Origin of the sequence: Shinella sp. (assembly GCF_035998705.1) — a bacterium.
Lineage (GTDB): Bacteria > Pseudomonadota > Alphaproteobacteria > Rhizobiales > Rhizobiaceae > Shinella.
Map to the genome: position 1 here is coordinate 1 of NZ_DASYHH010000036.1, position 49,979 is coordinate 49,979.

Below are 49,979 nucleotides of genomic sequence, written 5' to 3' on the forward strand. Positions count from 1 at the left end.
ATCATGCCCATCCCCATGGTGCTGGCGCTTGAGGCTGAATGCCAGCAGGCGCCGGTTACGGAGGTCATGGCCAATGTGAACGGCCGGCGCCTCACGGACCCGGAAGAGGATCGCATCGCCGCCGCCTGTTTTCTCGCCACCTATTCCGAGAAGCGCCGGCAGGGTGCTGTCGTCGACACCGAGGTGGCGATCGCGATGAGCGACGGAAAGCTCTCGCCTTCGGAATTGCAGCGTCTTCGGCGCGAAGCAGGAAAAGAGCGCGATGCGATCTCCGAATTTTGCGCCGTCCTCGACGGGGCAATTGCCACCGGCGGAGCAAAGGCAACCCTCAAGATCGTAGCGTCGGGAGACTAGCCGCCCATGACGGCAGTTGCCACCCGCAATCTCTTCGACCGCCCGTTGACCTTTGGCCAGCGGGCGTTTCTGCGCAGCATGCGGCGGGCTGGTGGATCCGTCCGGATCGTCGGCGTCGCTGAAATGGATCTCGCTCGTTCATGCCTCGATGCTGGCTATGCCACGATTTCACAGAAGCGCGATCGAGCTTTCATCAGCGAGCTTGGCTGCGCCTATCTCGATCGGATCGCGAGGGTCGAATGAAGGTGGTGCCGCCCGATCCCGCAAGCGTCAGGACCATGACCGCGTTCGACACGCTACCGGCGCCAGTGCGCGCGGTGCTGAACTATGCGGCCTATCCGTTTCCGGTCTCGGTTGCGAAAAAGCTTCTGCGGCACGGTCGCCCTGCGAAGCACGTCGCGGTGGTGCTGTCCGACGTCGATCGGCGGACGGGCTGGAAAGGCGGTGCTGCATGATCGCGGAGCCGCTGGAGAAGATCGCCATAGCTCGGCCGATCGACACAATCGACGCCGGCGGCCGCCTGCGCACGCTCGACGAAGGCAAGGTCGTGTCGTTCATGGAATCGATCGGCCGCAACGGCTTGCGCACGCCCATCACGGTCTTTGGCGAGGCCCTGGCGACAGGTGTGCGTCTCAGCGCCGGCGGCCATCGGCTTGAGGCGTGCCGGCGCCTCGGCTTGAAAACCATCCTCTGCTTTCATGAGGAAGGGGACGCCTACGATTGCGAACTGTGGGAGATCGACGAGAACCTGATCCGCGCGGATCTATCGCCAGCCGATCGGGCGCTCTTCACGCATCGCCGCAAGGAAATCTATCTCATCAAGTTCCCCGAAACGGGGGTCGGCAGCAATCAGTATTCGAGGGTTCGCAAAGATTGCGAAAGCAGCCCGAAGCGGTTTTCCGCTGCCACGGCCGAGGCGACGGGCCAGCGGGAGCGCACGGTGCAGCTCGATGCCGAGCGCGGCGCGAAGATCTCGGCCGACGCGCTGCGGATGCTTGCGGGCACGCGGCACGACAAGGGCGTGACGCTCGACCAGATGAAACGGCTGGCGACGCCGGAAGAGCAGGTGGGCTTTGCCCGTTCGCTGCTTGCGGCCGATCGCGCCGTCGCGAAGGAAAACAAGTCGATCCGCACCGTCAACATGCGCCATAGCCGCACGGTGCGCATGAGCGTCATCAGCGCGATCGCCGATCGCGGCCGCCGCGTCGCCGGTGAAATGCCGCGAGCGGCCTATCCCATCCTCTATGCGGATCCGCCATGGCAACAGGAAGCCTGGAGCGATGAGACCGGGCAGGATCGCGGCTTGAAATATCCGGCCATGCCGCTCGACGATATCAAGGCCTTGTGCGCCGGCGACAAGAGCCCGGCGACGGGCTCGGCCGAATGCTTCCTGTGGGTGCCTGCGAACCGGGTGCACCATGGCATTGAAGTGCTGAATGCGTGGGGTTTCGCCTACGTGACCTGCATGGTGTGGGACAAGGTCGATATCGGCATGGGCCGCCATGTGCGCGATCGGCACGAAATGCTGTTGATCGGCAAGCGCGGCACGATCTCGATGGCCCCGCTGCCGGGTGAAAACCCAGTCTCGCTCTATGCCGAACGCAAGACCGAGCATAGCCGCAAGCCCGTTTGGTTTGCCGAGCAGATCGAACGGCAGTTTCCGGATCTGCGCAAGCTGGAGCTTTTCAACCGCAAGGAAAGTCTTGTCGTCGGCGATGTACGGTTGAACGGCAAATGGGACTTTTGGGGATTTGAGGCCGGCGAAGCCGCGCCCGCAACGCGGGAGGCGGCTGAGTGACGATGAAGATACTCATCGGCTGCGAGACTTCCGGCGTTGTGCGGCGCGCTTTTGCCGCGTTGGGGCACGACGTGTGGTCATGCGACCTCCTGCCGGCCGAGGACGCCACAAACCGTCATATTATTTGCGATATTCGCGACGTGCTCGGCGATGGCTGGGATATGCTTGCGGTAATGCATCCGCCATGCACGCGGCTCTGCAATTCCGGCGTTCGCTGGCTGCATAGGGCGCCACCAGGTAAAACGGTCGAACAGATGTGGCAGGAGCTGCGCGAAGGCGCGGCGCTTTTCTCGGCATGCTGGAATGCGCCGATCCCCCGCATCGCTGTCGAAAACCCTGTAATGCATAAACATGCAAAGAGGCTTATCGACGGCTATCAGGCCCCGGCGCAAACCGTCCAGCCGTGGTGGTTTGGCGAACCTGCCTTTAAGGGCACATCCTTTTACCTGCGAAACCTGTCCGCGTTGGTAGCCACCAACCGTCTGACTCCGCCGGCACGGGGCACTGACGAACATAAGAAATGGTCGGCGGTGCATCGGGCTTCTCCTGGTCCCGATCGTTGGAAAATCAGGTCGCGGACATTCCAAGGCATCGCCGATGCGATGGCCCTGCAATGGGGCGGTGCAGCGTTGGCGGAGGCGGCATGACTTTAGCGCGTGTGGCCGCAGCTGCGCGGCGGAAACTGGAATTCATCGCCAGTCGGAACCAAGGCGGTACGCCATGACCGCGACGGACCTTGATGCCGAAAAGCGCATGCTCGGCCGCCTCATCGGCTATCACGACGATCTCGACGGCTATGTCTGGTCGATGGAGAGCGACGACGTCGGAACGCATATCATCGCCTATCGCGAAGACGGCGAGGTTGAGCGCATCGCCACCATCCACAAGGCTGCGCGGACGGATGAGATCGAAGTGCTTTGCCGTGCGCTGGAAACCTTGCGCTTCACGCTTGGCATGATCAGCCGGGCGAAGGCGAAGATACGCGAGATGATCTCGACCGGCGCCGGCACGGAAAGCCGGCCGAAGCAACAAGCCAACTTTGGCTTCATGGCGAAATCGCTGTGCGAGCAGCGGTTATTCTGGCGCTACCTCGAATATCGCGAGCCGCTGGGGCGGATCGAAAGCGAGCGGGCCGCTGACACCAGGCTGAAAGGCCTTCTGGCAATCCAATCGAAAGCGGACTTGAACCGCGATGAGAAGGCAAGGGCCGCCTTCCTGTCGCTCCGCGCCGATTATTACAGGTGGAAGAAAGGCGACGGGTGAAACAGGGGAATCAGTGGGGGAAAGGAAGGGCGCGCCTTGCTAAGGACGCGCCCCTTGGTGCTTCAAGCAGCTTCTCGAACACGGATGACGATCTCGTGCCCCAAGACGCGCAAGGCGTCCTGCAACAGGCCGATTTTCGTTCCATGATCAGGGTCAAGGATCCTGCGACCTTCCACTTCGGTCTTGCCGAGGCGGCGGGCGAGTTCCGACTTGCTGATGCCGGCCGCGCGGAAGGCGACGACGACAGCGAGTTTCGCCGCAACGTCGGCGTCGACCGCAACGGGGATTCCCTCCGTAGCAGCCGGCGCAGGCAGTTCGCGGCCTTCCTGCAAGATGCCGCGCAGGGCAAGCCCCAGCGCTTCACGCGCATTATCCAGCGCTTCCGCGCGGGTATCGCCGGCCGTGATGGCTTCCGGCACGTCTGCGAACGTGACGACAAAGCCCCCATCCGGATCGTCTTCAAGCGTGGCCTGATAGGTAAAATCCATACAATCAATCCTTCCTTCGGGTGGTGCGGGCCGGGTAGCCCGGGATCATTTGATCCCGAGCTGTCCCTTAACGAGCCGCACATACATGGGGGTCAGTTCGCCGGATTTGACGGTGGTCGTCTTGCCGTTGAGCGTTACCCGATAGTGCGAACCCTTTCCCTTGTTTTCGAAGATTTCCAATTTCCAGTCCCGGTCTTTGGCGATCTTGCGAAGGTCTCTAAGAAATTGTTCGCGCTTCATTTCCTCTCCTTTCGTGATTTTGTTTTCGCACATTTTTGTACGAATCACAATAGCAATTCGTACATTTATGTACGAATTATTGAGGTGCCGGGGGCACCCGCGCCATGAAGGAAATGGACTTCCCAGAAGAGTTTATCGAGGCCGGCGGACAGCGTGTCATGGCGGCCAAAATCGAGTGCTCCGGCTGCGCTGCGGTCGGTTACTACCCGCGCAAACGTGGCGCGGCACGGCGGCCGCCGGCGGCGATCGTCGTCCACTTCCGCAAGCAGGGATGGAATTTGAAGGGCGCGAGGGTTCGTTGCCCGGAATGCGCACGGCGGCGGCCGCGCGCTGAAGAGGAAGGGAAGAGCATGGTCAAGACAGTGCACAAACGGGCGGCGCCTGTAGTCGCCTTTGGGGTTCCCGTCGATCCGGCAACGATCGCGGATAGCGTCGTTATCATGCCGCCGGCGGCGTCCCTGGAAGACAAGCAGCTGATCAACATGAAACTGATGGAGGTCTATGACAATCCCGACGTCGGCTATCGCCCCGGCTGGTCGGATAGCATCGTCGCGCGCGACCTCGGCGTGCGCACGGAATGGGTCGCCGATGTGCGGTCCCTGATGTTCGGGCCGCCGGGCTCAAGCCCGCAACTCGACGCGTTTTTTGAGGCGGCCGCAGAGGCTGAAAAGCGGTTTGCGGACCTGCGGACGGAACAGGCTGCGGCATGCCGAACCGTCGATTCGATGCGAAGCGACCTCGAAAAGTTGGGCGCGGAGATCCGCACCAACTTCGCGGAACTGCGCGACTTTGTTGCCAACGTCCAGAAACAGGGCGAAGCCATCAAGACGGGGTTGGGCCGATGAGCCATCTCATGCCGCTTGTAGAAATCCTTGCGGATCATGACACGAACGCATCGCGGGCGGATTGGCTGCTTCGGGCACCCGACAGTGTGATCATCCGCGATTTCGACGCCATCCGCGTTGTTCTGCAACAGGCGCACTTTCTACCTGGTGTGACCTTCTTACGGATCCGTCATGCGGCCTTGCAAGGCACGCGTGACGCCGGCGGCGACTTGCCCGAAGCAACGAAACTGCAACTTCTCGCTGCGCGAAAAGTCATGGTTGGCTTTTCGCTGGGGAAAGCTGAGACGGGGGAGGGGTTGACTTGACAAAGGATCCGACAATCCGGCGCGGCGTTAGAAACGCGGGCTATTCAACGGTTCCAAACCGTATCCTTGAGGATCATCGGCTATCGATGGAAGCGCGTTGGCTGCTCGCCTATCTGCTGTCCAAACCTGACAATTGGACCGTCGTCGTCAAAGACATTTGCAATCGCGGCGGTTGTGGTCGCGACAAGGCGCGCCGCATGCTCGCCGAGCTTGTCGAAATTGGCTACGCGGAGCGGGAACAACAACGCGAGGGCGGCAAATTCAGTTCGTCTGATCTTGTCATCTTTGACGAGCCAACCGTCCCGATTGCAGCGCTTGGGCACGACAGTGGCAGAAGTGTTGCAAATCTACCGCAGACGGATTTGCCGGCGCCGGTGAATCCGTCGACGGTTTTGCCGGCGCCGGTGAATCCGCCCCATAGTAATAACTCAGATATTAGTATTACTGAATCTGAGGAAGAGAGACGCGCCGGCGCGCGAGACCGTCGCGGACAGATGCCGGCAGACCTGGTGAAGCGTGTCCAGCGGTTCTGCACGGGCGAGGGGTATCGAGGCGGGCTCTGGAAGGGGTGGACTAGCTCGACCGTCGCCTACATCGCGCGGGCCTTTGCGGATTTGTCTGCGGAAGATCAGGCCATAGCCTGCCATCATCGAGATGCTTTCCTCGCGCAATGCCGGCGTGACGGCGTGGTGCCTATGCCTGTCGCGCACTATTTCCGCGATCGCGTCTGGGAGATGCTTTCGCGACAGCCGGATCCCGACGCGGGAACCGTCCATAGCGATGAGCCGATCGAGGTTGCGCCTTACGGTGCTGTCTTCGGCGCGGTGCGGATGCTGGCGTTTCTTGATGGGCCGGTCGACGTCCAGTTGCCGCCCAATGTCCGTGATATGGTCGCGGGCACCTATGAAGCGCACGCAAGGACGCGGCCGCAAACAGCGGCACGGTATGCGGAAGAGCGCGGGCTCATTGTGTCGCCAGAAGGGCAGTTGGTGTTCCCCGCCAATTTCGATGAGCAGGAGCTGATTCGGCGCCGGGTAGCGCAGGGCTATCCGGAGGTGGTTCGGCTGCACGCCGCAGCTCGCGGGCGGCGGCGGGTGGACGTGGCAAGCGCTTGCGAGGCACTGAAACAACTTTGCGAGGCCGTTCCCGTGGGCTCAGTCGTGTGGTGGGCGTGGCGTGATTTCCACGATGAACGCGGGTGGGAATGGGTGCCGGATCCGGGCGATCATCCAGTCGTTTGGTTTCCCAAAGGCGGGCCGGGGGGCCTGCACAGCTTTGAGCGGGCCGCACGCTCGCTCTTGGCAAAAAAACAAAACAATTCGGAAGTTTAGGCCGGTTTCCCGGCAGAGAGGGCATTCACATGACGGTGACAAAGGGCAAGCGGGCAGAGGTTCGCGATATCGACGCGGCTGCGCTGACAGCGATCGATCATGACCGGCTTGACCAGCGGCGTAGCCGCGTAACGCGGCGAATCCGCCTTGCACGGCACCAGCTTTCCAAAGCGTCAAGCGAGCTTGTGATTCGATTTCCCAAAAAGGCGCGGTGGTATTGCTTGCAGATTGCCGGGGGCTTCGAATTCACTGTGGAAAAATTCTTGACGGACGTCGGTGTTGAGGTGCTGGTGCCGCGCGAAAAATGGATCTCGGTGCGCAAGGGGAAGAAATTCGAAGGCGAGCGCGCCGTGATACCGGGTTATCTGCTTACTCGCATCGTGCCTTCCGCAGAGGCTTTTGCCGGCTTCATCATGCAAAAACAGATCGGCGTCGTGAATATCGTAGGCGGGTCAGGCGGTTATCACGCCATCCGCGATAACGACGTCGCCATCTTCAAGCGGCTCTCGACGTCCGATGTCGAGAGGATGGAGGCTGATAAAACGATCGCGGATGGCTGCGCTGCAATGATCACGCATGGCCCGTTTGCGGGGTTTCGGTGCACTGTGTTGGCGGTAAAATGGGCGCGGATCGCGCGTGGAAGAGTCCGCATCGACGTCGATGGAAAGGATTTCGACGTCGACAACGTGCCTATTGCATTTTTAGAGAAGCTGTGAGAGTCATCAGCCAACGGCCACTGCGGTGTCGCCACCCTCATTATCCCGCTGCAAGACAGCGGCAGAGATGACCACCAACGGTCACAGGGAACAGGCGCTCAGCAACCCAACCTTGACGGTCCCAACTGCGGACATCGACTCAGGGCAAATGCGAAAGCTATGTTCAAACGAAAGGCGGCCAATAGGTCGCCTTTTTTCGTTCTAGGATATAGGCGGATTTCTTCCGCACGGGACGATCCCAACCATGGGAGGCTGTCATGTAACCCCTTCATCGAGGATCGACTGATGTCTATCAGCATCCGTTGGGAAAATGTCGAGGGGATGCGTCGCCTCGACAACGCGATGGGCTTGCTTTCAAGCCATCAAAAACATTTGTCGCTTCAGCGAGCGGTAAATCACACGGGCGATAAGGCCCGGACCCAAGTCATCCGAGCGCTCTCAGCGCAAACCGGCCTCAAGCGCAAAGTGATCGTCAAGGCCATCCGCATAGGCCGGGCTTGGGGCGCATCATCCAGCGAGACCAGTTTCGTCGATGGGCGCGGATCGCTTGAGTATGTTCTATCTGCAAAAGGCGGAGATATTTCGCTGAAGCATTTCGCAGCCCGCGAAACGCTCAAAGGGGTAACGGCTGCTCCATTCGGCAAGCGAAAACTCTTCGCACGCACATTCATCAAGGGCGGCCGCTTCCCTAACCGGGTTGAGGCATCCGGTCTCAACGGCCATGTCTATCTGCGATTGGGCAAGGGCCATGGCCCGCTTGAGCTTCAAGATAGTGGCGTCATCATTCCGGCCGAGATGATCAAGGGTGCGACGGCCGATGCGTTCATGCGAACGGTCGAAGCCGAGTTGCCGAAGCGGGCGATGCACGAGATCAACCGTCTGACCGGGGGCATCTTCACCTGATCGGGGAGGGGGTACCCCCCCCTGGGTCAAGGGACCGTACCCCGATCGGCGACACCCTCGGGCGGAGAACGGCCCGGATTTCTGTCAGACGAACAGCCTGAAAACTTGGGTTAACGCGGTTAACGGGGTTAACGGCGCGGTTAACGATCGGGTTAACGATGAGCGACGTCATGTGGTCGGTTGCGCAGATTGCCGCGCGCGATGGCGTTTCGAAACCCGCCGTCTCGAAAACCGTAAAGCGCCTTCTCGAAGAGCGGCCGGAGACGCCAGTCGAGCGAGGTTCGCAGGGGCAGGTGCTTGGGATCTCGCTCGCGCACTACGACCACTATCGCCAGCGGTTTGTGAACCCGGCGAAGGCGTCGGCACCTATCCGCCCCGTGGTCTCGGCTCCGCTGCTTGACGATGTTCCACCTTTCCAGACTCGGCAGGAAGACAGCTTCGACGAGGCGCGCCGGCAATCGGAATGGCTGAAGGTCGGTCGCGAGAAGTTGCGACAGCAGGAAGTCACCGGGCAGCTTTTGCGAAAAGACAAGATCGACGAGGCGCACAAGACGATCGGCGCCGAGCTGCAATCCATCATCAAGCGGTTGCCCAACAAGGCCGACGAAGTGGCGGATGCGGTGTCGAAAGAGGGAATTCATGGCGCGCGCGTCGCGCTGCGGAAGATCGCTTACGAGTTGGGAAATCAGCTCGCCGACAAACTCGCCGAGATCGCGAAGGCGGCGCCCACGGAAGATTCCTTGATCGAGGAGCAAGACGCGTGACCTTCCATCCCGGCGCCTTGCAGGCGATCGCGGGCATCCTCGCGGCCGCGATCAGACCCCAGCCGCCTGTGCCGTTCCAATTCTGGTTGCCTCAGAACATCGTGCTGGTCGACGGGCCGAAAAAGGGCGAACTCTGGTCGCCGGACGATGCGCCCTATCTGGTCGAGATCGCGGAATGCCTTAGCCAAGAGCATCAGTGCAACCAGGTCACCGTTCGAAAGGCGCAGCAAACTGGCGTCTCGATCCTCGCCCTGGCATGGATGATCTACCTCGCAGAAAACGCACCCGACAACGCGCTTTACGGCGTCCCCGGCCTCGACGCCTTGCAGGACGTCAACTCCGGCAAGCTCCAGCCGCTTATCGATGAGTGGCAGAAAAAGACCGGGAAAGAGGTTATTTTCCCTGCCGCAAACCGCAACGGTGGCGGGTCGAAAACGTACGAAAAGAAGTTTCCCGGCGGGACGATCTACCTCGCCAACGCCAATACGGTCATGGACCTGTCGGCAAAAACGACTCGTTACGGCGTCAAGGATGAAGTGTCGAAATGGCAGGAACTGCCGAACGGCGCCGATCCCGAAAACCTGTTCTTTGGGCGTTTCACCGCGTTCCGCAGGCAGAAAACCTATAAAATTCTTGAGCTGTCCACGCCGGAATTGGATAGCGGAGATCCTCTAGGCGAAGGCCCCGGTCACTGCCGCATCGATCGCGCGTTCCGCCGTTCTGATCAACGGTTTTGGCACATACAGTGTCCGGCCTGCGAGACGTGGCAGGTGCAGACGGATCAAAACTTCAAGGTTGATCGGCAGCATCCGCATAAGAGCGGCATGGCCTGCATCAAATGCCCGCATCTGATCTCGGAGATGGAGCGCGTCGTCGCTGTTCGTGCCGGTCATTTCGTCCCGACTTTCACCGGTCCCGATCGGCACCCTGGCTTTCATGTCGACCAGTTCATGTCGCTCATGATGTCCTATGAAGCGATCGCCGAGGACAAGATCAATTATGAGGCCAAGGGCGAGGCTGGCGCCAAGGACTATTCGAACGTCGTTTTAGGCCTGCCCTACCAAATGAAGGGGAACGCGCCGGACCACAAACGGCTGATGGAGAGGCGCGAAGGTTACGCTTCGGACGTCATCCCCCATGGCCCCCTCCTGTTTGTGCTCGGCGCCGACGTCCAGTCCTACGGGATTTTTGCCGAAGGTGTTGCATATGCCGAGGATCGGCAGAGTTGGAACGTGTTCGCTGAGTTTCTACCCGGTGCGACCGACAACCCGCAGGAAGGTGCGTGGGTCAAGCTTTCGGAACTTGCAGCTCGGGAGTTTCCCGACGCCTACGGCGTTTTGCGCGAGATCGATGCTATCGGCGTCGACAGCGGTTACCGAACCAACCAGGTGCTGGAATGGTGCCGCCGAACGCCTCGGGCTTACGCGGTCAAGGGTATGCCGGGACGTGGCGTGCCTGCGATCAGTCAGCCGCTGAAAAAGTCGGTGAACAAGAAAGGCAAACGTCGCCGGTTCGGATCGACGATGGTTTGGCCGGTCGGCACTTGGGCATTGAAAGCCGAGTTTTACGGCAATCTGCACAAGGACGGGTTGGCCGCCGGGCAAACGATCGACCCGCCTGGCTACTGCCATTTTCACCAAGAGTTGGGCGAGGAATATTTCCACCAGATCACTGCGGAGTATTTCGACCAGAAACTGGTGAAGGGCAAACTTCATGAGGAATGGAAATCGCGCCGTTCCGACAACCACTACCTCGATTGTCGGATTTACGCGATGGCGATGGCGGAGCACCTCGGCCTGACCCGCATGAGCAAAGACGATTGGGATCGTCTGCGGGCGCAACGTGAACCAGATATCGAAGCTGACATGTTCTCCGCAGATAGCCTTAGAATCATGGCAGACGCGCCGCCGGTTGCGGTTGCGCGCCCCCAGCCGGTTGAGCCTTCGCAAAGTTTGCGAACCCTCCCACCGCAATCCGAGCCCGCTAGGGCCAATAGATGGGCGAAGCGTCGATGACTGAAAAACAACGGATCCGGATCAAAGCCGGATCCGCGCCCGCACGCATGACAATGCCAGCGGCGCGCGCCGGCTACATGCGCGACACCCAAGCGGGCATCATCGCGGCCCGCCCCGCCTCGCTACGGGAGCACCGCGACGAAATCCGGCGGGTCTGGTGGCGTGCCTCGGCGCTTGCGATGGACATGCTGCAGAACTCGGGCCGCCTACGCGGCACGGCAGATCAGATCCTCGCGGACACGGTCGGCGTCGAGTTGCAGTTGAACCCTCGGCCTGATCTCGCGGCGTTTGGATATGATGCGCAGGAATCGATCGCTTGGATCCGGCAGGTAAAGGCCCGGTTCAAGACGTGGGCGTGGAACCCGCTGGAATGTGACTTCCGGGCGAAATTCACCATCCCGCAGCAAACTGATATCGGCATGCGTCATTGGCTCGCCTTCGGTGAAAGCCTTGGGGTGGTTGACTATCTCATGCCCCATGAGCGGCTCCCCGGCACCCGTACGGGCACTAAGTTTCTGCTCATGCAGCCGCAAAAGTTGGTGCAGGACACAAACGAAATCGAGGGGATGTTCCAGGGCGTCATTCATGATGCTTACGGCCGCCCTACGCATTACCGCTTTGAGGAGCGGCGGGCGGGCATCACGGTCAAGGTCGACCACGCGGCGCGCGATAGCGAAGGCCGGCAGATGGTTATGCACGCCTTTGATCCGTTCTCTTCTGAGGATGTGCGCGGGCTATCTCCCCTTGTGCCCACATTCCGCAAATATCTCATGGCTGAAAATACCGACGAAGCGACCGCGCAGGTTCGCTTTCTTCAGACGATCTATGCAGCCATCCTGAAAAGCACTCGCCCATCGGCGGAAGCGTTCGAAGCTTTCGAAGCGATGCGCGAGAATAAGGTTGAAGGCGTTGGCGAACTCGAAAAAGACTTTGTCAATTACTTCAAGGCTGCGCTCAATAACGCCGCTGAATCCGAAATAAGGCTAGGCGCCGGCGCCGGCATCAGCCAGCTTGCACCGGATGAGGACTTGGAATTCAAGTCGATCTCGGTTCCCGGCGATGACTATGCCGAATTCATGGCGCGCCTCGATCGTGATACCGCCCGTGCCCTCGGCGTGAGCTACGGCGGTTACACGCTCGACTATTCCAAGGCGACCTATGCGTCGACCAATATGGAAAACTCGGGCCTGTGGCCGATCGCACAGCGGCGCACCGATCGCATCGCCGCTCCGCATGTCCTGGTGCCTTATTCGAGCTGGCTCGATGAGGAAATCGCTGAAGGCAACGTGCCCTTCAAGGGGGGCTATGAGGCTTTCTCGGCGAACCGCGACGCGATCCTTTGGGCACTCTGCCAAGGCCCTTCGAAGCCAACGGCCGATGACGAAAAGCGCGCACGGGCGTCCAGCGAACGCCTCGCCAATGGTACGGGCGCGCTCGAAAAGGAATGCGGCGAGCTTGGCGACGACGCGGAAGAGGTGTTCGAAAGCCGTGTCTATTGGCATGGCCGCTATACGAGCGCCGGCCTTCCTTCGCCGTTTGAGCGAAACCGGCCTAGCGATCCCGCCGGCGAAGAGAAAAAGAAGAAACCGGAGGCTGTCGAAACATGACGATGGTTCCGATCAACGGAGCGCCGGTGGATGTCGACGATCCCTGTGCGCTCTACCAAGCTCTCTATGCCGTCAAACTCCGGATCCTCGCTGGCGAAAATGTCAGCGAGATGTCCATCCAGTCGCCCGTTACCCGCGACCATATCGTGTTTTCATCTGTCAAATGGGACGCGCTGGAAGCGGAGCTTACGAGGTTGTCGACCGCGTGCGAGGCTAAACGCACTGGCAGGCGCCCGGCCCGACGCTTCTCCCTACGATTCTGAGGGGTTCTCATGAGCTTTCATTATGCGCGTATCGCGCAGCGCGTGTTTGACACGCCGCTGATGTACGATCCCCGGAAGGCGGAAGCCTTTCTTCAGGGGCTTGGAAGCCGGATCGCTGGCGACACAGTCGTCGTGAACAATCCGGGCGGCATGGTCGATCACATCGCCGGCTCCAACGGCCAGCCGCTTGCCGGCAAGATCGGGCGGAGGATCGAGCGGGTCTATGCTCGCGCAAACGCCTTGCCTTTCGACATGATCGGCAATGTGGCGATCATTCCGGTGGAAGGTAGCCTTGTGCACAAGGGCGGCTGGATTGGATCCCAATCCGGCGAAACCTCCTATCAGGGACTTCAAGCGCAGATCGCGACAGCCAAGCGGCTTCCGGAAGTGAAAGGGATTGCCTTCGAGGTCGACAGCTACGGTGGCGAGGTGAATGGCGGCTTTGAAACGGCGGCTGCGATCGCCGATCTGTCGCGCGCCAAGCCGACGATCGCCATCTTGACCGATTTCGCCTACTCGGCCGGCTATCTGCTCGCTTCGCAGGCGCGCCAGATTGTCATGCCGGCATTTGGAGGGGCTGGCTCGATCGGCGTTATCATGTTGCACGCCGACTATTCAGAAGCACTTGCCGACGCCGGGATCAACGTGACGATCATTCGGGCAGGTGCACGGAAGGCCGATGGCAATCCATATGAACGCCTTTCGCCCGCCCTTGCGGAGAAGTGGCAGGCGCAGGCGGAAGACATGCGGCAGATCTTTGCGACAACTGTCGCCAAGGGCCGCGCCGGCAAACTCACCAAAGCGCAAGCTCTGGCAACCGAGGCGGATGCTTTCACCGCGAAAGAGGCGCTTTCGCTCGGCCTTGTCGATGCCATCGCTGATCCCGTCGAAACCTTCGAACTCTTCATCAAGAACATCAACCGGAGCTGACCCGATGGGAAATCTGCTCGCTACCGTCATGGCCGCGATCCGGCCGGGCGCGATGCCCCATGACCTCGACGATATCGAGGTTGAACCGGATGCTTCGGCGTCCATCCTCGCAACGCCTCCGCTGGAGGCTACCACTCCCACCGGAGGTACTATGACTAACCTGACTTTGGCTGCCGCTGCACCTGGTGCGGCCGCCGCCATCGCCGCCGCGACCGCCGGTGGCGATGGTGCCGCCGCATCGTTTGCCGCTGTTGCGGCCGTGATGTCGGCTGATTCCATCAAAGGCGATGCCGGCCGCATGTCTGCGGCTGTCGCGCTGATGGCGATCGCGCCTTCGCTGTCGGCCGAGGCGGTAACCGCCTTTGTCGCCGAATATGTGCCGACGGGCGCGGCTAGCGCTGCGGCACCCGAACCGGCTGCTACCGCAGCCGCGCCGGCACCCGCCCCCGCGCAGACCTATGCGGAGCGGCGCGCCGCAGCCGCCTCGCTCGCAATGCCCTCGCCGGTCAAGTCCACCGCAAAGGATGGCCTTGACCCCTCGAAAGTCTTCGCCGCACGCCGCGCGGCCGTAAAGGGTTCCTGACATGGCTACCGCTACTGAAAAGCCCCGCCCGCTTGCCTTCCTCCTCAGCGAGGCGGACGGCTACCTCTCCCGCGACACGCTGATCATCGCGTCCGGCGCGGGCAAGCTGGAAGCCGGAACCGTGCTCGGCATGGTGACCGCTTCCAAAAAATACGTCGTCGCTCCGAATGCTGAAGTCGCGGGCAAGGAGGGCGCCGAAACGGCTGTTGCCATTCTCGCCTATCCCGTCGACGCGACCAGCGCCGACGCGGAAGCCGTCTGCATCACCAATCATGCGGAGGTGAAAGACCCGATGCTGATCTTTGACGCATCGGTCAATGACGCCACCAAGCGCGGCACCAAGCTGACCCAGCTGCGCGCAAAAACCATCAAGGCTCGGTAAGGAGATCCCCCGATGACTTCTCAGAATGCACATACGGGCGATCCCTTCAGCCTCGAAACGCTGACGGCCGCCGTAAACACCGGATCCTATCGCCCCGGTCAGATTACCGCCTCCGGCATCTTCGACGAAGACAGCGTCACCACGATCCACGTTTCGGTCGAGCTTCGCGATGGCAAGCTGTCGCTGGTGGAACCGAGCGCACGCGGCAGCGATGGCGAAACCACGGGCGACGATGACCGCAAGAAAGTGCCGTTCGCCGTCGACCACTACCAGCGCAACGATTCGATTGCGGCTGATGAAGTGCAGGGCGTTCGCGCCTTCGGCACTGAAAATGAAGCCGAGCAGCTCGAAACCCGCGTTGCCTCCAAGGCGCGCCGTCATGCCAGCGACCTCACGATGACGTTGGAGCATCAGCGCGTCGGCGCGATCAAGGGCATCGTTACCGCGAAGTCGGGGAAAACCCTGCACAATCTCTACAGCGTCTTCGACATCTCCGTTCCGGCGGCGATCTCGCTGGAACTCGATAACGCGGACACGAAGGTTGGCGACCTCTGGCAGGACGCACTTTACGGCATCGAAGACGCTCTCGATGAGCCGTATGATGGCCTGCATGTTTTCACCGGTCGCACGTTCCACAAGTCCTTGTGGCTTCACAAGGCTGTGCGCGAGACCTTCCTTTTCGGGGCGGGCGCCGGTGTGCTTCGTCAGGATGTTCCCGACGTCTTCGAATTCGGCGGCGCCACCTGGGAGCGCTATCGTACCGGCGCAAAGGCGACGGCCGATTTCGGCGCGCCTTACATCGCGCACGATCGCGCACGCGTCGTGCCGAAGGGGGTTCCGGATCTCTTTATCACCCGGTTCGCGCCGGCTGATTATAACGAGACCGTCAACACGCCGGGCCTGCCCTTCTATTCTCGCGCGATCGAGAAGCGGAATGGCAAGGGCTATGACCTCGAAGTGCAGATGAACGCGATTTCGCTCTGCACCCGTCCGCAGGTTCTGCGCGAGTTGACCCTCACGTAAGTCAAAACAGGTTGGCGATCAGCGATTGAGCTGATCGCTTCACCCTTCAGCCCTTGAGGCGCTCAAAGGAAAACTCCGATGACAAAGAAGATACTTACGATCGCGCTCTTTAATAGCTGCAAGCTCTCCGCAGCCGCGATGGGAGAGGCAGAAGACATTCCGGTCGGCGCACACGAACCGATCGAGGTGCCGGAAAAGTATGCTCTCGATCTCCTCGAAAACAAATTCGCCTATCGGCTTGGCGATGACGAGGCCGGCGGCAGCAAGCCGACGAAAAAGCAGATCGCAGCCGCGGAGAAAGCCGTGGCGGCCGCCAAAGCCGCACTCGAAAAAGCCGATGAAACCGGCAAAACTGCGGCAGAAACGAACCTTGCCGAGGCCGAGGCGGAGCTTGCCACGCTGAAAGGCTGACATCATGGATCTAGCCGCTGCACGCGCCGCGCTTCCCGGGATTACCCGGGCGGCGCTGGGCGAACTCATCTCCATACGTCCGATGCGCGAAGGTAAGATGAAGCAATCTCCTGATGAGACTCGGACTGTGCTTGTTGACCTTCCGGCGCGGGTCGATATCTGGCCCGACCTGGTGCAAATGGGCGGCGGTCGGGAAAAGCCGACTGTTTCGCTTGCGCAGGGTGAGCACGCAACAGCATCGATCGTCCGCCGTGCCGGAGATTGGGAGCCTCGACAAGGCGATCACGTCTTACGCGGTGCGGCAAAGGGCGCTGGGTTGTTTCGCATCACTCGCACCGGTGAAGACGGGGACGGGCGAATGATGCTTTATCTGTCGGCGGCCGCGTCATGAGTATCGTTCGCCAGCTCCTCCAAATTTCGGCCGTTGAGGCCTTGCGCGGCCGGACACTTGCCCTTGGTAATGTGCACGACAGCATGATCGAAAGTATCGGCGGCGTTCTGAAGAAAAGCCGGCTGCCAATCATCGTCGTCTCTGTCGAGGCGGCAGACCAGCGTGCGCAAGGCAACGATCGCGGCTTTTTCGGGCGGCAATCGGTTTTCAAGATGCAGGTTCAAGCGGCGATCTTTGAACTGACAAAGGTCGGCGAAGATGAGGGCGGCGCTCCGGAGGAGCTCGTGCTTGTGCTCGGCGAGACTGACGCCGCGCTTGAGGGCATGCTCAATATCCTCGATCGGCAATGGCGGGTGGCGCTCACGGATCCGCGCAACGCGTGGGGCGATGTGTTTCGTGGCCTGGTGCTGCGGATTGGCAAGGTGCAGGACATGCGCGCAGCCGATCCGGAGTTACCGCGTCGGCATGCCATGCGCCTTTCCGAAGTCGACATCGAGGCCATCGGCGAGCCGACGCTTGGTGAAGCGATCCCCCCGCCGATCGAGGCCGGGCTAGCCCTTTTGGAAGCGGATCCGGAATATCTGGGAATGGCTACTGAATGGCGGGCGCTGCTTACTGCCGGCGACAGCCTTGAGGACTGGGAAAAAGAGCAAGCGGCTCTTTTCGCCGATCGCGCGCAAATAAACGCGCTGGGGCTTGGCCCGCTCGATCCCGAACTGATCACAGACTTTAACCAGGCGACGATCGAGATGGGCGGAATTTCCGAGATCACGACCGTCACGGAATAGGTTGCCACAATGATCGATGTCATTGTCGGCATGGCGGTTGATATCGCCATGCTGAAGACGGCTTTCGGCAATTCGCTGAAGGTGGGGCCGGTTGCGCAGGTCGATGCGCAAAAGGGCTATCGGATCCGGCTCGGCGGCGGCGAAGAAAAGCCAGTGCTCTCGAATTGGTATCCGCATCCCGAAACCGGCAAGACCAGCGTTCCGCTAAAGGTCAACCAGATCGTCGGGATGCTCAACCCGACCGGCGATCCCCGCAAGGGCCTTCTCATTCGCGGCGGCTACTCCAACGAAAATTCCAGCCCCAATGCGGACATGGACGCAAATGTCTTCAAGGACGCCGGCGTCGAAGTGACGATCGCGGGCGGGGCACTTGTCATATCGGCCGGCGGAACAACGGTGCGGATCTCCGGATCCGGCCTCGATGTCGACGGCGGTCACATCAAGAATGACGGCGTTGCTGTCGACAAGACCCATCGGCACACGGAAGTCGTGCACGGCGGAGATACTTCGGGGGTGCCGGTCGGTGGCTGACTATGATCGTTCCACGGGCGCGCCGATCGACAATCTCACGTCGGCGCTGCAAAGCCTTGAGATCCTCTTCACCATCCGCATCGCATCGCTTGCGATGCTGCGCGAATTCGGCGCCGGCGTGATTGAGCTGCTCGGCCGGCGCATCACACGAAAGCTCTTTCCGATCTTCCTTCAGCTTGTCGCCACGGCAATCGACCTTTGGGAGCCTCGCTTCAAGGTGCGGCGCATCGTGCCGTCCGGGTCTGTCGACGACATCCGCAAGGGCATTCTTAAGGTCTCGATCGAGGTCGATTTCCGGCCGCGCGGCCATCTTGGCGACGAGACGGTCGAACGTCGGCTCAACTTTTCCATGACGTTCCGGAAGTCCGGGGTCTCGGTTCTCAATGAGGGCATAGTCGCATGACACTCGTCGTCGCTGAGACGCTTGATCTTTCTCGCCTGCCGGCGCCGGACTTGATCCCGATCGACTACGAGACGGATCGGCAAGAGCGCATGGGGAAGCTGACCCAGCTTTTCGACGCGGTGGGCATTTCCTACGACGTGGCGAACCTGCGCGCCAATCCCGGCGCCATTCACCAGCAACTCGACAACAATCGGGAAATGCTGGTCAAGATCGCGATCAATGACACCTATGCCAAGAAAACGCTGATCGCGTTCGCAGAGAAAGCATCTCTCGACTGGTGGGGTGTGAGCTTCCTTGGTGTCGAGCGCATGGCAGGGGAAACCGATGCCCGCTACCGGGTTCGGCTTTTCCTTGAATTCGAGAACAAGAGCGGCGGGCGGCTCACGGGCTACAAGGCGGAGGCTCTCAAGGCGTCCGCCGATGTTGCCGACGTCGGCGCATGGATTGACCGCTCGGATTCGAGGCAACCCGTGATCCGCCTTGCAATCATGGTCGCGAGCGCTCGGGCGTGGATCTCCGATCCATCTGCCGGCAATGGCATCACCCGGCTCATTCGTGCCAATGGCGGAGGCAACGGCGCTGCATCGTCGACACTTGTGGCGGCCGTGCAGGCGCACATTGACCAAGAGCACGTAAAGCAAGGCACCGACGTCGTCGTCGTACAGTCTGTCATCGTGACCGAAACCCCGATCGCCTATGCGCTTTATCACCGGCGCGGCCCTGACCCGACGCTTCTGCGCTCGGCCTCGGCCAAAGCGGTCGCCGCGATGGTCGACGAACGTCACACGCCCGGACGCGACCTGCCTGATTCCTCGATCGTCGCCGCAGGTTCTGTCGGTGGCGTCGAGCGTCTAGCCGTTGGGACGCCGGCAGGCGGCATCGTCATCCCGTATGGCGGCCTGGTTTACGTCACCAGCATCAACGTAGAGAGCGCATACACCGATGGTTGACATTCTCCATCCGTCGCCCACGCCCTACGAACAGGCGATCGAGCAGACGAGTGCCGAGCGTTGGGAAAAGATCGACGTCGATCTGATCTGGCGTGCGCAGGATCCCTATCGCTGCCCGGCGCGTCTTCTGCCCTGGCTCGCTCACAATCGCGGGGTCTCGATCTGGTATGACGATTGGCCGGAGCACCGCAAGCGCACGGCCATTGCCCTGTGGCCGGCTATCCAGCGACGGTTCGGGACGATTTGGGCTATCCGCCAATGCCTCGCACTGGTCGACGCCCGGCTCTGTAAATACGATTTGCCGCCGCAGCGTCCCTATCTCGGTACGTCGCTGACCGGCGAACGCCGTGAGCGCTGGCTCGCTCATCTTCCCCAACTCCGCCTCTATGAGCACCGGAACCGGTATCCGGCGGGGCCGGCGGCACGGTTTGTCGGCTCGCACTTTGTCCTGAAGCCTGGCGGCGCGATCGTGTCGCCCGATCCGGCGGCGGCGTATTACGGTGTCCGCGCGTTTCTCTGGCGCAAAGGCGTCGAGACCCCGCTCAAAGTCGTCGAGCTGGTCCGTCGATCGGAAACCGTGCTGACAAGCAAGCTGGTCCGGATGCAGCTTCCGCCCCGCAAAATCGGGGGATTCAAGGTGCCGGGGCCTCTTAGCTACCTTCGGCCGACAGGGGATGCGGCCAAGCAATACATGACCGTCGAAATGACGGAGAGCGGCGTCGTCAACAAGACTGACGTGATGGTCAACGAAGTGCGGCCGGGGATGGATCCCGTCGAGCCGCGCTTCGAAGAGGTCGCGGAGCCATACAAGCCTTCGCTGAAGGCCCGCTTTATCGGGCGTTCGCACCCAGGCGGGCAAAGCAGCCGCAGGCGGATGATCTGCTCGTCTGATCCCGCCTATCTGCACCTCTACCAAAGGGTGTTCCTCTATGACGACGCTGCGACGAAATACGCGCATCGCCCGCATGGAACGTTCGTCACCAACAAGGCGCGCCTCGGCATGCGGCCGTTCACCGGCGACCTCTACATTGATCTGCGCGCCCCCGCGCGCCCCGGCGGCTTTGTTGTCCCCGGACCTCTCGGGGTCGCTCGCCTTCGTCAGCACGAACGCCTCAAACGGGCGGTCGCCGCCGTTCGCGCCAGTCAGGGCGGAACGGATGTCTGGCGCATCCATACCGATATTTTCTCGCCGCTCACGCTCGGGGACGCTCCGACGCTCGACGGGTCTGTCCGTCTCGGCCAATCCATCAGGAGATTCTGACTATGCGCATCGTCAATTTCGGCGACAACCAGCACGTCGAAACCAGGGACATGAAAAACATTGGCGAATTCCAGCGCGAGGCGCACGATGCCCTCGTCGCCATGGGCGTCGGGCGTGGCAAGGGCTGGGACGGGTTCAACGTCCAGATCGACGGCACGACGTCCGTCAATGTGACGATGGGCGTCATTGCGTACAATGGCGCGCTCTTCGGCCTCGCAGATCTCGCCACGACGCCGGTCGATCTGCTTGCGGCTTCCCCGTCCAACTCCAAACGTATCGTCACGATCGTCGCGACCGGCGCTCCCACGCTGTCGGCGCCGGAACCCCGCAGCTTCGAAGTGGTCTCGATCGACCCGGACACGGGAGAAGAGACCAGCACTGCCGTTCCCCAGCAGCACTATACCGAGAGCCGCCGCAAGGTTGCGGTGACGCATGTGCCGGGGGATGAGGCCGCCGTGCCGACAAGGCCGGCGCTCCTGCCGAACTATGTCCCGATCGCCTATGTCACCATGCAGGTGGGCGCCGGCGTGGTCGGGATCGAGATGGCACTCGACTACCAGGTGAAAAGCCTTCAGGCTCTTGAGGCTCGGCTTCTGGCGGCCGAGGCTACCCTCGCTGTGGCTGGCTCGCAGATCGAAACTCTCAGCCAGACGATCGCGAACACCCGCGCTGCGATCTCCAACATCAACGTGCCGCTGATCAACCAGCTTGCCCGCGTTACGGCGGAAATTCAGCTTGCCATGGGCCGTGATGACGACGGCCTGCTTTTCGGTTTCGAGCGGTTCATGACCGCCGACAACTCGAATGAGGCGGCCGTGGGTTACAAGGCTCGCGTTGAGGAAGGGTTGCGCTTTCCATGGGCTATGAGCGCGGAAATCACGCCGCAGCTCCTCAACCCGTCCAACTCTCGCGTCAAATCGATCGGTGGTTGGTTGCTGCCGGCGTGGCAACCCAAACTCCGCCTCGACGTCTGGCGGCAGGATACCGCGGTATCCGTCGCCGACTACAATTATTCGAACGTCTCGGCGACTGTCTTCCCCGGCGCCAAGACGCGCCGGCGCAGCGGCCCGTCCATGATCGTCTCGGAAAACGAACGGTTCTGGCAGGACGTCGAATATACCTACAATTATCTGACAGGGACGTTTTCGGTCGGCGATGAAGACTGGGTTGTTACCGACGAATGGATTCAGGATGGCGTCGTGCAGCGGCGCGTCGAGCAGTATTTCTCGGACAAGATCCCGTACTGGAACGGCTATCGCAGTGTGACGGATGCGGTTTCCGGGAACCTGCTTGCGCAAACCTTCCTTAACGCGCAACCGGGCTGGCTGGTGCAGGCCGGCTTGCGTTTCGCCAAGGTCACGGCGAACGATCTCAAGCTCTATATCACCGGCGTCAAGAACGGTCAGCCGAGTTTCGACATCACCTATGTGCAGGGTCTGCTTGAGGCCGAAGATGCGCAGGCATCCGTAGCGGGCGACCGTGTTGGCGTCGAAAACAGGGTGGACATGCAACCGCTGTTCATGCTGCCGGGGCAATCCTACGCTTCGCAGATGGTGACGGCGGGCGACTTCGCGGTGGCGTGCCGGGCGGACAACTTCCTGACCAACGGCATGCTGTTCAACGGCGATGGCCTTGCCTATGTCGCCGACCCCGGCAAGGACGCCAACCTGCGCCTCTACTACGCACAGTTCGATCAGAACTATGTCGAGGTGGAAATGCAGTCGCTGACCCTCACGGGCGGCATCACCGACATCGACATCACCACGACGGAATATGTGCCTGACGGTAACGAGCTGATCGCCAAAATTCAGGTCGGCGGCGTTTGGCATGCACTCGACAAGATCGCAGGCACGCACCCGCTTGCGACCTTGCCGCCCACCGTGCCGTTCAAGTTCGTCATGGTCGGCACGCGCGATGCCATGCCCGGCCTCAACCTGGCGGAAAGCAAGGTCCAACTCCGCCGGGCGGATGACGATTTCGTGTGGCAGTCGGAGACGAAGAACTGCGGCACGAATGCCAGCACGATCACGGTCGAGCTGGAACTCGTCAACTGGAAGCCGGTCGGAGGTGGCGGAAAACATACGCTGGCGACGACGGTCCTGACCGGTGGCGGTCTCGCCACCTCCGACACGCCGGACACGACCACGGATGTCGTTCTGCCGAACGGCAACGTGCGGCGCGCCATGGTGTTCACGCCGACGCCGAGCGCGACCTTCGCGGTCAAGCTTGTCGGCACGACCACCGACATCGCCGACGGGTTTGTTGTGCGGTCCATGTACTTCCTCGCGAGCGCATAAGGAGGCTCCCTTGCCTATTCCGAAGAAAATCGATCCGCAGGCGCAATACCGCGTGACCCTGACCGACGTCGTCATGGTCGGTAAAACGCGCCTGCTTCCCCGGCCGGATCTCCAGCACACGATCAAGGGGTCTGTGCTGGAGGCAAACCTCGACAAGGTGTCCGATGCAGCAAAAGTTGATTGAGACCATCCAGCTCGATCGCCGGACGAAGCTCAATCACGAGCTGTTCATCCGGATCCTGACGGAAGTTCAAGCGCGGCTCGACCCGCTTGAGATCCTCCGGGACGGGCTGGAGACCGCGATCAAGCGATACGCCGATTTCGTGCGTGATCGGACCGACCTCATCCTGGGGCCGAAGACGATCGAGATCAACGCGCTGATCGAGGAGCTGACCGAGGCGACCGCGACGGCCAAGGCGGACTTGGAGGAGGGGGCGACGAATGCGCTTGCCCAGATCCAGCCGCAGATCGACGAGGCGCTCGAGGATGTCGACACGGCGCTTGCCGCGATCGTCACGGCGATTACGACCGCAAATGCTGCTATCGCCGCCGCCATCGGGTCGGCGGGCACAGCGACAACAAATGCGGCGAATGCCGCAACCCTCGCCAACGCCGCGGCCGCCGGCGTCGCGGCGGCAATCGCGACTTCACTCGCATCCACCCAAGCGCAGGCCCGCCGGCAGGCAATCGCCTTCGCCGTAGCCCTCTAATTTCAGGAGACTGCAATGGCAGTTAGCCATGAACCTGTGTTCGCGCAGGCAGGCCGGACCGTGTGCGCAACCGCCACGGCGGCGAAGACAACCTATAATGACATCGCGAATGCGGTCCTCCTGTGCACCGGGGGCGCGGACGGGTCGATCTTCAAGTCGCTTTCGGCAATGCCGCTTGCTACCGTGACGGCGTCGAAATTGATGCTCTTCCATGTCGATGCCGCTGGCACGGTTGTGACTTTGGTGGACAGCGTTCTCATGGGCGCGCACACGATCGCTGTGACGACGGCAACCCCGATCTCTACCTTCACCGGGTTTTCTGAAATCCGTCTGAAGGCCGGCGAAAAGCTTTACGTCGCGTCGGGTGTGGCTTTGGCGGGGGGCATTTCCTTCACCGGTCAAGTCGAGGACTTCTAATGGTGGGAGCGGTCATACCCCGCCGGTTCGGTCTCAACGGCCTATCCGCCGCGCGGGGGCCGTTTCCTGTAGACCCGCCAAAGATTGGCGGTATCGGCATCAAGTATATCGGTTCGTTTGCGCTCGCTAACGCACAGGTCGCATTTAGCGGTCAAGTAGACGTCGGTGCCCCGGCCCCAAATAAAGTATTGGTTGCGATCCCTAGTTGCTTTTTAAACGCCAACGGCGGGGCTGTTGACTATGTAAAAGTGAACGGTCGAAATGCTGCCGTTTTCAGCAATTCTCATCTGTCATCTTCGCAGATGGTCTTGACCGGAATTTGCTACATCCCTTTTTCGGAAGCGAGATCGAAGGTCAACTTTGAAGTAGGTTACAACGTCTCAGCTATTACCGCCAACTACGTTTCGATCTACAGCGTGTTGTGCTCAAGTCCTATCCCGTCTTGGATTGGCCGAGACTTAGGAAACAGCGCTATTCTTACTGTCCCTGTAAATAAGGGGTCGGTAGGCGTTTTCTGTACTGGCTCTGGTCAAGCTTCTTCGCTGGTGAGCCTGAAAAATGGCGTGGTGGACTTCGACAACACGGGCACCGGCCGCGTGACAACTCAAGGGCGGCTTATTCGAGCTAACCAGCCCGTTACCGCCGAAAACAGCGATAGCGATGGTTTCGCCCTCGCCGCCGCTACTTGGAACTAGGATCAACCATGGACTATCAACGCATCATCCTTTCTGGCCCGACAATTGACGGCGAGCCCGGCCTTCCGGATGCTCTCGTGGGTCTGGCCGACGAAAGCCTCGTCGACCTCGAGGCCGCTCTCGATCCTTGCCCGGTGGAATACGTCGGCGTCGGCTATTGGCCCATCCTGCCGGCCGAGCCGCTGCCACCGAACAAGGTTCCGGTGGGGCGAGATCGCGAGATCATCGGCGGCGTGGTGCAGTGGGTCGACGACCTGGCGGACGCTCCGCACCCGAGCGGTGAGGAAATTAACGCCGAGCGCGATCGCCGCATCGCGGTCGGAAAGACTTTCGCAGTGGCAGAGTATGGCGACATACCGCTGCAAGGTCGTCTGCAAGACCAGATCAATTTGCAGGCTCGTTTGCTGGCAGCTCAAGGCGCGAAGGCTCTTGGCGTCTCGGGTCCTGTGCTCATCATCCGCGACGCACAGAACGTCAACCACATGCTCACACCCGACCAGGTGATCGAGCTTGTCACGATGGGCACGGCATGGATCGAGGCGACCATGAAGGTGTCATGGGACATGAAGGATGGCGTTGCGCCGTTCGAGCAAGGCCCGCCCTACGACTTCGCAGACGACGCTTACTGGCCATAGCCCCGCGCATTCCAGTTTGTAGCGTGCCTACGGGCGGCGGGAATATCCCCGCCTTCCGCCGGGGCGGCTGACGCCCCCTAACCTTCCCTCCCCTTTTTCATCCCTGCCGCATGCCGCGCCGACTGATCGTCCGCGCGGGCGACGGCGCATGTCCCGCGAAAGGATCCATTCATGACCGCACCGATTTTCGGCATGCAGTTTTCCCGCACGAGCAATGAACCGGTGTCGGTGCTCGGGCCGGACTTTTCCAAGATCATCGCAATCGAAGCATCTTCCGACGCCTCGGCCTCTGAATTCCCGCTTGAGACGGCCGTGCGCTTCTCGTCCAGCGACAAGGCGGCCCGCACGGCGCTGGGCACCGGCCCGCTCGCCGACATGGTGCGCGGGGTGCACGACCAGCTGAACGGCCTGAATGCCGGCGCCGATATCACGGTCGTGCGCGTCGCCGAAGGCGAAGACACGGCGGAGACCTGCGCGGCGATCGGCGAGATCCTCGACGGGATCGGCGGCATTCCCTCTTCGACCAACAGCACGCCGCGCATCATCCTCGTCGGACGCACCGACTATCGCGAAGATGCGGAGACGATGAACCCGGTGCTGGCGAAGCTCGACGCCGCCTGCGGCAAGCTGCTCGCCATTGCGCCGGTGGACGTGAATTCCATCACTGCGGCGCTGGCGATCGACGATCGCGAAACGCTCAACAGCCAGCGCATCATGCCGATCGGCATCAAGGCGAGGGTTTACGAGGGCAGCACGCTTGTCACCCGCCCGATGGCCTCGCGTATCGCCGGCCTCTTCGTCCGGCGCGACAACGAGAGCTTCGGCAAGCCATTCGAGACGATCGCCAATCAGCCGATCCTCGGCATTGCCGGCCTCTCGCGCAACATCCCCTTCTCGCTGCTCGACGGTTCCACCGAAGGTCAGCAGATGCTCGAGGCGAATGTCTCGATCGTTGCTAAGGGCGAAGTCGGCGTCGACGGCGCGATCGCTGACGGTGGGTTTGTCTTCATCGGCACGGATGCTGCCACCACCTCCGGCGACCTGTGGACGCAGATCCACCAGACGCGCGGCACGGATTACCTGGTCGCGAAGATGGCGCAGATCACGCGCCGCTTTCTCGGCCCGCGCATCACGGCCGAGAGCGTCGAAGCCTGGTTGCATTCGATCGCCTTCATGCTGCGCGACCACAAGGCGGCCGACGACATCCTTGGCTATACGCCGCTCAACCAGATGTTCGTGCCGAACCAGAATTCGCCGGAAAACATCCGCCTTGGCAACCTGAAGATCGACGTCGGGATCGAAACCGCGCCGGCCTTCAAGCGCGCCGACCATGAGATCCGGCGCTATCGCCCCGCTGTCGAAGGTCTCGTCGAAGAGATCGTCGCGCGCCTCAACGCCGTCGCCTGACGTCCCGCCCCGCGCCTCGCGCGCGCGGCCCTTCTCCGCTTCCTGAAAGGTCTTCAATATGGCGCTGCCAACTCTTCTCACGGCCGTCGACGTCCGTCGTGCCGAAAAGGCCGGGACGTCCCGTGCCAACATCGTCAGCAAGGTGGTTATCCCGCCGATCAAGTTCGTCAAGGTCGACAGCAATCCGGGCGGCGGCGTCATGGGTGTTCGCCACGTCCTGCCGCGCATCGAACCGCTGGAGCCCGCCTTCACCTCGATCGGCCTCGATGAGGATATCTTCGACGGCATGGGCGAACTCGACAAGTGGGTGCTCGCCGGCTCCTATTCCCACGCCCGTCGCGGTGTGCTCGCCGCGCGCTGCATCATCGAGGGCGTCATCTCGGATTGGGAACCCGACGAAAGCGACCCGGCGGAATTCCAGGGCTGCAACCACGTCTTCTCCGGCATCCTGCACTTCGAATTCCATCTCGCCGGCAAGGAACTGCTCTACGTCGATTTCGAAGAGCGGATCCTTCGGCGCAACGGCGTCGACCTGTGGGCCAAGTACCGTCAGGCGCTGGGGGCGTAAGGCGTGGAAGATTTCGCGATCGTTTCCGACGACGTGGATCCGGGTGACGGCGCGGGCGAAAGCCCGGCTGTTGCTGCGGACCCCTCCCCTGGCCCGACCATCGACGCGCGCGGCGCTGTCGCCTGGTCGCGGCGCCTTCTCCTGCCGTTCAAGGTCGACGGCCGCATGCTGCGCACCGTCGCTCTTCATTATCCGACGCAAGGCGATATCGACGATTTCGCGTCCGGTGAACTGGAGACTTTGCGGCATGTCCTGTGCAGGCTCACCGGCCTGCACCCTTCCGTTATCCGGGCGCTTCGGTGGCCGGACAGTGAAGCCGTGCACCAGGCGTTCAAAGACCTGTTGCCATCCTTTATCGTTAAGGAGCTGGAAGACTAATGGGAAGTCTCTCCGCATCGCTTGTCGTTTCCCTCACCGACCGCACGGCGGCCGGCGCGCGTAGCGTCAAGAAATCGCTGTCCGATATTCAGCGGGCGGAGCGTGACCTTGCCCTTGCCCGCAACAATCGCCGCCTCACCCGTGTCGATCGGGCCGAGGAGGCGTTGCAGCTTGCGCGGGACCGCGAGGCCCACCGGCTGGAGATGGAGCGCGAACGCGCGCTTGAGCAACGGCAGCGCCGTATGGGGGTGTTCTTCGGTGGGGTGACGCTGGCGGCAACGGCCGCCGGCTATGCTGCCGCCCGGAGCTATTCCAAATTCGCCGAAGTTGAACGTCAGGTCGGGCGGACTGCGCTCAATGCGGATCAAAGCGCGGACATCGTTGGGCCGACGATGACAAAACTACAGCAGATTGCGCATCATACCGCATTGAGTTTCGAGGACGTGGCAAACGGCCTCGATACCCTTGTCGCATCGGGGCGTAGCCTTGACGATTCGATGGCATTTCTGCCGGCTGTCGCGATGACCGCGCAGGCTTCCGGCGCGGCGATCGCGGATATCGCGCTCTCCGCAGACGCCCTTGCCGGATCGATGAAGATCAATGCCGGCGAAATGCAGAAGGCGTTCGATATCCTCGTTGCTGGGGGCAAGGCCGGCAAGTTCGAACTCAAGGACATGTCGCAATACCTCCCCTCGCTCCTGCCGGCGTTTTCCGCGCTCGGCTATCAGGGGACGGAAGGTCTGCAAAAAGTCGTCGCCATGTTGCAGGTCATGCGCAACCAGGCGGGATCGAGCAGCGAGGCGGCAACTTATCTCAGCAACGTGCTGAACAAGATGTACTCCGCCGACACGGCAAAGAAGTTCAAAAACTTCGGCATCAATTTGCCGAAGGCGCTGGATAAGGCGAAGAAAGAAGGCAAGGATCTGTTCGAGGTTTTCCTCGATCTGACAAGCCTCGCCACCAAGGGCGATCTTTCCAAGCTGCCGCTGCTCTTTACCGATGCAGAAATGCAGAAAGGTATGCGTGCGCTGATAACGCAACGCGATACCTTTCGGGAGCTGACCCAATCGCTTGGAAAGGTCGACGGCACGGCGCTGAAGGACTTCAACCAGATTGCCAACGATTCTGCGGCGAAGATCCAGAAGCTTTCGACATTGTGGGACACCTTCATGTCGCAGCTCGGCGGCGAGGTGGCCGACGTTGCCAATCCAGTTCTTGAGAAGGTGACGGGCGCGATTACGGATGCGCAGGCACGGGCCAAAAGCCGGAGGGAACAAGGCGAGCTTCGCGACAACAATAAGGAAGAGTTTGCCCGACGCCATCGCCGCCTCGACCCGGAAAAATACGACTTGGACAAAAACCCGTTTGCCAAGGCACTCCTCGATGAACTCTTCCGTGAGGCGGAAACACAGCAGGGCAAAGGCCAATGGAAAACTGTCTTCGACCAGGTCGACGATCAGCTCCGAACGAAGACGGCCCGACAACAATACCTTGATCAAACAGCGAAAGCTTCCACGGGGCGACAGAACCGCTCCACGCTAGGCGCGAAGACGAACCATGGCGCTGCGGTCGACGAAGACGGAAATTATACTACTGACGTACCTGTGCCCGGCACGCGGCCAACGGCCGAAAGTGACGCGGCAGAACGCCGGCGGAACGCATACCGGTACGGCACGGGCCGGCAATTCGTCAATGACGAGGCGGTCAAGAAGTCACGGGACTGGAGCCGCGAGAACTGGCAGAACCTCAGCCGGGAAGAGCGGCGCAAACGCCTTCGGGAAGCTGATCCGCGTCAACTCGGCATGGACGGTATGTTCGGCGTCGAGATGGAAGAACAGCAACGCAAGCAGCGGACCATTGGTGTTGGTAAACCCGGCATCCTCGATGATCTCGATGGGTCCGCGCCAGTTGGCGCTTCTGCGGGCGGTCCCCGTGAGGTCACGCTCATGGGTACGCCTACCGTGATTTCGCAGCCTTCGGGCACACAGCAGGTGCAGGTGATGAACCCGACGCCGGTTCTGGCGCCGATCACTGTCAGCGTGAGCGTGACGGCGACCAGCAATGCGGATCCTGCGGCGATCGGGCAGCAAGTCGGCAATGCGGTCGGGCAGAAGATCAAGGCGGAGCTTGCCGGAATTCAAGCCGATACAGGATGGGAGGTGGCGTAATGCTCTACATGCTCGGCACTGTCGTCATCGACACCTCGCCATTCTCGATCGACGAAATGGAGCGCACGGCCGAGGCGTCGATCGTGGCGAAGCCCGTGATCGGCGGGCGACAACCGAAGGAATTCACCGGAGAAGGCGAGGACGATATTGTCCTCTCCGGCCAGCTCCTGCCCTATCATGTCGGCGGGCTCGACGAGCTGGAGACGCTGCATGAAATGCGCCGGCAGGGGGCGCGCTTTCCCGTGCAGCGCGGCGACGGGTGGCGGCCGGGCTGGTACGGCATCACGCGGATAACGGAATCGCATCGCGAGCTTTCCGGCGATGGCGTCGGCTATTTGATCCAACACCAAATCACCATGACGCGTGTCGAGGCCGACCAGGGCGAGGGCCAGCAGCTCATTATCGGCCTCATCAATCTTTTCTCGGCGCTGACCGGTCAATAAGGGCTTTGCAATGGCGGAGACAATCACTGTTCGCGGCGAGGGTATCACCGTGGACCTCTTACTCTGGCGAAAATACGGGGTGAGGTCGCGCAGCGTCGTCGAGGCAACGTTTGCACTCAATCCGGGCCTTGCCGCGCTGGGTCCTATTCTGCCGCTCGGCACGCTGGTGACGCTTGCCGATCTGCCGGCGGCGGCGACAAAGGTCGACGAACGACTGGCGATCTCCCTCTTTGATTGATGGAAATACAATGAACTGGAAAGTTGATTGGCAGGTGCGCATCAACGGGCGCGACCTTTCGAGCCGTATGGCTCCGCTCCTTATCGACATCGAGGTGACCGACCAGGAGGGCACCGCAAGCGATAGCTGCTCGCTTAGCTTTGATGATGCCGGGGGGCAGATCAAACTGCCGCCGAAGGGTTCGCTTGTCGAGGTATCGCTCAATGGCGTGGTCGTTTTTCGTGGGCCCAGCGATGCGCCTCGATCGACAGGGACACGAGGGGGCGGCTCCATCCTGCGCGTCGGCGCCAAGGGGTTCGATACGCGCGGCCCGGCGAAAAGCCAGCAACTGTTCCACAAGGACGATGCGTCGCTGAAAGATTTTCTTGGGGAGGCTGCACAGAACGCCGGCTTTTCCCTGAAAATCGATGAGCAGCTCGGCGCGATCGCGCGCGATTATTGGCTCTCGGATGGCGAAAGTTTTCTCGGCTTAGGGCAGCGGCTGGCGCGCGAATTGAACGCCACGTTCAAGTTGCGCGGTCAGGAAGCCGTCTTCATCCCCCGTGGCGCAAGTGCGCTCGCCGCCGTAGACGCCAAAGTCGGTATCGGCGGGAATGTCATCTCCTGGGATATCGAGCCATTCGCCGGACGCGGTGTCTACAAGAGTGCGAAGGTCCGTTGGTTTGACCGCGAGAAGGCGCGCTTTGAGGAAAAGGAAGTCCAATTCGATGAGGTGGACGGCGAGGCGTCCCGCGACGTGCGCACGCTCGCGGCCGACGAAGATCAGGCGGAGGGGATCGCCAAAGGCCGCAAAAGCGAGGCGGAACGTGATGCGGGAAGCGGGACAATCCAATTGGACCTTGTTGCCCATGCCCGTGCGGAGGCGCCGTTGAACCTGACCGGTTGCCGGCCGGGTGTCGATGGAACATACCGCATCACCAGCGTCACGCATCGCGCCTCGCGCACCGGCGGCGCCACCACGCAATGTCAGGTCAAGCAGCCCGGCGGCGGTGCTGGCAAGGATGATAGAAAATCTGGCGGCGGCGGCGGTTGACTCTTTCGCACGCCGTGAACAAATATGGAACATGAAACATCGCCGGGGCATAGATCTGGTCGGGCGGGAAAGCCGCTATGACGTCGTCTATCTGGGACCATTGCTGGATCCGGTGCATACAACGTTTGACGATATTCCGGAGTGGCACGCCTTGGGCGGTCATTGCGCGAAGTGCGAGCGAACCGGTTGGGTCAATCGTTGGGACCTCGCAATGAAATGGGGCAAGGATACCTATCTCGGTTCGCTGGCAGTCCGGCTGCGGTGCCTTGGCTGCGGCAACCGGGACGGCAATAAGTGGATCCTCGGGAAACTTCCCCGATGACCTGGCAGAAAAAGTATCGCTGGTCGCGGACGTGGGGCGACGAGCGGGGCTTCGATGGCAAGCTCCATGAGGATTACGCCGGCTATGACGGCGAGGACAATATCGGCCGCATCTATCTCGATCGCCAGACGCTGAAGGCCGGCAAGTGGTTTTGGGCCGGGCAGCACCCGAAAGGCTCCGGCCGGCCGATCATGCCGCATTCCGGTTGGCTCCCGACTGCGGGTGAAGCGGCCCGTCAAGTCGAGGAATACTGGGATAAAATGAAGGCTCGGCTTCAAGACGGATAATTGAAACTTATCGCTCATTTCGGTGAGCGCTGAAAGCGTGCGGTTTATGCGCGCCTGACAGGGCGTTTCCGCCCTCCCTCTACCGTCGCTTGCCTGTTTGCGACGGCACCTAGCCGCTTCGGCGGCGCTTTTCTTTCAAGGACATATCCATGCGTCTCGCCCCCAATTGGCGCGCGGTGCTCCGCTATGCGTGGAGCATCCGCCTCATCCTGATTGCTGCCCTCCTCTCCGGCGCCGAAGTCGCCTTGCCGCTTGTCGGCGACGCGCTGCCCGTGCCGGATCGACTGTTCGCGGCGCTTTCCTTCCTCACAACCGCCGGCGCCTTCCTCGCCCGGCTCACTGCACAGAAAGGTGTTTCCGATGAATAGCAGGCTCAAAAAGAGCGGCGCGCTGATGGCTGCGGCCGTGGCGCTGGTCGGCTCGTGGGAAGGGCTGCGCACCGTCGCCTATCCCGACAAGCTGGCTTACGGCATCCCGACCGTCTGCTTCGGCGAGACGCGCGGCGTCAAGCTCGGCGATCGCTACACGGTCGACGAATGCAAGGCGATGCTCGGCGACGCCCTGGTCGAATTCGAGCAAGGTATGCGCAAGTGCCTGAAGGCGCCCGACCAGGTGCCGGCGAAGAGCTATACCGCGTTCCTCTCCGTATCCTACAATATCGGCACGGGCGCCTTCTGCCGCTCGACGATCGCGCGCCGCGCCAATGCCGGCGACATTCGCGGCGCCTGCAACGCTATCCCGGCATGGAACAAGGCCGGCGGCCGCGTGGTGAAGGGCCTCGTCAACCGGCGTGCGGAAGAGCAGCGCATCTGCCTTGAGGGGGTGGCGGGCTGATGCCGACGCTGTTCGCCTTCGTCCGCTTTCTCGGCCTGCAAGGCCTCGTCGTGCTTGCCGCCTTCATCTTCTATGAGGGTGTGCCGGCCGCCAACTACGTCACCCCCTACCTGCGCTTCGTGCCTGCGCTGGGGCCGATGGTCGACGATCTCGCGCAAGGTCGCGTGGGGCGCGCCCGCGAGGGCGGCCGCCTCGATGAACGGCTCATCTGGCAGGAGCGACAGAGACGGGCAGACCTCAAGCGCGACGCCGATCGGCGGCAAGCGCAAGCCGAGATTGACGCGATAGAGCGGGATTACTGGTCTCGCCAAGCGGCCGACGCCCTGAAGATTTCCGAACTGGAGAAAACCCTTGAAGAGGATCCGAAGAACGGCGACGCTGCTGGCGATCGCCCTGCCCTTTCTCGCCGGGTGCGGGATGCTATCAACCCGATCGGGCGATATTGATCCGCGCGCGGTAAACCCTGCAGCAATCCCTCAAAGCCTGAAACAGCCCTGCAAGCCGGTCTCAAACCTGCCCGCAAGTGACCTGTCATCGGCGACGACGGCACGGCTTTGGGGTCAGGACCGCGCGTCGCTGGGTGAATGCGGGCGACGCCATGGCGCGTTAGTAACCGCCATCGGTGCGCTCGAAACGCAAGGGGGGCGGCCGTGACGGAAGAGGGCAACCACGGACCCGGTGTGTGGATCCGAATCCAGCATCGGTTTCATACGCGCATGACGGAATGGCAGTTGGCGGTAGTCACCTTCCTGTGGGGGTTGATGCTGCTGCATCCAGCAAGCACCTTCGACCAGCCGGATTTTTCCGGGTTCAAGGAAATCTTCAAAAGCGAAACATTGCTCGGCGCCGGGATGGTATTCCTTGGCGTCCTTCGCATTGGGGGGCTCATCGTCAACGGCGCCCGACAGAACGTCACTCCGCACATTCGTGTGCTTTCGGCCGGCGTGGGTTGCATGATCTTTGCCGGCATCACCTGGTTCTACATGCTCTCCGAGATCTGGAGCCCTTGGCTCGCTGTCTACCCCGTCTTCGTGGTGAGCGAGTTTATCAACGTGTTTCGGGCCGCTCACGATGTCGGGGAGAGCAGGAATGGACAAACTACTTGAGGCGGCGGCGAATAACCCGTTCACCGCTATCGCCTTCGGCGTCGTGCTGGCGATGATTTTTGCAGTAAGGCAGTTCGGCATTGTCATGGGTGCGAAATCGACGCCCGCGCCCACGCGTCAAGCGGAGGTGGCGGCCGTCATCGTGGACCCCACGGCGCTCAATCGTCTCACCGACCAGGTCGAGGCCGTGAATGAAACCTTCTCGGAACTGGTCGACGTCGGAAAGGACATGGCGAAGAATACCGCGTTTCTGACAACCGAGATCAATCGCTTTCGTGAAGAGCTGCGCATTCATCGCGAGATCCGGCGCGCAAACTGAACGTATAAAGGCCCTCCGCTTCCCAGCGGGGGGCCTTTTGCGTTTGGTCAACCTTCCCCGCACCGGAATGCCGCCCGAACCGTTGGGATAGCCGAGCGTGCAAGCGCTGTCTCGATAGCGGTCTTTTTTATTCGCCGCACCACGGCTGGCGCTTGCCCTTCCAAGGCCGCGCCAGATCCTCGGCGACCAGGCGATCGCCAACGTCATCGCCATGCACCGACACCCGGGCGAGCGTGCGGCCGTAACGATCCGTCATGCGCTTGCCGTCGCCCCGGGTGATGACGATCTCGCCATCGTCCAGCAGCTCTTGCAGCCGGCGCTTGGCGACGTGGCCTAGCCGCCGCTCCGCATCGCATTTGGCGTGCCGGGTTTCCGGCGCGTCGATATTCAGGATCCGGATCGTCTCCGGGCCGGCCTTCAGCGTGTCGCCGTCGACGGCCGTCAAGGTCAGGGCAAAGAGTAGTGCGAGCATCCCCCTCCCCTTCAGCGGCCCTGCGCCGCAAGGTCGCGCTCGAATGCGTCCATCATCGCGATCAAAACCTCTTCGCCGACCGTGCTACCGATGCGCTGCGCCAGCGTCCAGAAGCGCTGCCGGCTTTCTTCTGTCGTCGCAATATTGAGTTTCGCGCTCCGATTGGTGCGGCGAAGGCTGCGCGCATCGAAGACGGCGGGGGCCGGCGTTGCTGCCGGCGCCGGCGCTGGGGGCGCGTGCCGGGCGGTGAAGCCGCTGCGCTCGGCTATTTCCTTCACCTCGGCCGGGATGGCTTCTTTCGGCCGGCTGCGCGGTTGAAAGTCCGGCATATCGAGGTCGAGACCAATGCGCTCTTTCGTCATGCTGCTTTCTCCTCCTGGTCGCGCAGGACGCCGACGACGGCCATGGCGAGCTGCTTTGCGTCCGCGACGGCCGCGGCCGGCTTCGATACGTCGGCGTCGGTCAAGTCAAAGATGGTTCCGCCGAGCTGAAACATGGCGCTGTAGGCCGCGCGCTCCGGCAACCCGGCTTCCAGAACCGGGATCCCCTTCTCCGCCAGCGTGCCGCGAATGTGCTTGCTCTCGCGGCTAAGCAACGTCGAGGTCATGGAAAAGACAACACGATAATCGATAGCCCGGCGATAGGCCTTGCTTTCGCGCTCGATGAGCGCAACCACCCTGCCCGCCTGGTCGGCGTCCAGTTGCTTGCCGCGCATGGGAATCAAGACCAGGTCAGCGCGGCCGATCGCGTAGGTCGCGGTGACGTTCGCGGAACCTTCAAGGTCGACGATGACAAAGGGATGCTTCGCGGCGGCCCCGTCTATCGTGTCGACGATCGTCTCTTCGTTTACGCCGCCGATGACATGAAGGTTGGCGGGGACGGTGGCGGCAAAGCGCTTGGCCCATGTGGCGAGCGGCTGGTTTGGGTCGGCGTCGATGAGGGTGACGTCCTTCGCGGCTGCACTGAAAACCTGCGCCAAGATCAACGCGGTCGTGGATTTTCCGACGCCGCCCTTAGTCGAGCACAAGACGATAACTGGCATGGATGCGCCTTCCTTTTCGGTTCCTTTCCACTTCCATATCGGAAACTGGTTACCACTTGGTAACTTCGTGGGCGGTTCCGTCCAATATCATACCGACATGGAAGCGGCAACAATGCCGCCACAAGCTAACTTGGAACCGACCGGGAACCCGGTTCTTACTGAGAACCAATATTAGAGTGTACAAACTCATTCTGCGGCATGCGGGAGCTGTCGCAAAGTTTGCAAACCCTCCGCATCCATCTTCATTCGCAAATCGCATCTTCATGCGCAAACGCCTAGACCGGATCGCCGACGCTTCCTCACCCGTTCAAGAGCCGTACACCCTCACCGCACAAGAAAGGTTTCCTATTTGATTGAGACGGTGCCGAACCGGCCCGCAATTTGCGCGGGCCGGAACCGCCGCAGGGGCGCGTGAGCGGCCCGGACGGCGGCGTCCGTCTATTCTCTCTCCCTATTAAAGAATCCAGATAGGGATTCAGTCTGTCTGGCGGACTCACGTTGGAAAGAGATATTCCGGCCGAGGCGGGCGAGGGCGCGGCCGATCGGATTGTCGCCGACCTCGAACAAGGCGAGCTGATCAAGGGGGAGGGTGGTACGGTAAGCGTCCAGCGCGGTTTGGCGTTCGGTATCCGCTTGTTGTCGATCGTCGGGCACGGGGGCGGCCAGGCCGTAGCGGCCGAGGAAGGCGCGGGCACGCTCCGGCATGACAAGGCGATAGGCATTGCTGGTCTGCTTCACCTGCGGTCCCTTGCCGCCGGCATCATCGGCCGCCACATAGCGCCGGAGCCAATCGACAAAGCCATGGCTGCGCAGCGCCTTCAATCCTCGCACGATCGCATCGCGCGATCGCCGCAGCTTCTTCATCATGGTGTCGATCGACGGTTCCAGCCGGCCGGTGCGGTAATCCACCAGGTTGGACAAGAGGTCGAGGATTTCCAACGCCACGGATCCGAGCGGCCCATTGCGGGCGCCTGGCTGTTTCATGGCGACTTCATAACGGCGCGCGGCAAGCACGATATGGCGCACGTCCTGCCGGTTGGTCTTTTTCCAGATGCCCGTTTCGCAACGGCCGGCCTCGCGGGAATGGCGGTGCACTGGCGTACGCGAGCGCTTTGCGGTCGCTCTAGCGAGCACCGCACCGAGTTGATCAAACATAGTCCCCAACGTCCTCTCGATGGAGGGCCGCGACTCGGAGGCAAAAAAACTTCGTTCCGGCAAGAGCGGACTCTTGCAGGTTCTTCAGCTTCAGACTATGTTTGGAGCGTTATCTAGGCTCTCCAAACACAGACGCCTCGTAATCCCAAAAACCCCGGCCGCGCCAACGGCGGGGTTTTTTCTTTTAAGCCCTCGTGTTTTCTATATAAAACCTCACGGCTTCGACGATCAGCGGGGCACGCGATGCATCGCCTCGCTCTTTCTTGATTCGGTCCATCTCGGCGATAAGATCCGCCGGCATGACCGCCTGAATATTCACCAAGCCAGCGGCGGCTTGGCGCGCACGGGTTGCTGCAACTCTGTCGCGGCTGGGTCGGGAATCAGTGCTCATCGTTTCATGTAGCCATTGCTTGCTCTGATTCTGCAAGCCCGCTCGGCGGCAATTCACCGGATCCGCGGCTTGGCGCCCGCATCTCCCGGCCCCACCATGTTGTTATTCGCCCTCGTGCTCGATCAGCATCTTGCTGAAATCGTCATCGGGACCGGAAATGAACATCCAATAATGTGACTTCACGGCCTCGATGATCATCAGCGGCTCCGCTGCAAAGGCCTCCGCTGCGGCCGCCACATGGCTAGGCCTGCCGGCCTCTTCATTTCGTATGGCCCACACCTGCACGGCATTGGCAAAATGCTGGATGCCGACACGGCCGGTGCCGTCGACGTCCCATCCGTCCGGATCGTTCCCGAAATACTCGCTTGCCATGTCATTCACCCTTGGTGTTTGTCGCCACTAGATGCTTGCAATTGGCCGTCGCAGCGCGAACGGCATCCGGCGACGCATCGGCGAAGATTTTAATCGCCACGGGACCGAACCGATGGTCGCCCGTCAGCTCGCCATGGCATTCGCGGCGCTCGGCAAGAGTGAGGTTCTTCCATTTTGCGATGATGAAATCCCCAAACAGGATCCCGCAGGGTGCGCCGCGCTGGCCTTGACCCCATGAGAAGCCGCCAGCCTTCAACCATTCCTGCGCGGCGTGGTAGGCTTTCCACTCACCATCCTGGGTGAAGGTCAATTCAACCACGGCCGCGCGCTTGTCGTTTTCCATTGGCAGCACTCCTATGCCGCGATCTTCGGGAATTCGTTGTGCTCGACATCATCCAGCCGCCGGCCGGCCCGTCGCTTGCCGACGCGGGAAACAGTGTCGTCGTCGATGTCGTCGCACCACATGGGACGGTAGGGCTCGCCCCAGCGACCATCCTCCCAATCGCGATGGTCAATGCGGCTGATCTCGGGATCGTCGTTTATCGTCCATCCATCCACCGCGCCGACTTGGGGAACCCATTCGCCCCACTGCTTGAAGAGGAACGGGACGCCGGCGGCCGTGCACTGATCCCGCAGCGCGCGAATCCATTCGACATGCATCGGGCGGGCATCGGGGCCGCTCTCGCCGCCTGCGACAACCCAATCGAGGCGGGGAAGTATGGGGCCAGTCGCCATCTCTTCGAGGTTGAACCAATCGAGAAAGCTGGCTTCCCAATCCGGCGTGCTGTCGCGCCAATTCTCGATTTCCTGTTCCCACGTGCGAATGTTGAGGGCGTCGACAAAGCTGTCGCCGTCGATATCGATGGATGTCAGGTCGACGCGGCCGAGCAGCGGTTCGGCGCTGACCCACCGGATCGCCGCCGGTGTTTGCAGCAGCTCGGGGATCCGCTCTTCCGCGCGGCGCTGGTCTTCGACAGAAACGCCGAGCCAGACATTCGGGAGGATCGGGGCGATGTTATCGCTGGTGACTTTGGGCGTGTAGGCGGGCGTGGCCGCCATCCGCCGGCTATATTGGCGTGGATCAGACAGATATTCCCGCATGCGCTTCGCCCTCTTGGTGAGAACCTGAAACGTGTGCTGCGGGGCAAGCGCCATGATGGCGAACACCTGGTCAATCCATTCGTCCGGAACCCCCTCTGCGAAAAGGTCGCCATGGGCGCAAACGAAGATCATGCGCGGGCGCGACCATTTCAGCGGCTGGGTCAGCCATTGTTCATTGAGCCGCACCTCGCCCGTCCAGACGGGGCCGGCCTTGCTGTCGCGTGTCAGGCCTTCGCGGCTCGGATGGTTCTTGAGACGCGTTCCGGCAAGGCGCATGGCGTAGCAATTTGTGCAGCCGGGGGAGGCGATCGCGCATCCCGTGATCGGGTTCCACGTCGCGTCGGTCCATTCGATAGCGGTATGGTCAGCCATTTGCGTCTCCGTCGCTGGCGCTGGGGGTAGGGAGGGGCTTGGCGCGGCCGGCAAGGATGTTGGCGGCCTGAAGGTAGATCCGCGCGCCGTTGAAGAGCTGCTTGGCGACGGCTGCGCGGGCAAGGCCATCTTGCGCGGTGATCTTTCCGGAGCGCATCTGTTCCAGATCGCCGGCAAGACCGCGAATGATGGCGGCAAGGTCAAGGTGTTCGGCGACGGGCGCGCTCTCATAGTCACGTTCCATAGGGATACCTCGGATTATTTCGGCGGTAGGCTTCAGCGGAAAGCGCCTCGGCAAGAGCGCAGCCCTGTCGGATGATGCGTCGATCGCGAAATGCACCCTTCGGCGGCACGCGGCGGCCCCATACATTTTCGCAATAACGGCAGACGGGCGGGAGCGACATGGTCTGTCGTGCGCCGGGAAATCGGTTGTCGACGGGGCGCTCGCAGATCGCGCATATGAAGTCGGGCGGATGGTCAATCATCGCGGTCCGCCTGGTGGATGTCCGGCGCGCATGCGGAATCAGTCTGGCAGATCGCCACGGCCGCCAGCCAAAGTTCGTCGGGAACATGCACCCAATTGCCGGATGAGATCAGGCCTTCGCGCGCCTCTTCCTCGCCCTCGTCGGCAATCTTGTTGGCCAGCTCGTCAATCGCATTCTCGCCGCCCTCGGCCATGAGGTCCGCGAACGTGAAGCAGCTCTCGCAGACGGCTTGGCCCGCGACGACACGCGCGCCGGCGTCACGATGGGTCTCATAGCCGCAGCGTTCGCAGCAATGCCCCATGTCGGCGTCAATCCAGTCGGCCGGGTTGACCTTTTTCAGATGGTCCCACGACTCCACGCGGGTGACGCACTCAGGATCGAATTCGATCTCCTCTTCGTCGTCCCAAGCCGTTTCTTGAGCCCATATCTTGAAAGCCTCTTCGGCGCTCGGCGCCTGGATCGCCTGCCAATCAAATTCGCCCGGCGTTCCTACGGCCCACATGGGTTTCAGGGCGCGAGCTGTTGCGGTGACCGCCGGCGCGGCTGAGATGGCCGGAAGGGCTGGGGCGACGACAAGCGCCGAGGTGCCGATCAGGAAGGCGCGGCGGCTAAGCATTAGAAGCTCCGTCCGTGGTTATGGTGGGTTTCATCGCCTCGCCCTCAATGGAAATCGACGGCGCCAGCGTCGGCGGCCATCTCAAACGCCTTCCGCCAGTTCTGGTATCGAGGGTAAAACGTCGGATCATCAACCGCCTGAGCAGCGGCGTCGAACGCGGCGAAATCAGCTGCGAGCTTCTTGCTGACGGCTGTACCGATGACGCCTTCGCAGTCCGAAAAGTTGATCAGTTCCCAGAATGGACCGTCTGCGACCGTCCATGCGCCAGCGTCGTGCCGATGCTCTACGCGGCCATAGGTTTCGATGGGGGCTTGGGGATATCCGGCAAGCTCGGCTAGACGCTCCCTCCAGCGATTGTAGCCGCTGTATGCGCCGGCGCCGAAACCAAAGCTGTCACCAGAACTATAGACGCCGCGATCCTCGATATCGTCGGCGCGGCCGGGAAAATCGGGATTGAGGCGGGCAACGAAGTCGTAGGTGTCGTATTCAACAACCTCAAGGGCGTGATTGTAGACTTCGCCTTCGAGATACTTGACGCCTTCGATCTTGGTAAGACGCGCGTGCGCGATGATGTCGAGACCCATTATGCGTCTCCTTTCTCGGTGCCAGATGTGTTTAGGGCGGAGCGAGCGTCAGACGACCGGTCGAGCGAGGTCTCAACCAGCTCGGTCAAGGACACGAACTGAGCATCCGCCGCCTGACGTTGCACATGTGCGATTGCGTCTTCGAAAGATCGGAAAGACTGCCGACCTCGCATCGGATCGGGATGCACAGGCGGTCGTGCTCCAGCGATCCATTCCAGCGAGAAACGGCGCTCACGAATTTCCTTCACCGGTTCATTCATCGGAGTTGCCTTTCCGATTTGGGGCGGTGTCGCCGTACCGGTAGGTTTCCATCGGCCCATCGACCTCCTCGCCAGTCTCCAGATCGACGGTCGGAGAGCCCTCAAGGCACGCTGCGTGGCAGATACCCATCTCGATATCCGTTGCGCAGATATCGTCATCAAGCAGCGGCTCGGCGCAGATCGGGCAGGTGTCGATGTCGGGATGATCACTCATCGGCCTGGCCTTTCGATTTTGTAGTGGCAGCCAGATCACGCAATGCGGCATTTACGGCCGCGTTCTCTGATTTGTACCCGTCGTTCCATGGCCCACCTGGCGCCTGCCAGTGCCACTGCCTGTCGGCGTCCGAGCCGCACACGACATAGCCGGCGCCCACAAGGCGTGGATCCTCGCAGCTACCCCGAAGATTCATCGGATCTTCGTTACCTTCCGTGCCAGATGTGCTTAGGGCGTCGCGGGGCTCTGCCTCGCCGTCGAACAGGTCAACGCCCTCTTCGAACATGACGGCCATCATTTCGACTTCGTCGGGCGTGAGGCGGACGCCTCTGCCTTTCGCTGCGTTGCGGTGGCACTTGCGCAGGATCGAATGCCAAAGGGACCGGTCGATCTCAGCCATGATCGGCGCCTTTCGATTTTGGGGCGGTGTCGCCGTACCGGTAGGTATCCATTGGGCCGTCGCGCTCGTCGCCAGTCTCCAGATCGACGACGGGAGAGCCCTCAAGGCATGCCGCGTGGCAGATACCCATTTCGATATCCGTTGCGCAGATATCGTCATCAAGCAGCGGCTCGGCGCAGATCGGGCAGGTGTCGATGTCGGGATGATCACTCATCGGCCTGACCTTTCGTGGTTATGGTGGGTGCCAGCGCGGCGTTGAGAATGTGGGAGATTGCGGCCCGGCCGAGATACTCGGAATAGACGGGCGGGATTGCTTCGCGCAGGCCGTCACGAGACGCCCACGGCATGCCCATAATTTCCCTCGCCAGATCGGCGCCGGAGAAGTTGCCGACGATGTGCATGAACTCACCATCCCGAACCGGGCGCCCCATCTTCCGGAGTGGTGCTTCATGCTTCGGGTGCTCTGGCTGTTGAACCGGGTACGAGCACTCGAACAGGCGGTGACGGTAGGTCCTGATGCCGAACATCGAGCCACACAGCATGACGGGATTGCGAAGGGGGGCACCCTCGACGTTCTCGATGCAGTATGGAATGCCACTCCGGCATAGGCGATCCCTGATAGGGTCGATCAAATCCGGGTGGTCGTTTCCACGGATCTTCTGCGCAATCGTGTGTGCCTGGCACGGCGGGCTTGCCCAGATAAAATCGAACCCCTCAAGCGGGAATTCCAGCGCGTCGGCGCGGTGGAACTCGAACGGGTATCGGTCCCGCTGCTGGATATCGACGCCAACGACTTCGAACCCTGCGCGGTGCAAACCTACGCCCGCACCACCTTCGCAGCAGAAGAGATCGAGCGCCCGCAGGCGGCGGCCATCGGTGATGTGTGAAACGAAGTTCATTCGCCACCCCCGGTGCCAGTCGTGTTTCTGGTGGTGACCGACGTGGCAGTTTTTGCCGGTGAGTGCGGCGTTTCTCCATTGATGGCAATGGGTTGCTGCCGGTGATCGTCTCCGGTCGTGCCTTTGGTGGGCGCGTCGATGTTCCGGCGCTCGACGGTGAAGGTGTAGGCGGCAACCCACGGGTTTGCCTCCCATGCGCCGGGGCCATTGATTTCGGTCCAGAGCGATGCATAAGAGCCGACGGCTGTATCGACGTAGCCGTTCCAGCCGCCATCTCGATACCGCTTCCAAAACCGCAAGCTCGGGTCACTAGGCGCAACCTCGCGTGTTACGTCCTCGATGCCTTCTGCTATCGCATCCTCTTCGCTGATCGAGCACAAGCGCTCGACGCGCACGTCGGTGACGGTAAGCGTCAGGCGGGACGCCCAACGGGGCATGAATATCGAAGGTACGTTCCAAAGCGTCTCGTCATCCCTCGAATAGCGCTCGACAATAGCGTCCGCTCGCTCGTCTCTCAGGAAGTGCTCCTCGCTCGGGCCGATGCCGCCGTGAGCGTCGTAGAAGAGTCCCCAGTCTATGCAGCAAGCCAGCGTTTCCCGAACCCAGAGACGATCGCCAACGCAAATTCGCAACTGCTTCGGCAATTGCCCTTCAATCAGCCGATCAGGATGGGGCTTCACTAGGCGCCGCGTCTGGGTCTTGCGACCTTCAACCAGCGCGCGGACCATCGGCCCGCTGAAAAGGATCGGGCGGTCAGCCATCGGTCTGGCCTTTCGTGAATAGGGCGTCCTCGACGGCCCTGATCGCGTCCGAGAAGTCGTATTCATCGGAAACGCCGGGAAGCGCGCTCGCCAACTTCATTGCAACAAGCGCCGTTTGCAGAGCGCGACGCAATTCGGGCTGGGCATGTTGGAAAGCGGTGGCGAGGGCAGCGCGCATTGCCTCGCGTCGAACCTTTCGCGCGTCACTGCTCATGCTGGCAAATCTCACCGCATGATAAGTGTTCAAGGCTTTGTAGACGATGTCATCGGTGATCTGACGCATTGTCCTGGCCTCCTTTCGATGATGTGGCGGTGCCTTGTCGCGGAAAGGGGCAACCCGACAGGCTGCACCAGTTCCCGTCGTTGTCGCCGCAGGGGCAGGCGTCGGCCTGCGGGGACGCGTCATCAAGCTTGGCGATAACCTGCTTGATCAGGTCTTCGAAATGCTTCCAGTCGCGCTTAAACTCGATCTTGATGCTGCTGAGTGGCGGCGCGTCTTCGTAGGTCATTTCCATGAACGTTGGGACTTCGAGCCATTCGTAATGACCAGCCATGTGGCCGCTGGCTTCATCGACGGTGACAACGGCAAAGCTTTGCTGCAGCACACGATCGTCACCGCGGCCGATCCAACGTAGCGACGGTGTGGCGGTAGAACTGATGATGCGCTTGGTCACTGGCGCGCCTCCGCTGCGGCGATCGCTGCTTCCATGCCGGCGATATTGTTGACAGCGCTGATGATCATCGCAGCGATCGCGGTCACCTGGTCATCGCTGCGATCGCCGTTGACGTCGATGGTTATGACGTCGACGCCTTCGTCGTCGAGGATCACGCCGATATCACTGTCGGAAAGCCGCAGCGGGAGCGCAACATCGACATCGCGGAAGGCGGCGACGACGGCGGTGGGGGAGATGCTGAGGCTGATCATGGCTGCTTTCCCTCGCCGCCGCCGGGATGGAAGTCGCGGGTCAGAATGGTCTCGATGCCGTGCTCCGAGCAATATGGCAGGACAGGCGTGCCGTCCTCGAATTCCAGCTCACCCCGGCGCTCGATCTCGGCAAGGCAGCGATCGGTCAGGTACTGCCCGACCGTAATGAGCTTGTCGACTTCATAGGAGGAAAGATCCTCGACGATGCGCCCTCCGGCAATCAAGGAAGCGGCAGCTTCAAGATCTTCCCTTGTCAGAATGTCAAGTTCGGCGCTTTCCACTTGTGTCTGCTTGTTCATGGCTGAAACTCCTCGGTGCTTGAAGGTGTCTGCGACTCGTGAACGACGGCCATTTCAAGCGCGAGGGGAAGCGTGCCCACTTTGATGATGGACTCCATCTCCTCGGAGCGGATCCGCTTCACTTTGCGGACAAGCTCGCCCGGCCACACGCCCTTGGCCGCATCTCGGGCGGCCTCGGGAGAAGTGGCGAAGGTGTCGTACGGCGGCACGTCATCCCCTTCGAAATGGACGCGAAAGGCAGTTCGATTTGTCATGGCGTTACGCCCTCACCGAAACCGCACGGCGGTGACCGGGAAGGCCCCGGTTGCCGTCTGCTGGCAAAACTCGAAGAAATCGCCCGTGACATCACCGGACGTCATCCGCATCCAGTCGTGCCGGACGGCCGCGCCGCCGGCCTGGTCGATCGTCTCCATGACGACGCTCGCGAGCTGAGTGGAGAACGATGCAAAGGCCGCGATGATTTCGGCCTCGGCCTCGTCGACGAGACCGGAAAGGTTTTGGTGCCCGCGCAGGAAAGCGGACTGCGGCTCGCCCTGGTCGGTTATCATCACGGTCCATTCGGGAACGCGACCGAGGACGGGCGGGGCGTGGCTGGTGGTGGCGGCAAGGTTCATTGCTGTATTCCCATTTTCTTGCGCAGCTCGGCCGGGGAGACGATCGCGCCGTTGACGGCGCGATAGGGCAGGCATCCGTTTTCGGGCTTCATGGTGCCGTCGATGAACAGCTCCGGCCCCTCCAGCATGAAGCGGTCGATATGCTCGGGATTGGCGGCGAGGACCGAAACGATATGTCCGGCGAGTTCCATGGCCGGTTCCCCAGCCTGGAAGGCAACGCCGGATGCAACGTCGGCGATGCGGCGGATGATGATCTTGGCGAGCTGCGCGCGGTATTCCTCGAACTCGACACGGTCGCCGGCCGTTGCCGAGGCATGCCCCGCAACGAAGCCACGGCGATAGGCGGCCTTGCGGCGGCGCGTGTTGGCATAGTTGGGCTTTGGCGTGGGCGCGGTCATTTCGACACCATGCGCAGGAAGGTCACCTTGCGGACGAAGCCGCCGGGATGCTGGCGCTTGGCGGCGGCCTCGGCGCTGGGCGAATTGGCGGCATTGAGCGATATGGCCCGGCCGTCGTGAAATGTGACGCGGTATAGGGCGAGGCGAGGCGCGGTTGCGACGGTCATGCCGCGTCCCCACCATGCACGGTGATCGCCTTTTTCGCGTCGCGCAGCGCTTCAATGTGCATGCTGATCGCCGGCAGGCTCATGGTGCCATAGGTCACGCCGCCGCAGGACATGGGGTAGCGCTTGGGGTAGCTGATCTTGCGCGGGGTCCAATCCGGACGCTTGCCAACGTTCGCCGCAGGCGGCGAGGCTTTCTTCAGTTTCGACATGGGAGGGGTGCCCTTCATCCGTTTCGGATGCCGGCCCTGCGCGGGCCGGTCACCGAAGCGGATCGCGGGTCAGGCGGCATTCGAGAGGCGCAGACGCTCGGCGACCTTCGGCGCGTAAGTCGAAATCTGATCCTTCGTGAAGCCTAGGCCGATCAGATCCTTCTCGGTCTGCGAGCCGCGCTCGATGTAAAGCTCAAGCATCTCCGCCTCGATATCGCGGGCCGGAACTTTCGCAATTTTGGTCATGGGGTAGTCTCCTATGGGGTTGGGCTTCATCCCGGCGGCGAGTTGCGGGGTGATCGCGCAAAGCTAATGCGTATTTAAATACGCTGTCAAGGAGAAATACGTACGTAATTACGCGCGCAAGCTTGGGGCGAGCGCGAAGCGAATAGAAACAAGAGGTTGACTTTCCGACGCCGCAAAGCAGACTGCCGCCGGGGTTGTCTGCGGGGGTTTTGATGCGTCGGGCTGTTTGCTTGGTGGGGGCTTTGCTATTTGCCAGCGAGGCGTTGGCAGGATTCGAAAGCTGGTCGGTCGATGCGTCGCCGGACCCGTTTACGGGTGGCGCGAAAGTCGAGGTCAACTATCTCGTGAGCGCGCGCTCGGGCACATTTCTTATTTGTGATTCGTCAAAGGAGGGCCTGGAGCTTCGGGTCGTGGCCGGTTGGCAATATGTCGACGACTTGCAGGGCTTCAAGCCGTCCGGCAAGCTCGCTATTGACGGCAAAATCCTGTTCGAGGTCCCTGGGGAAACAGGTGCGTTTGGAAGCAACGTTGCTGGGGCAACCTTCAATCTTGCGCGCCACCACGCCGAAGCGCTGGCCCTCGCAATGGAGGATGCCAAGCAGCAGATCGCCGTGCAGGACGGCATTAGCGACCGGCCGATGCTTATGAAGGCGCGGGGGAGTACAAAGGCCGGCAAGGCGCTGCGGGAATGCCTGGTCAAGCAAGCGGATGGAAAACGCAGCATCGACACCTTGTTGAAAAAGGAAGAACCGGCGCGCGTCACGGACGATCCGGATGCGATGCCGGTCGATGACGTGGTCAGGCGGGCCATGTTCATGATCCACGGGGCGGCGATCGAGGAGCGATGCAAGGCCTACACTCTCAAGCCAAAAGCAAGAGGCTATGGCTTTGCAAGTGACGTTCAAAAGCGATCGATTGACGAACTGATTGCGCAGGAAAAGGCACGCACCGCGAGCGATTTGGAGCGCCTAAGCTGTGCGGCCGCAGCCCATGAATCTATGGAATGGACCGACCTGTCCTATGATGAGGTCTGGCAGGCGCCCTGATCTGGACACCTGCCGCGAGGACGCACAATGCCGTACTACGATATCCGTTTCATCAAGGCTGCAACCGGACGATCAAACAAGGCGCGAACTTATGCCTATGATGAGGCGGAGCTTCGGCAGAAGCTGGCGCGCGACGGCGACGAATTAGTATCATTCGAGACTGCGAAAGAAACCGAAGCGTCCGAAGCCCAGCTCAACTATCTTCGCGCGTTGGGCGTGCGCATTGCGGGGCCTCTGACCTCGCCCGAGGCAAGTTCGCTCATCGACAACGCCAAAACACGGCAGGAGCCCGCTGACGCGGAAATGCGGGCGACGCTTCATGCTCTTCGCGTTGAAGTCAACAGGTTCACGTCGAGGAGAGACGCATATCATCGGATCCGCCAGGAACTTGTTAGGCGAGGTCCGGCTGAGTTAGCGCCTTGGTACGTTTATCGGGTTTATCGAACGAATTTCGACAGAGCAAAAGGCGACGGTATCAGAGATTGGAACCACCCTGAATTCATCAGAATTGCCGGCGAGATCCGCAAGGACGAAAAACTCCTGCGATCGCTGCTAAATGCTAGCGAGACTAGCGCCTCTGGCTTTAGGTGGTTTGGGCCTTTCCACGCGCCGAATGGCGACACATACTATGGGGATAGCCGATCGACCGCCGTCCACAAGTACACAATCGCAGCTTTGCGCGAGGCGGGGCTCTGTCCTGCTGGTCATGTTGAGCGTGTTAATGCGCCCATACTGGAGAAGCGCCCCGTCGCTGAAACACGATTAGATTTAGAACGCTCTTCTTCGCATGCCTCGCTGCCTCCAGCGACGGCCAGCCGAACTGGCTGCGCCTTGCCTGTGCTCTTCGCCATCGGGACGATTGTCGGGACCTATTGGCTGATCTAGGTCGCCTCCTCGGCTACAGCTAGTCAGTAACATAGCGGATCACACCCCAAACAATTCATTCAATGTCAGGATCTTGTGCATGGCGTGGATCGTATCGCGCAGGATCTGGACCTGTGCTTTCGGGTTATGCTTGTCGAGAATAATGAATTTTTCTGTCCGCTTGGCATAAATACCAACCGACGTTTCATAGGTTCCATCGCCGTTCTTGCATTGCACGATGACCGGGTCACCAAAATGCGGCGGCTTGTGAGGGTTTAGATAAACCAGGTCACCCGGCGAGTATTGCGGAATCATCGAAACGCCCTCGATGTAGAGGGCATATATGTCTCTGGCATTCATCAAGGCTGGTGGGCGCCGTACATAGTCAACGGGTTCGGTCGACAGTTGGAAGGATCCTCTCAGGTGCGAGCCAGCGGCCGTACCCATCACTGGCACGTCCATAGGCATCTCATGACGGCTCGGCAAGGGTGGAATTGCCGTTCGCCCGCGGGCAGGGGCCTGCGTGAGTTCATCCAGGCTATCAACCGCGAGTAACCATTCGGTTGACGTGTCGAGGGCGCGCGCGATCTTATGCAACGTGTCGATGCGCGGGTTCTTTGTCGTGCCGTCAAGAATTTTTCGAAGGGTTTCTTTCGCGCCCGTTGCCTCTATCGAGACCCGTTGCGCGGCCTTCCCCGTCTCCTGAAGACGTTGATTGATTCGGGAAATCAACATTTTGGTCATGGCGCGTATAATATGACGCGCCCTCCGTATTGGACAGGATATTAAATTACGTTGACAAGGCGTATTTAATTACGCACTTATGGCGCATGACCCTGCGCGAAAATCTTATCTCGGTGGCTGATTCCTACTGCTCCCTGACGGGCCTTTCGAAGGCGCGCGTCTCGACGCTTGTGCTTTCTGGCGGGCGTCGCCTCGCGGTCATCGAAGCCGGCGGCGATATCGGAACCGAAGGTTACGAGCGCGCCATGCAGTGGTTTTCCGATCGATGGCCTGAAGAGGCTGAATGGCCAGAAGGCATACCGCGCCCGGAGCGCTCCATTGCGGAGGCCGCAGAATGATTGCGCTTCCCATGTTCTCCCCATCCGTCGCGTCTGCCTTGTGCGCGATGGTACGCCCGGAAGGTGGCCGCGCATCTTCCGGGCACCCTCTTTCCCTCCAGCCCGGCGCGACCTCCTCCCGTCGACGGGTTGTGCGCCGGAGCGCCACGGCTGTGTTTGGCCGTCTGGCTTGCTCCGGCGCTGTCCTCTTGCATTCCGTCGTTCCTGTCGCATGTGGCCCGCCCTCTGATCTGCTGACCTGACCATCGCAAACCCCGCAAATTCCCACCACGGGAAAGCCCGCCACTTTTTACCGTGGCGGGAAGGAGCTTTTCTATGTCTTCAACCGAAGTCTGGCACTACCGCATGAAGTCCGCGCAACGCGATCTGATCCGCCTGTGCGGAGGCATCGATCGCTCGGCCGAAATCGCCTCGACCTCATCCTCCCATATGGGGCGGATGAACAATGCCAAAGACCCGGAAATCATGCCCATCCCCATGGTGCTGGCGCTTGAGGCTGAATGCCAGCAGGCGCCGGTTACGGAGGTCATGGCCAATGTGAACGGCCGGCGCCTCACGGACCCGGAAGAGGATCGCATCGCCGCCGCCTGTTTTCTCGCCACC

At 61.3% G+C, this 49,979-nt stretch carries 77 protein-coding genes and 1 pseudogene; 50 read left to right on the top strand and 28 right to left on the bottom strand.

Going from position 1 to position 49,979, the window contains the following annotated elements:
* The 6 genes from VGN93_RS30865 to VGN93_RS30890 form a co-directional block, all read left to right on the top strand.
* The coding region (locus VGN93_RS30865; RefSeq protein WP_327510614.1) for a hypothetical protein at positions 1 to 354 on the top strand (354 nt) is incomplete at its 5' end.
* Positions 355 to 360: 6 nt separating this feature from the next.
* Positions 361 to 597, top strand: a complete 237-nt coding sequence (locus tag VGN93_RS30870; RefSeq protein ID WP_327510615.1) for a hypothetical protein — start codon at positions 361 to 363, stop codon at positions 595 to 597.
* Positions 594 to 809 (top strand): DUF6525 family protein, encoded by a 216-nt coding sequence (locus tag VGN93_RS30875; RefSeq protein ID WP_327510616.1) that lies wholly within the window; start codon positions 594 to 596, stop codon positions 807 to 809. Before VGN93_RS30870 ends, VGN93_RS30875 begins: the two co-directional genes overlap by 4 nt.
* Positions 806 to 2,152, top strand: a complete 1,347-nt coding sequence (locus VGN93_RS30880) for an MT-A70 family methyltransferase (protein ID WP_327510617.1) — start codon at positions 806 to 808, stop codon at positions 2,150 to 2,152. Before VGN93_RS30875 ends, VGN93_RS30880 begins: the two co-directional genes overlap by 4 nt.
* 2 nt (positions 2,153 to 2,154) lie before the next feature.
* Positions 2,155 to 2,799: a hypothetical protein gene (locus VGN93_RS30885; protein ID WP_327510618.1), complete on the top strand. Its 645-nt coding sequence runs from the start codon at positions 2,155 to 2,157 to the stop codon at positions 2,797 to 2,799.
* A 73-nt stretch (positions 2,800 to 2,872) separates the two neighbouring features.
* A complete protein-coding gene (locus VGN93_RS30890) occupies positions 2,873 to 3,415 on the top strand; it encodes a hypothetical protein (protein WP_327510619.1) in 543 nt (180 codons plus the stop codon).
* Between the two features lie 62 nt (positions 3,416 to 3,477).
* Here the strand turns inward: VGN93_RS30890 and VGN93_RS30895 are convergent, their stop codons facing one another.
* Positions 3,478 to 3,903, bottom strand: coding sequence for a type II toxin-antitoxin system HicB family antitoxin (locus VGN93_RS30895; protein WP_327510620.1), 426 nt, complete (start codon positions 3,901 to 3,903; stop codon positions 3,478 to 3,480).
* A gap of 45 nt (positions 3,904 to 3,948) precedes the next feature.
* Positions 3,949 to 4,143, bottom strand: a complete 195-nt coding sequence (locus tag VGN93_RS30900; protein ID WP_327510621.1) for a hypothetical protein — start codon at positions 4,141 to 4,143, stop codon at positions 3,949 to 3,951.
* Positions 4,144 to 4,247: 104 nt separating this feature from the next.
* Between VGN93_RS30900 and VGN93_RS30905 the strand changes: the two genes are divergently transcribed.
* From VGN93_RS30905 to VGN93_RS31100, 40 genes are all read left to right on the top strand, one after another.
* Complete coding sequence (locus VGN93_RS30905; protein ID WP_327510622.1) at positions 4,248 to 4,988, top strand: hypothetical protein; 741 nt, start codon at positions 4,248 to 4,250, stop codon at positions 4,986 to 4,988.
* The gene (locus tag VGN93_RS30910) at positions 4,985 to 5,293 is read left to right on the top strand and encodes a hypothetical protein (protein WP_327510623.1); all 309 of its coding nucleotides are present in this window, start codon (positions 4,985 to 4,987) and stop codon (positions 5,291 to 5,293) included. Before VGN93_RS30905 ends, VGN93_RS30910 begins: the two co-directional genes overlap by 4 nt.
* Positions 5,290 to 6,624, top strand: a complete 1,335-nt coding sequence (locus VGN93_RS30915; RefSeq protein ID WP_327510624.1) for a helix-turn-helix domain-containing protein — start codon at positions 5,290 to 5,292, stop codon at positions 6,622 to 6,624. Before VGN93_RS30910 ends, VGN93_RS30915 begins: the two co-directional genes overlap by 4 nt.
* Positions 6,625 to 6,653: 29 nt before the next feature.
* The gene (nusG, locus tag VGN93_RS30920; protein WP_327510625.1) at positions 6,654 to 7,340 is read left to right on the top strand and encodes a transcription termination/antitermination NusG family protein; all 687 of its coding nucleotides are present in this window, start codon (positions 6,654 to 6,656) and stop codon (positions 7,338 to 7,340) included.
* A 285-nt stretch (positions 7,341 to 7,625) separates the two neighbouring features.
* Positions 7,626 to 8,243 carry a hypothetical protein gene (locus VGN93_RS30925; RefSeq protein WP_327510626.1) on the top strand — a complete coding sequence of 206 codons (618 nt, stop codon included), beginning with the start codon at positions 7,626 to 7,628 and terminating at the stop codon, positions 8,241 to 8,243.
* 158 nt (positions 8,244 to 8,401) lie between these two features.
* A complete protein-coding gene (locus VGN93_RS30930; protein WP_327510627.1) occupies positions 8,402 to 9,007 on the top strand; it encodes a hypothetical protein in 606 nt (201 codons plus the stop codon).
* Complete coding sequence (locus VGN93_RS30935; RefSeq protein ID WP_327510628.1) at positions 9,004 to 11,022, top strand: terminase gpA endonuclease subunit; 2,019 nt, start codon at positions 9,004 to 9,006, stop codon at positions 11,020 to 11,022. The genes VGN93_RS30930 and VGN93_RS30935 overlap by 4 nt, the downstream gene beginning before the upstream one ends.
* Positions 11,004 to 12,629, top strand: coding sequence for a phage portal protein (locus VGN93_RS30940; RefSeq protein ID WP_327510629.1), 1,626 nt, complete (start codon positions 11,004 to 11,006; stop codon positions 12,627 to 12,629). The genes VGN93_RS30935 and VGN93_RS30940 overlap by 19 nt, the downstream gene beginning before the upstream one ends.
* On the top strand, positions 12,626 to 12,892 hold the full coding sequence (locus VGN93_RS30945) for a hypothetical protein (protein WP_327510630.1): 267 nt from the start codon (positions 12,626 to 12,628) through the stop codon (positions 12,890 to 12,892). Before VGN93_RS30940 ends, VGN93_RS30945 begins: the two co-directional genes overlap by 4 nt.
* Before the next feature lie 240 nt (positions 12,893 to 13,132).
* Entirely contained in the window at positions 13,133 to 13,822 is a 690-nt protein-coding gene (locus VGN93_RS30950; RefSeq protein WP_327510632.1) for a S49 family peptidase, read from the top strand.
* 151 nt (positions 13,823 to 13,973) lie between these two features.
* A complete protein-coding gene (locus VGN93_RS30955) occupies positions 13,974 to 14,405 on the top strand; it encodes a hypothetical protein (protein ID WP_327510633.1) in 432 nt (143 codons plus the stop codon).
* A 1-nt stretch (position 14,406) separates the two neighbouring features.
* A complete protein-coding gene (locus tag VGN93_RS30960; RefSeq protein ID WP_327510634.1) occupies positions 14,407 to 14,787 on the top strand; it encodes a head decoration protein in 381 nt (126 codons plus the stop codon).
* Between the two features lie 12 nt (positions 14,788 to 14,799).
* Positions 14,800 to 15,810 (top strand): major capsid protein, encoded by a 1,011-nt coding sequence (locus VGN93_RS30965; RefSeq protein ID WP_327510635.1) that lies wholly within the window; start codon positions 14,800 to 14,802, stop codon positions 15,808 to 15,810.
* A gap of 78 nt (positions 15,811 to 15,888) precedes the next feature.
* Positions 15,889 to 16,221: a hypothetical protein gene (locus VGN93_RS30970; protein WP_327510636.1), complete on the top strand. Its 333-nt coding sequence runs from the start codon at positions 15,889 to 15,891 to the stop codon at positions 16,219 to 16,221.
* 4 nt (positions 16,222 to 16,225) lie between these two features.
* Positions 16,226 to 16,612, top strand: coding sequence for a hypothetical protein (locus tag VGN93_RS30975; RefSeq protein ID WP_327510637.1), 387 nt, complete (start codon positions 16,226 to 16,228; stop codon positions 16,610 to 16,612).
* Positions 16,609 to 17,400: a hypothetical protein gene (locus VGN93_RS30980; RefSeq protein ID WP_327510638.1), complete on the top strand. Its 792-nt coding sequence runs from the start codon at positions 16,609 to 16,611 to the stop codon at positions 17,398 to 17,400. Before VGN93_RS30975 ends, VGN93_RS30980 begins: the two co-directional genes overlap by 4 nt.
* Positions 17,401 to 17,409: 9 nt before the next feature.
* Positions 17,410 to 17,931, top strand: coding sequence for a baseplate assembly protein (locus tag VGN93_RS30985; protein ID WP_327510639.1), 522 nt, complete (start codon positions 17,410 to 17,412; stop codon positions 17,929 to 17,931).
* Positions 17,924 to 18,334: a GPW/gp25 family protein gene (locus tag VGN93_RS30990; protein ID WP_327510640.1), complete on the top strand. Its 411-nt coding sequence runs from the start codon at positions 17,924 to 17,926 to the stop codon at positions 18,332 to 18,334. The genes VGN93_RS30985 and VGN93_RS30990 overlap by 8 nt, the downstream gene beginning before the upstream one ends.
* On the top strand, positions 18,331 to 19,284 hold the full coding sequence (locus VGN93_RS30995; RefSeq protein WP_327510641.1) for a baseplate J/gp47 family protein: 954 nt from the start codon (positions 18,331 to 18,333) through the stop codon (positions 19,282 to 19,284). The genes VGN93_RS30990 and VGN93_RS30995 overlap by 4 nt, the downstream gene beginning before the upstream one ends.
* Positions 19,277 to 20,545, top strand: a complete 1,269-nt coding sequence (locus VGN93_RS31000) for a phage tail protein I (protein ID WP_327510642.1) — start codon at positions 19,277 to 19,279, stop codon at positions 20,543 to 20,545. Before VGN93_RS30995 ends, VGN93_RS31000 begins: the two co-directional genes overlap by 8 nt.
* 2 nt (positions 20,546 to 20,547) lie before the next feature.
* Positions 20,548 to 22,842, top strand: coding sequence for a hypothetical protein (locus VGN93_RS31005; protein ID WP_327510643.1), 2,295 nt, complete (start codon positions 20,548 to 20,550; stop codon positions 22,840 to 22,842).
* 10 nt (positions 22,843 to 22,852) lie between these two features.
* A complete protein-coding gene (locus VGN93_RS31010; RefSeq protein WP_327510644.1) occupies positions 22,853 to 23,026 on the top strand; it encodes a hypothetical protein in 174 nt (57 codons plus the stop codon).
* Complete coding sequence (locus VGN93_RS31015; protein WP_327510645.1) at positions 23,019 to 23,552, top strand: hypothetical protein; 534 nt, start codon at positions 23,019 to 23,021, stop codon at positions 23,550 to 23,552. The genes VGN93_RS31010 and VGN93_RS31015 overlap by 8 nt, the downstream gene beginning before the upstream one ends.
* A 15-nt stretch (positions 23,553 to 23,567) precedes the next feature.
* Complete coding sequence (locus tag VGN93_RS31020; RefSeq protein ID WP_327510646.1) at positions 23,568 to 23,969, top strand: hypothetical protein; 402 nt, start codon at positions 23,568 to 23,570, stop codon at positions 23,967 to 23,969.
* Positions 23,969 to 24,664 carry a hypothetical protein gene (locus VGN93_RS31025; RefSeq protein WP_327510647.1) on the top strand — a complete coding sequence of 232 codons (696 nt, stop codon included), beginning with the start codon at positions 23,969 to 23,971 and terminating at the stop codon, positions 24,662 to 24,664. Before VGN93_RS31020 ends, VGN93_RS31025 begins: the two co-directional genes overlap by 1 nt.
* A gap of 8 nt (positions 24,665 to 24,672) precedes the next feature.
* Positions 24,673 to 25,299, top strand: coding sequence for a hypothetical protein (locus VGN93_RS31030; RefSeq protein ID WP_327510648.1), 627 nt, complete (start codon positions 24,673 to 24,675; stop codon positions 25,297 to 25,299).
* 171 nt (positions 25,300 to 25,470) lie between these two features.
* Positions 25,471 to 26,706 (top strand): phage tail protein, encoded by a 1,236-nt coding sequence (locus VGN93_RS31035; protein ID WP_327510650.1) that lies wholly within the window; start codon positions 25,471 to 25,473, stop codon positions 26,704 to 26,706.
* 58 nt (positions 26,707 to 26,764) lie between these two features.
* Positions 26,765 to 27,274 (top strand): phage major tail tube protein, encoded by a 510-nt coding sequence (locus VGN93_RS31040; protein WP_327510651.1) that lies wholly within the window; start codon positions 26,765 to 26,767, stop codon positions 27,272 to 27,274.
* A 3-nt stretch (positions 27,275 to 27,277) separates the two neighbouring features.
* The gene (locus tag VGN93_RS31045) at positions 27,278 to 27,652 is read left to right on the top strand and encodes a phage tail assembly protein (protein WP_327510652.1); all 375 of its coding nucleotides are present in this window, start codon (positions 27,278 to 27,280) and stop codon (positions 27,650 to 27,652) included.
* Entirely contained in the window at positions 27,652 to 29,820 is a 2,169-nt protein-coding gene (locus VGN93_RS31050) for a phage tail tape measure protein (protein ID WP_327510653.1), read from the top strand. The genes VGN93_RS31045 and VGN93_RS31050 overlap by 1 nt, the downstream gene beginning before the upstream one ends.
* Entirely contained in the window at positions 29,820 to 30,263 is a 444-nt protein-coding gene (locus VGN93_RS31055; protein WP_327510654.1) for a phage tail protein, read from the top strand. Before VGN93_RS31050 ends, VGN93_RS31055 begins: the two co-directional genes overlap by 1 nt.
* 10 nt (positions 30,264 to 30,273) lie before the next feature.
* Positions 30,274 to 30,501, top strand: a complete 228-nt coding sequence (locus tag VGN93_RS31060) for a tail protein X (RefSeq protein WP_327510655.1) — start codon at positions 30,274 to 30,276, stop codon at positions 30,499 to 30,501.
* A 10-nt stretch (positions 30,502 to 30,511) separates the two neighbouring features.
* The gene (locus VGN93_RS31065) at positions 30,512 to 31,534 is read left to right on the top strand and encodes a late control D family protein (RefSeq protein WP_327510656.1); all 1,023 of its coding nucleotides are present in this window, start codon (positions 30,512 to 30,514) and stop codon (positions 31,532 to 31,534) included.
* Entirely contained in the window at positions 31,503 to 31,856 is a 354-nt protein-coding gene (locus tag VGN93_RS31070) for a hypothetical protein (RefSeq protein ID WP_327510657.1), read from the top strand. The genes VGN93_RS31065 and VGN93_RS31070 overlap by 32 nt, the downstream gene beginning before the upstream one ends.
* Positions 31,853 to 32,143: a hypothetical protein gene (locus tag VGN93_RS31075; protein WP_327510658.1), complete on the top strand. Its 291-nt coding sequence runs from the start codon at positions 31,853 to 31,855 to the stop codon at positions 32,141 to 32,143. Before VGN93_RS31070 ends, VGN93_RS31075 begins: the two co-directional genes overlap by 4 nt.
* Before the next feature lie 149 nt (positions 32,144 to 32,292).
* Positions 32,293 to 32,511 carry a hypothetical protein gene (locus VGN93_RS31080; protein ID WP_327510659.1) on the top strand — a complete coding sequence of 73 codons (219 nt, stop codon included), beginning with the start codon at positions 32,293 to 32,295 and terminating at the stop codon, positions 32,509 to 32,511.
* Entirely contained in the window at positions 32,504 to 32,977 is a 474-nt protein-coding gene (locus VGN93_RS31085; RefSeq protein WP_327510660.1) for a lysozyme, read from the top strand. The genes VGN93_RS31080 and VGN93_RS31085 overlap by 8 nt, the downstream gene beginning before the upstream one ends.
* Complete coding sequence (locus VGN93_RS31090) at positions 32,977 to 33,423, top strand: hypothetical protein (RefSeq protein ID WP_327510661.1); 447 nt, start codon at positions 32,977 to 32,979, stop codon at positions 33,421 to 33,423. Before VGN93_RS31085 ends, VGN93_RS31090 begins: the two co-directional genes overlap by 1 nt.
* A gap of 204 nt (positions 33,424 to 33,627) precedes the next feature.
* Positions 33,628 to 34,083: a hypothetical protein gene (locus VGN93_RS31095; RefSeq protein ID WP_327510662.1), complete on the top strand. Its 456-nt coding sequence runs from the start codon at positions 33,628 to 33,630 to the stop codon at positions 34,081 to 34,083.
* Positions 34,067 to 34,402, top strand: coding sequence for a hypothetical protein (locus VGN93_RS31100; RefSeq protein ID WP_327510664.1), 336 nt, complete (start codon positions 34,067 to 34,069; stop codon positions 34,400 to 34,402). The genes VGN93_RS31095 and VGN93_RS31100 overlap by 17 nt, the downstream gene beginning before the upstream one ends.
* A gap of 127 nt (positions 34,403 to 34,529) precedes the next feature.
* Here the strand turns inward: VGN93_RS31100 and VGN93_RS31105 are convergent, their stop codons facing one another.
* The 25 genes from VGN93_RS31105 to VGN93_RS31225 all read right to left on the bottom strand — a co-directional run bounded on the left by VGN93_RS31105 (position 34,530) and on the right by VGN93_RS31225 (position 46,384).
* Positions 34,530 to 34,874, bottom strand: a complete 345-nt coding sequence (locus tag VGN93_RS31105) for a thermonuclease family protein (RefSeq protein ID WP_327510665.1) — start codon at positions 34,872 to 34,874, stop codon at positions 34,530 to 34,532.
* Between the two features lie 11 nt (positions 34,875 to 34,885).
* The gene (locus tag VGN93_RS31110; RefSeq protein WP_327510666.1) at positions 34,886 to 35,236 is read right to left on the bottom strand and encodes a hypothetical protein; all 351 of its coding nucleotides are present in this window, start codon (positions 35,234 to 35,236) and stop codon (positions 34,886 to 34,888) included.
* The gene (locus VGN93_RS31115) at positions 35,233 to 35,916 is read right to left on the bottom strand and encodes a ParA family protein (protein ID WP_327510667.1); all 684 of its coding nucleotides are present in this window, start codon (positions 35,914 to 35,916) and stop codon (positions 35,233 to 35,235) included. Before VGN93_RS31115 ends, VGN93_RS31110 begins: the two co-directional genes overlap by 4 nt.
* A 438-nt stretch (positions 35,917 to 36,354) precedes the next feature.
* Positions 36,355 to 37,071 carry a helix-turn-helix domain-containing protein gene (locus tag VGN93_RS31120; protein ID WP_327510668.1) on the bottom strand — a complete coding sequence of 239 codons (717 nt, stop codon included), beginning with the start codon at positions 37,069 to 37,071 and terminating at the stop codon, positions 36,355 to 36,357.
* Between the two features lie 493 nt (positions 37,072 to 37,564).
* On the bottom strand, positions 37,565 to 37,834 hold the full coding sequence (locus VGN93_RS31125; RefSeq protein ID WP_327510669.1) for a hypothetical protein: 270 nt from the start codon (positions 37,832 to 37,834) through the stop codon (positions 37,565 to 37,567).
* A 1-nt stretch (position 37,835) separates the two neighbouring features.
* Positions 37,836 to 38,177 carry a hypothetical protein gene (locus VGN93_RS31130; RefSeq protein ID WP_327510670.1) on the bottom strand — a complete coding sequence of 114 codons (342 nt, stop codon included), beginning with the start codon at positions 38,175 to 38,177 and terminating at the stop codon, positions 37,836 to 37,838.
* A gap of 11 nt (positions 38,178 to 38,188) precedes the next feature.
* Positions 38,189 to 39,307, bottom strand: a complete 1,119-nt coding sequence (locus VGN93_RS31135) for a phage Gp37/Gp68 family protein (RefSeq protein ID WP_327510671.1) — start codon at positions 39,305 to 39,307, stop codon at positions 38,189 to 38,191.
* A complete protein-coding gene (locus tag VGN93_RS31140; RefSeq protein ID WP_327510672.1) occupies positions 39,300 to 39,551 on the bottom strand; it encodes a hypothetical protein in 252 nt (83 codons plus the stop codon). Before VGN93_RS31140 ends, VGN93_RS31135 begins: the two co-directional genes overlap by 8 nt.
* 233 nt (positions 39,552 to 39,784) lie before the next feature.
* Complete coding sequence (locus tag VGN93_RS31145) at positions 39,785 to 40,408, bottom strand: hypothetical protein (protein WP_327510673.1); 624 nt, start codon at positions 40,406 to 40,408, stop codon at positions 39,785 to 39,787.
* Between the two features lie 44 nt (positions 40,409 to 40,452).
* Complete coding sequence (locus VGN93_RS31150; protein ID WP_327510674.1) at positions 40,453 to 40,992, bottom strand: hypothetical protein; 540 nt, start codon at positions 40,990 to 40,992, stop codon at positions 40,453 to 40,455.
* 252 nt (positions 40,993 to 41,244) lie between these two features.
* The gene (locus VGN93_RS31155; RefSeq protein WP_327510676.1) at positions 41,245 to 41,466 is read right to left on the bottom strand and encodes a hypothetical protein; all 222 of its coding nucleotides are present in this window, start codon (positions 41,464 to 41,466) and stop codon (positions 41,245 to 41,247) included.
* On the bottom strand, positions 41,459 to 41,866 hold the full coding sequence (locus VGN93_RS31160) for a hypothetical protein (RefSeq protein WP_327510677.1): 408 nt from the start codon (positions 41,864 to 41,866) through the stop codon (positions 41,459 to 41,461). The genes VGN93_RS31155 and VGN93_RS31160 overlap by 8 nt, the downstream gene beginning before the upstream one ends.
* Positions 41,859 to 42,080: a hypothetical protein gene (locus VGN93_RS31165; RefSeq protein WP_327510678.1), complete on the bottom strand. Its 222-nt coding sequence runs from the start codon at positions 42,078 to 42,080 to the stop codon at positions 41,859 to 41,861. The genes VGN93_RS31160 and VGN93_RS31165 overlap by 8 nt, the downstream gene beginning before the upstream one ends.
* Complete coding sequence (locus tag VGN93_RS31170) at positions 42,073 to 42,765, bottom strand: hypothetical protein (RefSeq protein WP_327510679.1); 693 nt, start codon at positions 42,763 to 42,765, stop codon at positions 42,073 to 42,075. Before VGN93_RS31170 ends, VGN93_RS31165 begins: the two co-directional genes overlap by 8 nt.
* On the bottom strand, positions 42,762 to 43,526 hold the full coding sequence (locus tag VGN93_RS31175) for a hypothetical protein (protein WP_327510680.1): 765 nt from the start codon (positions 43,524 to 43,526) through the stop codon (positions 42,762 to 42,764). Before VGN93_RS31175 ends, VGN93_RS31170 begins: the two co-directional genes overlap by 4 nt.
* On the bottom strand, positions 43,519 to 43,809 hold the full coding sequence (locus VGN93_RS31180; RefSeq protein WP_327510681.1) for a hypothetical protein: 291 nt from the start codon (positions 43,807 to 43,809) through the stop codon (positions 43,519 to 43,521). The genes VGN93_RS31175 and VGN93_RS31180 overlap by 8 nt, the downstream gene beginning before the upstream one ends.
* Positions 43,790 to 44,200: a hypothetical protein gene (locus tag VGN93_RS31185; RefSeq protein ID WP_327510682.1), complete on the bottom strand. Its 411-nt coding sequence runs from the start codon at positions 44,198 to 44,200 to the stop codon at positions 43,790 to 43,792. Before VGN93_RS31185 ends, VGN93_RS31180 begins: the two co-directional genes overlap by 20 nt.
* Positions 44,197 to 44,451 (bottom strand): hypothetical protein, encoded by a 255-nt coding sequence (locus tag VGN93_RS31190; protein WP_327510683.1) that lies wholly within the window; start codon positions 44,449 to 44,451, stop codon positions 44,197 to 44,199. The genes VGN93_RS31185 and VGN93_RS31190 overlap by 4 nt, the downstream gene beginning before the upstream one ends.
* Complete coding sequence (locus VGN93_RS31195; protein WP_327510684.1) at positions 44,448 to 44,750, bottom strand: hypothetical protein; 303 nt, start codon at positions 44,748 to 44,750, stop codon at positions 44,448 to 44,450. Before VGN93_RS31195 ends, VGN93_RS31190 begins: the two co-directional genes overlap by 4 nt.
* Positions 44,747 to 45,004, bottom strand: a complete 258-nt coding sequence (locus VGN93_RS31200; RefSeq protein ID WP_327510685.1) for a hypothetical protein — start codon at positions 45,002 to 45,004, stop codon at positions 44,747 to 44,749. Before VGN93_RS31200 ends, VGN93_RS31195 begins: the two co-directional genes overlap by 4 nt.
* A gap of 12 nt (positions 45,005 to 45,016) precedes the next feature.
* On the bottom strand, positions 45,017 to 45,364 hold the full coding sequence (locus VGN93_RS31205; RefSeq protein ID WP_327510686.1) for a hypothetical protein: 348 nt from the start codon (positions 45,362 to 45,364) through the stop codon (positions 45,017 to 45,019).
* Positions 45,361 to 45,762, bottom strand: a complete 402-nt coding sequence (locus VGN93_RS31210; RefSeq protein ID WP_327510687.1) for a hypothetical protein — start codon at positions 45,760 to 45,762, stop codon at positions 45,361 to 45,363. The genes VGN93_RS31205 and VGN93_RS31210 overlap by 4 nt, the downstream gene beginning before the upstream one ends.
* Positions 45,759 to 45,929 carry a hypothetical protein gene (locus tag VGN93_RS31215; RefSeq protein ID WP_327510688.1) on the bottom strand — a complete coding sequence of 57 codons (171 nt, stop codon included), beginning with the start codon at positions 45,927 to 45,929 and terminating at the stop codon, positions 45,759 to 45,761. The genes VGN93_RS31210 and VGN93_RS31215 overlap by 4 nt, the downstream gene beginning before the upstream one ends.
* A complete protein-coding gene (locus VGN93_RS31220; protein ID WP_327510689.1) occupies positions 45,926 to 46,138 on the bottom strand; it encodes a hypothetical protein in 213 nt (70 codons plus the stop codon). Before VGN93_RS31220 ends, VGN93_RS31215 begins: the two co-directional genes overlap by 4 nt.
* Before the next feature lie 69 nt (positions 46,139 to 46,207).
* Positions 46,208 to 46,384, bottom strand: a complete 177-nt coding sequence (locus tag VGN93_RS31225) for a hypothetical protein (protein WP_327510690.1) — start codon at positions 46,382 to 46,384, stop codon at positions 46,208 to 46,210.
* Positions 46,385 to 46,596: 212 nt separating this feature from the next.
* On the opposite strand from VGN93_RS31225, the gene VGN93_RS31230 reads away from it, so the two are divergent.
* Positions 46,597 to 47,430 (top strand): hypothetical protein, encoded by an 834-nt coding sequence (locus VGN93_RS31230; RefSeq protein ID WP_327510691.1) that lies wholly within the window; start codon positions 46,597 to 46,599, stop codon positions 47,428 to 47,430.
* A gap of 27 nt (positions 47,431 to 47,457) precedes the next feature.
* Entirely contained in the window at positions 47,458 to 48,315 is an 858-nt protein-coding gene (locus VGN93_RS31235; RefSeq protein WP_327510692.1) for a hypothetical protein, read from the top strand.
* A gap of 39 nt (positions 48,316 to 48,354) precedes the next feature.
* On the opposite strand, the gene VGN93_RS31240 is transcribed toward VGN93_RS31235, so the two are convergent.
* On the bottom strand, positions 48,355 to 49,038 hold the full coding sequence (locus VGN93_RS31240; protein ID WP_327510693.1) for a S24 family peptidase: 684 nt from the start codon (positions 49,036 to 49,038) through the stop codon (positions 48,355 to 48,357).
* An 86-nt stretch (positions 49,039 to 49,124) separates the two neighbouring features.
* Here VGN93_RS31240 and VGN93_RS31245 point away from each other — a divergent pair, with 86 nt between their 5' ends.
* Positions 49,125 to 49,376, top strand: a complete 252-nt coding sequence (locus VGN93_RS31245; protein WP_327510694.1) for a hypothetical protein — start codon at positions 49,125 to 49,127, stop codon at positions 49,374 to 49,376.
* A 315-nt stretch (positions 49,377 to 49,691) separates the two neighbouring features.
* Positions 49,692 to 49,979: pseudogene (locus VGN93_RS31250) on the top strand (hypothetical protein); the annotation flags it as partial.

Bases quoted from the DNA above. Each gene is read 5' to 3' on its own strand.
- VGN93_RS30870 (WP_327510615.1), top strand. From the start codon at position 361: ATGACGGCAGTTGCCACCCGCAATCTCTTCGACCGCCCGTTGACCTTT.
- VGN93_RS30875 (WP_327510616.1), top strand. From the start codon at position 594: ATGAAGGTGGTGCCGCCCGATCCCGCAAGCGTCAGGACCATGACCGCG.
- VGN93_RS30880 (WP_327510617.1), top strand. From the start codon at position 806: ATGATCGCGGAGCCGCTGGAGAAGATCGCCATAGCTCGGCCGATCGAC.
- VGN93_RS30885 (WP_327510618.1), top strand. From the start codon at position 2,155: ATGAAGATACTCATCGGCTGCGAGACTTCCGGCGTTGTGCGGCGCGCT.
- VGN93_RS30890 (WP_327510619.1), top strand. From the start codon at position 2,873: ATGACCGCGACGGACCTTGATGCCGAAAAGCGCATGCTCGGCCGCCTC.
- VGN93_RS30895 (WP_327510620.1), bottom strand. From the start codon at position 3,903: ATGGATTTTACCTATCAGGCCACGCTTGAAGACGATCCGGATGGGGGC.
- VGN93_RS30900 (WP_327510621.1), bottom strand. From the start codon at position 4,143: ATGAAGCGCGAACAATTTCTTAGAGACCTTCGCAAGATCGCCAAAGAC.
- VGN93_RS30905 (WP_327510622.1), top strand. From the start codon at position 4,248: ATGAAGGAAATGGACTTCCCAGAAGAGTTTATCGAGGCCGGCGGACAG.
- VGN93_RS30910 (WP_327510623.1), top strand. From the start codon at position 4,985: ATGAGCCATCTCATGCCGCTTGTAGAAATCCTTGCGGATCATGACACG.
- nusG (WP_327510625.1), top strand. From the start codon at position 6,654: ATGACGGTGACAAAGGGCAAGCGGGCAGAGGTTCGCGATATCGACGCG.
- VGN93_RS30925 (WP_327510626.1), top strand. From the start codon at position 7,626: ATGTCTATCAGCATCCGTTGGGAAAATGTCGAGGGGATGCGTCGCCTC.
- VGN93_RS30930 (WP_327510627.1), top strand. From the start codon at position 8,402: ATGAGCGACGTCATGTGGTCGGTTGCGCAGATTGCCGCGCGCGATGGC.
- VGN93_RS30940 (WP_327510629.1), top strand. From the start codon at position 11,004: ATGGGCGAAGCGTCGATGACTGAAAAACAACGGATCCGGATCAAAGCC.
- VGN93_RS30945 (WP_327510630.1), top strand. From the start codon at position 12,626: ATGACGATGGTTCCGATCAACGGAGCGCCGGTGGATGTCGACGATCCC.
- VGN93_RS30955 (WP_327510633.1), top strand. From the start codon at position 13,974: ATGACTAACCTGACTTTGGCTGCCGCTGCACCTGGTGCGGCCGCCGCC.
- VGN93_RS30960 (WP_327510634.1), top strand. From the start codon at position 14,407: ATGGCTACCGCTACTGAAAAGCCCCGCCCGCTTGCCTTCCTCCTCAGC.
- VGN93_RS30965 (WP_327510635.1), top strand. From the start codon at position 14,800: ATGACTTCTCAGAATGCACATACGGGCGATCCCTTCAGCCTCGAAACG.
- VGN93_RS30970 (WP_327510636.1), top strand. From the start codon at position 15,889: ATGACAAAGAAGATACTTACGATCGCGCTCTTTAATAGCTGCAAGCTC.
- VGN93_RS30975 (WP_327510637.1), top strand. From the start codon at position 16,226: ATGGATCTAGCCGCTGCACGCGCCGCGCTTCCCGGGATTACCCGGGCG.
- VGN93_RS30980 (WP_327510638.1), top strand. From the start codon at position 16,609: ATGAGTATCGTTCGCCAGCTCCTCCAAATTTCGGCCGTTGAGGCCTTG.
- VGN93_RS30985 (WP_327510639.1), top strand. From the start codon at position 17,410: ATGATCGATGTCATTGTCGGCATGGCGGTTGATATCGCCATGCTGAAG.
- VGN93_RS30995 (WP_327510641.1), top strand. From the start codon at position 18,331: ATGACACTCGTCGTCGCTGAGACGCTTGATCTTTCTCGCCTGCCGGCG.
- VGN93_RS31000 (WP_327510642.1), top strand. From the start codon at position 19,277: ATGGTTGACATTCTCCATCCGTCGCCCACGCCCTACGAACAGGCGATC.
- VGN93_RS31005 (WP_327510643.1), top strand. From the start codon at position 20,548: ATGCGCATCGTCAATTTCGGCGACAACCAGCACGTCGAAACCAGGGAC.
- VGN93_RS31020 (WP_327510646.1), top strand. From the start codon at position 23,568: ATGGCAGTTAGCCATGAACCTGTGTTCGCGCAGGCAGGCCGGACCGTG.
- VGN93_RS31025 (WP_327510647.1), top strand. From the start codon at position 23,969: ATGGTGGGAGCGGTCATACCCCGCCGGTTCGGTCTCAACGGCCTATCC.
- VGN93_RS31030 (WP_327510648.1), top strand. From the start codon at position 24,673: ATGGACTATCAACGCATCATCCTTTCTGGCCCGACAATTGACGGCGAG.
- VGN93_RS31035 (WP_327510650.1), top strand. From the start codon at position 25,471: ATGACCGCACCGATTTTCGGCATGCAGTTTTCCCGCACGAGCAATGAA.
- VGN93_RS31040 (WP_327510651.1), top strand. From the start codon at position 26,765: ATGGCGCTGCCAACTCTTCTCACGGCCGTCGACGTCCGTCGTGCCGAA.
- VGN93_RS31050 (WP_327510653.1), top strand. From the start codon at position 27,652: ATGGGAAGTCTCTCCGCATCGCTTGTCGTTTCCCTCACCGACCGCACG.
- VGN93_RS31055 (WP_327510654.1), top strand. From the start codon at position 29,820: ATGCTCTACATGCTCGGCACTGTCGTCATCGACACCTCGCCATTCTCG.
- VGN93_RS31060 (WP_327510655.1), top strand. From the start codon at position 30,274: ATGGCGGAGACAATCACTGTTCGCGGCGAGGGTATCACCGTGGACCTC.
- VGN93_RS31065 (WP_327510656.1), top strand. From the start codon at position 30,512: ATGAACTGGAAAGTTGATTGGCAGGTGCGCATCAACGGGCGCGACCTT.
- VGN93_RS31070 (WP_327510657.1), top strand. From the start codon at position 31,503: ATGATAGAAAATCTGGCGGCGGCGGCGGTTGACTCTTTCGCACGCCGT.
- VGN93_RS31075 (WP_327510658.1), top strand. From the start codon at position 31,853: ATGACCTGGCAGAAAAAGTATCGCTGGTCGCGGACGTGGGGCGACGAG.
- VGN93_RS31080 (WP_327510659.1), top strand. From the start codon at position 32,293: ATGCGTCTCGCCCCCAATTGGCGCGCGGTGCTCCGCTATGCGTGGAGC.
- VGN93_RS31085 (WP_327510660.1), top strand. From the start codon at position 32,504: ATGAATAGCAGGCTCAAAAAGAGCGGCGCGCTGATGGCTGCGGCCGTG.
- VGN93_RS31090 (WP_327510661.1), top strand. From the start codon at position 32,977: ATGCCGACGCTGTTCGCCTTCGTCCGCTTTCTCGGCCTGCAAGGCCTC.
- VGN93_RS31100 (WP_327510664.1), top strand. From the start codon at position 34,067: ATGGACAAACTACTTGAGGCGGCGGCGAATAACCCGTTCACCGCTATC.
- VGN93_RS31105 (WP_327510665.1), bottom strand. From the start codon at position 34,874: ATGCTCGCACTACTCTTTGCCCTGACCTTGACGGCCGTCGACGGCGAC.
- VGN93_RS31110 (WP_327510666.1), bottom strand. From the start codon at position 35,236: ATGACGAAAGAGCGCATTGGTCTCGACCTCGATATGCCGGACTTTCAA.
- VGN93_RS31115 (WP_327510667.1), bottom strand. From the start codon at position 35,916: ATGCCAGTTATCGTCTTGTGCTCGACTAAGGGCGGCGTCGGAAAATCC.
- VGN93_RS31120 (WP_327510668.1), bottom strand. From the start codon at position 37,071: ATGTTTGATCAACTCGGTGCGGTGCTCGCTAGAGCGACCGCAAAGCGC.
- VGN93_RS31125 (WP_327510669.1), bottom strand. From the start codon at position 37,834: ATGGCAAGCGAGTATTTCGGGAACGATCCGGACGGATGGGACGTCGAC.
- VGN93_RS31130 (WP_327510670.1), bottom strand. From the start codon at position 38,177: ATGGAAAACGACAAGCGCGCGGCCGTGGTTGAATTGACCTTCACCCAG.
- VGN93_RS31135 (WP_327510671.1), bottom strand. From the start codon at position 39,307: ATGGCTGACCATACCGCTATCGAATGGACCGACGCGACGTGGAACCCG.
- VGN93_RS31140 (WP_327510672.1), bottom strand. From the start codon at position 39,551: ATGGAACGTGACTATGAGAGCGCGCCCGTCGCCGAACACCTTGACCTT.
- VGN93_RS31145 (WP_327510673.1), bottom strand. From the start codon at position 40,408: ATGCTTAGCCGCCGCGCCTTCCTGATCGGCACCTCGGCGCTTGTCGTC.
- VGN93_RS31150 (WP_327510674.1), bottom strand. From the start codon at position 40,992: ATGGGTCTCGACATCATCGCGCACGCGCGTCTTACCAAGATCGAAGGC.
- VGN93_RS31155 (WP_327510676.1), bottom strand. From the start codon at position 41,466: ATGAGTGATCATCCCGACATCGACACCTGCCCGATCTGCGCCGAGCCG.
- VGN93_RS31160 (WP_327510677.1), bottom strand. From the start codon at position 41,866: ATGGCTGAGATCGACCGGTCCCTTTGGCATTCGATCCTGCGCAAGTGC.
- VGN93_RS31165 (WP_327510678.1), bottom strand. From the start codon at position 42,080: ATGAGTGATCATCCCGACATCGACACCTGCCCGATCTGCGCCGAGCCG.
- VGN93_RS31170 (WP_327510679.1), bottom strand. From the start codon at position 42,765: ATGAACTTCGTTTCACACATCACCGATGGCCGCCGCCTGCGGGCGCTC.
- VGN93_RS31175 (WP_327510680.1), bottom strand. From the start codon at position 43,526: ATGGCTGACCGCCCGATCCTTTTCAGCGGGCCGATGGTCCGCGCGCTG.
- VGN93_RS31180 (WP_327510681.1), bottom strand. From the start codon at position 43,809: ATGCGTCAGATCACCGATGACATCGTCTACAAAGCCTTGAACACTTAT.
- VGN93_RS31190 (WP_327510683.1), bottom strand. From the start codon at position 44,451: ATGATCAGCCTCAGCATCTCCCCCACCGCCGTCGTCGCCGCCTTCCGC.
- VGN93_RS31195 (WP_327510684.1), bottom strand. From the start codon at position 44,750: ATGAACAAGCAGACACAAGTGGAAAGCGCCGAACTTGACATTCTGACA.
- VGN93_RS31200 (WP_327510685.1), bottom strand. From the start codon at position 45,004: ATGACAAATCGAACTGCCTTTCGCGTCCATTTCGAAGGGGATGACGTG.
- VGN93_RS31205 (WP_327510686.1), bottom strand. From the start codon at position 45,364: ATGAACCTTGCCGCCACCACCAGCCACGCCCCGCCCGTCCTCGGTCGC.
- VGN93_RS31210 (WP_327510687.1), bottom strand. From the start codon at position 45,762: ATGACCGCGCCCACGCCAAAGCCCAACTATGCCAACACGCGCCGCCGC.
- VGN93_RS31215 (WP_327510688.1), bottom strand. From the start codon at position 45,929: ATGACCGTCGCAACCGCGCCTCGCCTCGCCCTATACCGCGTCACATTT.
- VGN93_RS31220 (WP_327510689.1), bottom strand. From the start codon at position 46,138: ATGTCGAAACTGAAGAAAGCCTCGCCGCCTGCGGCGAACGTTGGCAAG.
- VGN93_RS31225 (WP_327510690.1), bottom strand. From the start codon at position 46,384: ATGACCAAAATTGCGAAAGTTCCGGCCCGCGATATCGAGGCGGAGATG.
- VGN93_RS31230 (WP_327510691.1), top strand. From the start codon at position 46,597: ATGCGTCGGGCTGTTTGCTTGGTGGGGGCTTTGCTATTTGCCAGCGAG.
- VGN93_RS31235 (WP_327510692.1), top strand. From the start codon at position 47,458: ATGCCGTACTACGATATCCGTTTCATCAAGGCTGCAACCGGACGATCA.
- VGN93_RS31240 (WP_327510693.1), bottom strand. From the start codon at position 49,038: ATGACCAAAATGTTGATTTCCCGAATCAATCAACGTCTTCAGGAGACG.
- VGN93_RS31245 (WP_327510694.1), top strand. From the start codon at position 49,125: ATGACCCTGCGCGAAAATCTTATCTCGGTGGCTGATTCCTACTGCTCC.